Raw genomic sequence first — 57671 nt, forward strand, 5'->3', positions numbered from 1 at the left:
TGCTCGCTACGATTGACCCGGCAGCCGGCGTCCTGCAGCAGCTTGGTCAGGGAATCGGCGCTCACGGTTTCGATCAGGGTGACTTCGGTCATGTGTAGCCTTCCTTGTGGTGATGAAACAGCTCGGATTCATTCACGTGCAGCAGGAAGACGGCTGTAGCGGGGGCTGGCAAGACATCAGCGCTGGCGAAACTCCCTGCCTCTGCGACCGTCCATCTGCAATCGCGCGTGTCGATATCAAGTAGTAGCACAAGGATTGCGCTCGGCCAGAAATTCCCTTCGCCTGGCAACGGTAAATAGCGGCTAACGCCACCCTGCGCCCTTTCAAAGCCCGGTGCTTGTGTGTAAAACGGTCCAACCATCTTCTTCGACGCAAGGACCTCCAGCATGCGCTACCGCCCTCTCGGCCGCTCCGGCCTGCAAGTCTCAGCCCTGACCCTGGGCAGCATGATGTTCGGCGAGCAGACCGATACCGAGGCTTCGCTGCGCATCATCGACCGCGCCTGGGACCAGGGCATCAACTTCATCGATACCGCCGATGTCTACAACGCCGGGCGCTCCGAAGAGATCGTCGGCGAAGCGGTGGCACGCCATCGCCAGGACTGGATCGTCGCCTCCAAGGCCGGCTACGGTCCGGCAGACGGCCTGCCCAACCGCAGCGGGCTGTCACGCAAGCACCTGTTCAATGCGCTGGAGGCAACACTGACGCGCATGGACACCGACTACCTGGACATCTACTACCTGCACCGCGAAGACCACAAGGTGCCGCTGGAGGAGACCGTGCGTGCCATCGGTGATCTGCTGCAGCAAGGCAAGATCCGCTATTGGGGCGTGTCCAACTTCCGCGGCTGGCGCATCGCCGAGATCTGCAACCTGGCCGAGCGCCTCGGGGTGCCCAAGCCTGTGGTGAGCCAGCCGCTGTACAACATCGTCAACCGCCAGGCCGAGCCCGAGCAACTGACCGCCGCGGCCTACCACGGGCTGGGCGTGGTGCCGTTCAGCCCTCTGGCCCGTGGCGTGCTCAGCGGCAAGTACGCGCCAGGCTCGACCCCTGACGCCGGCAGCCGCGCCGGGCGCCAGGACAAGCGGATCATGGAAGTGGAGTGGCGTCAGGAGTCGCTGGCCATCGCCCAGAAGATCCACGCCTACACCGACGCCAAGGGAGTGGGTATCGTCGAGTTCGCCATCGCCTGGGTGCTCAACAACCAGCTGGTCAGTTCGGCCATCGTCGGCCCGCGCACCGAGGCGCAGTGGGAAACCTACGCCGGAGCGCTGGAGGTGAACATCACCGCCGAGGACGAAGCCTTCATCGACTCGCTGGTAACACCGGGGCATGCCTCGACACCGGGGTTCAACGACGTGGCGCATTTCGTCCCGGGGCGCTTGGCGCGCTGAACGTCAGGCAATGGCACTCCGTGAAGAATGTGGCAGGCGGCTGCCGTTGGGGTGCCCTTTATGCGCTGACTTCAAAGTCATCCAAGTTCAATCCGGCGGTATCTTGGATCTGGATCACTTTGATATCTCGAGCCGAGGAAGCGAAGCTGTATTCATCCTGTCCGTTTGCACCCAGGGTCACCGTCCGGGTTTCGATCGTCGCCCCCTGCGCGTTCAGGTAGGTGATGTACGCAGTGGTGCTGTTCTGGACACCGAGCGTAAAATTACAGCGGAAAGTCCTGAAAGTGCCATTAAGTTCGAACCGGACCGTCGCCTGGTTCATAGGCAGATAGTTCCCTTTGAGAAGCGGCCAGTCTGACTGAGCTGTCAGAATTATAATATTTTGGCCACTGATCACTCGGCACATGTTCCCTCCCAACATGGGTAGTACCCCACCCGGCCGAACTTCATGGTTATAGGCGTAACTACTGAAGTCGTCCCGGATCACACTGGGGCCCTGAATGATTTCATAAGCGTTTTCACGAAACACTACGCGACTGCGCCCCTGGTCGAAGGAGACTTCGAATCGCAGCGTAATGCGGCTGCCGCCAAGCAATTCCCCAAGCGTCGATAAGGCGATCGTGCTTCTGACAGCTCCCAGCTGGTCAAGTGGTTTGCCGTTCCACACTTGCTGAGTCCATTGGCTGCCATTTGCGTAAGTTCCGCTGTACCTGAGATAGATCAATTGCCCCAGCGTCTGCAGCGGCCAAGCGGCGACAGACACGTTTGCATCGGCTCTGAGATTGATAACATCCAACCTCCCGCCAACGGCTTCTGCGATAGCCGGAACAGGGAGCCTGTCAGCAGTCGGATTCAGCACCTGCAACTGCAGCTCGGCAGACCCTAGGGTCTTGCCCCGCCGCGTCACTTGGTAACTGACGCTAACGGTACTGTTGATACTGGATATGATGTGGTCACTGAGAATGCGGAAAACGACTCTGTTCGAGGTATTGCCGTTTTGCGCCGGATATGACCTGCCGTTGTACAACAGCACAATGCTGTCCTCGGGTTGCATGTCGTACTCGACCAAAGCGTCGGCACCATTCGCCGCATTCAAAGGGTCAAGCACATTGTTGGGGGCCGCGGGAATTTTCACGGCATTTAACTCAAGATCATCACTTACCGTAACCGTAAACTTGAGTGCGGCGGATCGACGCGCTGCTTGATCAGATGTCATCTTGGTGAGCCTCTGAGTTTCCTACTGGGTGTCATTTCGCTGACTGGAGAACATCCTAGGGACCTCACAACGGGTGCGAAACTGGCAATTCTGCTAGCTCAAAGGCATCGAGAAGGGGCAGAGAGCCGCTCTGGTGGGCGCCAATGTTTACGCTCTGCCACGCGACATTGGGGAGCGACAAGCGGGGATACCGGTCCCCCCTTTCCCCAATGGGATCGGTATGGTGCTGCTCATCGTCTTTACCGCACCCAGAGGCTTCAATGACACTCGAGCACCTGTTCCGCCCCGTTCATGTCGGCGCCCTTACCCTGCCAAACCGCGTCTTCATGGCGCCCCTGACACGCCTGCGCAGCCTGGAGCCGGGCGATGTGCCCACGCCGCTGATGGCCGAGTATTACAGCCAGCGTGCCAGTGCCGGGCTGATCATCAGCGAAGCGACGCAGATTTCCTTCCAGGCCAAAGGCTATTCGGGATCGCCAGGTATCCACACCGACGCGCAGATCGCCGGATGGCGCCTGGTCAACGAAGGCATCCACGCAGCAGGTGGCCACAGCGCGGTGCAGGTCTGGCACACCGGACGCATTTCCCACACCTCGCTACAGCCCGGCCAGGCCGCGCCAGTCGCGCCCTCGGCATTGCCTGCCGATGCTCGCACCTCGCTGCGCGACGCGCAGGGCAATGTGATTCGCGTCGAGACCTCTGCACCACGGGCCTTGAGCGAAGCCGAAATCGCCGACATCGTCGCTGACTTCGGCCAGGCCGCGCGCAATGCGCAGCGCGCAGGCTTCGACCTGATCGAACTGCACGCCGCCCACGGTTACCTGCTGCACCAGTTCCTCTCGCCCAGCGCTAACGTACGTGAGGACCGCTATGGCGGCAGCGTCGAGAATCGCGCGCGGATCGTGCTGGAAGCGGTAGACGCCGCCATCGCCGCCTGGAGCGCCGATCGCGTGGCGATCCGCATCTTCCCGCTGGGGCCGTTCAATGGGGTCGACAACGGTGAAGACCAGGAAGCCGCGGCGTTGTACCTGATCGGCGAACTGGCCAAGCGCAACCTGGCTTATCTGCACCTGTCAGAGCCGGATTGGGCAGGCGGCAAACCGCTGCGTGACGAATTCCGCGAAGCCATCCGTGCGGTGTATCCAGGGGTGATCGTCGCGGCTGGCGGCTACACCCCGGAAAAAGCCGAGGCGCTGATTGCACGGGGGCTGATCGATGCCGTCGCGTTCGGGCGTAGCTATATCGCCAACCCGGACCTTGTGGAGCGCCTGCAGCAACAAGCGCCTTTGAACGAGCACCGCGCGCAGTTCGATTACGCCAACGGTGCCGAAGGCTATACGGACTACCCTGCGCTACGCCGGGCGTAACATCAGAGCCTCTGCAGGCGCGGGCATGCCCGCGTCTGCAGGTGGGGGCTTTTTCGCAGCGGGTTCAACCAGTCACCACGGTGCCTGGCGCGCCTTGAGGAAGTGGAGCCTTGCCACCGGACAAGCGCCAACTCACCCCGGTAACGCCATAACGCTCGGCCATCGGGCGGCTTACCTTTCTGATCTTCTCCCGTCCGAACTTCGGAATGATTCCGACCCCTGCATCACAACTGGCCCAATGCCATGCCTCGGCATTGTCCATTCGCTCCGATCGAATGATGAAACTGCGCGCCTCGGCGTGCAGCGTGTATTCGATGATGTACAACTGTGGAGCTGGCATCACGGGCCTCCTCTTCTCCATGGATGACTTTTGATTGATCAGAGTTTTCCGTGAAGATTCAAAAGATTGTCGAGCTCACTCGAAAACAGCGCCAAGGCTGCTTCGTCAGCGGCTGAGTAGCAGCGCAATCATGGGTTGCGGCCACTGCCGTGGCTGTTCTGGCCACCCCGGCGCCCGGCTTCGGAAGCCCGTGCTCGATCATTGGCGAAGTTGCCCCCGGAATTCTGGCCACCCTTCTGGCCAGCGCGGGAGGCCCGCTCGCGGTCGTTGGCGAAATTGCCAGGATTGGTTTCCTTGGTGCCACCGCGCTGGCTTGGGCGGTCCTGATCGTGTGCCATGTCGTTTCTCCTTTGGCGATCTGTGGCGCAAGGCGCGAATGCGCGCCTTACAAGAGTTCCGAACGGGCGTGTGACGATCTGCTCCATCGCGTTGCAGGGGAACTGACCGGCGGCGCTAAAAGGCAGGGCCATCGAACGCTTGTGCGCGAACCTGTGGGCCGCCGTACAACACGGGGCTTCAGGCGTGCACACTCCACTGCACCATATCCGCAGCGAGCGGCAGGTCATCGATGGCATGGATCATTCCGCTGGCCAGGGCCTCCCGTGGCCCTAGGATGCGTGGATAAGCCATCAGGTAACGCATCACATCCAGGTCCTCGGCCGAGCCTTGCGTACGTTCGGCGACGATCTCGGCATACAGGCGCAAGTCGTAGTCCAGGCTCATGGCGTACTCGGCCATGCGCGAGTGGTCCACCGAGCCGTGCAAGGTCCAATGGAACGGGTGGAAGAGGAACTTGCTGTACTGGCAGGCCGTACGATGGCTGCCTGCAAGAAACAGGATATTGCCCATCGACTCGACCGTGCCGAGGTTGTGGGTATGCACGGGCACCGGCTGGCCAAGCAGGAAGTTGTACAGCGTGAAGCCATAGCTGCATTCGCCGCCCATGGTGGCGATATTGATCTGCAACACCTCGGCGCCCTGCTGCACGGCACGTGAGCAGGTGTTGATCAGGTTGCCACAGGTCGAGGAATTGATCGGGCCAGTGAAATGAATGATGTGTCGGGCCATGCGTACCTCCAGGGGTCGTCCATCCAGGACGATGATTCAGTCGGGCGGCCGCTGCAGTGGGCCCGACATGCGGTGGAATCGTCCGGCCAGGCAAAGTTCCCCTGAAACACCCCGGCCGGCAGAAACCGTCAGCGTTGCGCCCCTGCGCAGGGCTGACGGGGTCGCGCCGTGCTGTGGCATTATCGACACTCCGACCGCCCGCGAGCGCCTGCGCATGCTGATCGACGAAGAACTGACCCTGAAGAAGCTCGAGACCTTTCTCGCCTTCATGCGCAGTGGCAACCTGGGCCGCGCCGCCAGCGAGCTGTCGACCAGCGCGGTCAGCGTGCACCGGGCGATCCACTCGCTGGAAAACGCCCTGCGCTGCCCGCTGTTCAAGCACGAAGGCCGCCAGCTGATCCCGCTGGAAAGCGCCTATGTGCTGGAGAAAAAGGCCCGGCAACTGCTGCAGGACGCCGAGCAGATGGTGCGCCAGACCCGCGAGGCCGCAGGTTTCTATGCCGAACGCTTTCGCCTGGGGGCGCTGTATTCGCTCACGGTCAAGACCGTGCCCAAGCTGGTCATGGGCCTGAAGCTGCGCCGCAGCGAGCTGAACATCGACCTCACCCTTGGCTCGAACGTCGACTTGCTGCACCGTCTCAAGAACCATGAACTGGACGCCATCCTGGTCTCGCTCGACGACAGCATCAACGATCCGGCCTGTGAACACCTGGCGCTGTTTTCCGACGATATCTTCCTGGCCGTGCCGACCGACTCGCCGTTCGCCGAGCAGGCCGAAGTCGACCTGGCGGACCTGGCCGACTCCACCTTCATCACCCTTACACAGGGTTTCGCCACCCACCGCGATGGCGCACGAGTCTTCGAACAGGCCGGCTTCGAACCGAAGGTGGCGATGCAAGTAAACGATATCTTCACCCTGCTGAGCATGGTCAGCTCGGGGGTCGGTTATGCCCTGCTGCCGGGCCGTATCGCCGCGGTGTACGAGAACCGCGTGCGCTTGATCGCGCTGCAACCGCGCTACCGGTTGCAGCAGCATATCGGTGCAGTGTTTCTCAAGGCGCGCGAGCGCGAGCCGAACCTGCTGGCGCTATTGGCCGAGTGCCGGATGTACAGTCGCGAAGGTTGAGAGCCCAGGCCGACTGTCCTCCTTATCCCACCAGGCCGCGTACACAGAAGTACAGGATCGACGGCCCCATCAGGCACCCCAGCCCGGTATGGAAAGTGGCGGTCAGCGCACCGTAGGGCACCAATCGCCGGTCCGTTGCCGCCAATCCGGCCGTCACCCCGGAAACGGTCCCGGCCAGGCCGCCGAACACCATCGCCGAGCGCGGGTTGTCCAAGGCCAGCAGGCGTGCCGACACCGGCGTGAACACCATCACCAGGATCGCCTTGATCAGGCCGGTCGCAATCGACAAGGCCATCACGTCAGAGCTTGCCCCCAGCGCCGCCCCGGTCACCGGCCCGACGATGTAGGTCACCGCGCCCGCGCCAATGGTGGTGATGCTGACCGCATCGCGATACCCAAACGCCCAGGCCACCGCCGCACCGACGATGAAGGGCAGCACAGTGCCCAGCAACAGTGCCACCGCACCAATCATCCCGGCCTTGCGCGCTTCGGTGGCCTGCACTTCGAAGGCGGTGGCGACAATGGCGAAATCGCGCAGCATCGCCCCGCCCATCAACCCGATCCCGGAAAACAGCGTGACGTCCGCCAGGCCTTTCTGCCCGCCGGTCAGGTTGCCGCCGATCCAGGCCAGCACCAAGCCGATGACGATGGCGATGGCAGAGCCGTGCACACGGCCGAAGGTCAGGTATTTGGAGAGCATCACCGATACCCACATCACCGCGCCGACGACGGCGAACGCGGTGATCAGGTCGTTGTGTTCCAGGGCTTTTTCAATGAGCGGCCACATATCAGCGACCTCCCGCAGGTGCAGGCTGCACCGAGGCTGGCGGCGCCGCGTCGAGCGCCGGCAGCGGCTCGCCGCGATGGCTGCGACTGATCAGCGCAATGGTCGCGCCGCACACCAGCACCGCGCCGACAGCGGCCACCACGGCCACGGGCCCGCCATGCAGGGCAGTGACCACATTCTGCTGGGCCGCCATGGCCACCACCACCGGGATGTACATCGCGCCCCAGAAACCGACCCCGAACTCGCATTCCTTGCTCATGCCACCCTTGCGGTGCATGTACAGCCGCGCACAGATCAGCAGGATCATGGCGATGCCGACCCCGCCCACATTGGATTTGACGCCCAACAGCACGCCCAGGAAGTCGCCGACGATGACGCCGGCCAGCGTGCACACCGCCAGCAGAGCCACACCATAGATGATCATTGTTGTTTTCCTCAGGTTGTATCGAAGTTGTTTGTTGTTGTCCTTCGAGCTACAGCGCGGTCATCGGTTGTCGGCCACCTCCTGACGCAACAGTGCATCGATGCTGTCCGCACGCGTGGATTCCACGCTCAGCACTTTTCCAGGTTCAAAGACTCGCCTCGCCAGGCCAGTGAGTACACTGCCCGGCGGCAGCTCAAGGTGCAGGCGCACACCGCGCTCCCAGGCGCTGCGCAGGGTCGCGCGCCAGTCGACGATGCGGGCCATGTTGCCGGCAAGGTCGTCGCGCAGGCGTGCCGGATCGAAAATCGGTCGTGCCGTGCTGGCGCTGAGGTAGGCGATGCGTGGGCGGCGCAACTCGACCTCGGCGAACGCCGCGGCCAGGGTGGCCGCCGGGGCCGCCAGCAAAGGGCAATGGGACGGCACGCTGACCGCCAGGCGCCGAGCCACGCCCTGCCCTAGGCTGCGCGCACGCGTGGCGACTGCCACCATCGCGGCGTCGCTGCCGGCGATGACGATCTGGTTGTCGCTGTTGAGGTTGGCGAGGTAGGCCTCACCTCCAACCGCATCCAGCAAACCCTCGACACTGGTCAGGTCGAGGCCGCTCAAGGCGGTCATGCCATAGCCTGTCGGATAGGCCTCCTGCATCAGCTCTCCACGCAGCGATACCAGGCGCACGGCGTCCTCCAACGCCAACGCCTCGGCGCTGACTGCCGCGGCGTAGGCACCGATCGACAGCCCGGCCACATACCCCGGCGCCGGACTGCGTTGCATCAGCCAGCGCGCCCAGGCCACGCCGGTCAACAGCAGGCACAACTGCACGGCACGGGTATGGCGCAAGGCCTCGGCGCTGTCGAGCATCAGCACCTGCTCGCCCAGTGCCTCGCTGGCCGCTTCGAGCAGGCCCGAACTGCCCTCTGGCAGGCGATGAAGCATCCCCACCTGCTGGGCGCCCTGCCCCGGGAACGCGAACAGGCTGCTCATGCCGCATCCTCCTGCAGTTGCCACGGATCGCTCACCAGGCGCGCGCCAGTCGCCGACTTGAGCAGCACCCGACGCGCCCCGCTGGCCCATTCACGCAAGGCAACCGCGCCCTGGGGCGTTTCCAATTGCGCATCGACGCGACAGGCCGCGCCTTCCAACTGTTTCAGCAGTCGAGCGGCCTGCTCACGAGGTATCGACACAGGGGCACGCAGCAGCAGATCAAGATCGCTGCCAGCGTGCAGCACCTCGATCCCCGTCGCGAGCTGGAAACCCGTGCTGCCGGTAGGTCCCCACAGCCACTCGCGATCGTTCAACCAAGCGCTGACCTGCGATAGCGCACGCAAGGCTGGCGACGACAACTCGACCTCTCCGCGCAGTGCTTCGGGGCTGACCCGGTGCTCGATGTCCGCCACGCGCATCTGCCAGGCAAAACGCTGCTCGCGCCCTCGCCCGCGCAGCCCGACCGCCACCCCGCCCGGCGCCAAGAGGGCCCGGCGCACAACCACCGGCTCGCCGGCCGCCAATACCGAACGCGCCCAGGCAGGCGCATCGGCAGGCAGCATGGCCGGGGTCATGCCCCAGAGCAGGTCGTGTGGGCGCGGGGCGTACATCTCAGGCCTCCTGCCATTGGCTGCGCAGGCGCTGACGCACCTCGCGCGAGGCGCTGCGATGCTCGCCGTCCAGGCGGCTACGCAGGTCAGTGGTGTCGCCAATGTCGCGCACGGCATCGATCAGGCTGGCGCGCACCTGTGCCAGGTCCTGGGCGGTCGGCGCCTGCGCGTTATCCACGACAAGACGCGTGTGCAGCAACCCCAATGAGGCGTAGCTTTTCAGGTCGTAGGCCATCGGCGGCACTTCGGCGGCCAAGGCTTCCAGGTCCTCGACGCTGCGCAGGGTGATGCGCGCCGCCGCCGCCTTGCCCATGGCATGCACCATGACGCCACTGTCATCCAGCGCGATCAGGCGTTGCGCCTGGTAGCCGTGGGCAAGAAACGCCCCGGACATCGCCTTGCCCACCAGCAGCCCGATCACCGGATGCCCGGCCAGACGCGCCTGGGCGTAGGCCTCCACCGCACCGGCCAGGGCCTGGTGAATGCCCAGCGCTTCCTCACGCCGCCCGTAGGCCTGGCTGGGCACATCGATCAGCGCAACCACCACGCGTTTCTCACCTTCGCGGTCGGCGTCCACCGCCTCGGCGACCGCCTTGGCAAGGCCCCAGCCTTCCAGCAGGCCGACTTCGCCGGCACGGGCCCGGGCAAAGGGATTGTGCACATCGGGCACCACGGCGATAAAGCGCGCCAGGCGATTGTCCAGTTCGCCATCGACCACCTGCACCGAGGCGGGAAAACCTGGCAGCGGCTCGCCGCTGGCAAGGCCCTGCAACCAGTTCTGGGCACGGTTCATCAGGCATCTCCTTGATACAGGGCACGCACGGCGGCGGCATCGAGTTGCGGGCAGTCGTCGCCCAGTTGCGCCAGGCGCTCGAGAAACCATTGATGGCGGCTGGCACGCTGCGCAGAGGGTGCGGCCAGCAACGCCAGCAACTGGCTGCGGATCGCCTCGACGTCATCGGCGACGTAGGCGTCCACCAAGCCGCTGGCGTGACGCTGCTCGCCACCGGTGAGGCTCCAGATGAAAGGCCGGTCACGCGAATCGTATTCACCAATCCCCGCTTCCTGCTCGATCACCTGTGGGCCATTGAGGCCCAGACGTGCTTCGCGGGTTACCAGCAGGTGACTGCACAGCCCGGCAGCAATGGACATGCCGCCGAAGCAGCCGACTGAACCCGCGATCACGCCAACGACCGGTTGGTGGGCGCGCAGTTCGACGATCGCGGCCTGGATCTCGGCAATCGCCGCCAGGCCCAGGTTGGCCTCCTGCAGACGCACGCCACCGGTCTCGAGCAGCAGCACGGCGCAGGTGGGGATGCCGTTACGGTTGTCTTCGGCGGCCAGTTCCAAGGCGCCGGCGATCTTCGCGCCCCCCACCTCGCCCATGCTGCCGCCCTGGAACCCGCCTTCGATGGCCGCCACCACGGCGGGACGCCCGGCGAGCTTGCCCTTGGCGATGACCACGCCGTCATCGGCCTGCGGCACAATGCCCTGGCGTGGCAGCCAGGGCGACATCAGGCGATCGAAGGGGCCGAGCAGCTCGCGGAAACTGCCCGTGTCGAGCAGGGCCCGGGCACGCTGTCGAGCGCCCAGCTCGACGAAACTGCGGCTGTGCAGCAGGCGTTCGCTATCAGTCATGGCCGATCTCCTCGAAGCCTTGTTCCAGGCGCAGGCGCACCACGCCGGGGGTGGCACCGAAATCATGGATGTCGATCTTCAGCGCAGGCAAACTGCGGCCGTCGAACAGGCGCTGGAACAACTGGCTCCAGCGGGCCTGGCTGCCGTTGACCGAGGTCACCACCTGGATGTCGAGGCTGCCGGCCTGGCCGGGCTCGATCAGCACCTCCAGGTCGCCGGAGCTGACGCAGCCGACCAGGGCGCGGCCACGGCCCGGTTGTGCGGCGGGGAATTGAAAGTTCAGGGTTTCCATGTCACAGGCTCCCGGCTTTGTCGAGGAACAGGCAGGCGGCCAGCAGATCAGCGGCACCGCCTGGAGAGGCATTGAGTTGCAGCAGGCGAGCCTCCAGGGCGCGCAGTTGACGGCGACCCGCCAAGCTGGCGCTGCCGCCTGCGTCGAGCACCGCGCGGGCTCCTTGCTGCAGGGCATCCAGACCTTGCTCGCCGGCGCGCCAGAGCACGCAGGTGTCGCTCAGCGAAGCCATGATCGCCAGCAGTGCATCCAGGCGCGCATGGGTCTCGCTGGCGCCCGCGGCGCGGCTACGCCGAAGTTGCGGCAGGCCGTGACCGGTGATCGCCGGAAAGCCTTGCTGGGCCTGCTCGCGGGCGCCACCCGCACCATAGCGGCGGCGCACCTGAATGCCGTGGCTGTCCTGTACAGGAGCGGCCGGATCGGCGATCAGCGCAAGGCGCCCGGCACGTGCGGCAAGGGTATGTGGATCGCTGCTCACCGGGCTCAGCGCCCGCGCCGCAACCAGCAGCCCCAGCGCCCAGATCGCACCCCGGTGGGTATTGACCCCGGCCGTGGTGGCAAGCATCGCTGCCTCGCCTTCACGCCCAAGGCGTCCAAGCTCTGCGCGCAGCGGCGCCGCGATCTCGCCATGGCGTTGCGCGGCCTCGGCCATCTGTCGCAAGCACGGCCATAGCGACAGCGCCGAGGCGTGCATCAAGGCCAGGTTCATGTCGCCATGGGCGCCACTGCCACGGCGGTCCACCAGCCCAGGCTTGGGCGAGAGGTCGGCCTCGTCGATCAAGGCTTCGACGGCCAGGTCGGCCAACTGATCCGGCAAGGCCAGGGGCTGTATGCAAAGTGCTTTCATCACCAGCTCCTGAAGCGTGCGGGCGGGTTGTACAGGCCACCGGACCATTCCACGAGGTCGGCGATGCTGCGTGCGGCGAGCAACTCACGGCTGGCGTCGGTGCGGCGGATGCCCAGGTCTTCGGGCAAGGCCACCAAGCCTTCGCGGCGCAGGCGCTCGGTATCCTTGGGGTCATGGCGCAGGCCAATGGCGGTAACCCCGGCCACCGCCGCGATCATCTGCTGGCGCTCCTGCAGACTGCGCGCCTTGTACAGGTAGGCGATGCCCTCTTCGGTGAGCAGGTGGGTCACGTCATCGCCATAGATCATCACCGGCGCCAACGGCATGCCGGCCTTCTTCGCCACCTCGACCGCATCCAGGGTTTCGACGAAGGTGGGTTTGCCGCCCTCCTGGTAGGTCTCGACCATCTGCACCACCAGCTTGCGCCCACGTTCGAGCAGGGTTTCGGGCACGGTCATGTCCAGCCAGGCCGGGGTCGCGTGGCGCCGCCCGCGCGGGTCGTGGCCCATGTTGGGTGCGCCGCCAAAGCCAGCCAGGCGGCCACGGGTGACCGTCGAGGAATGGCCGTCGCCATCGACCTGCAAGGTGGCGCCGATGAACAGGTCCACCGCGTACTGCCCCGCCAGCTGGCACATCAGCCGGTTGGAGCGCATCGAACCGTCGCGCCCGGTGAAGAACACATCCGGACGCTGGGCGATGTAGTCTTCCATGCCCAGCTCAGTGCCGAAGCAGTGCACGCTCTGGACCCAGCCGGTCTCGATGGCCGGGATCAGCGTTGGATGAGGGTTGAGGGTCCAGTTGCGGCAGATCTTGCCCTTCAGCCCCAGCGACTCGCCGTAGGTCGGCAGGATCAGCTCGATGGCGGCGGTATTGAAGCCGATGCCGTGGTTGAGCGACTGCACCTGGTGTTTTTCATAGATGCCGCGGATCGCCATCATCGCCATGAGCACATGCACCGGCTTGATATGACGCGGGTCGCGGGTGAACAGCGGCTCGATGTAGAACGGCTGGTCGGCGACCACCACGAAGTCGATCCAAGAGGCTGGGATGTCCACCCTGGGCAGGTCGTCGACATGCTCCACCAACTGGTTGACCTGGGCGATGACGATGCCGTCGCTGAACGCCGTGGGCTCGACCAGCGCCGGGGTGTCCTCGGTGCTGGGGCCGGTGTAGAGGTTGCCATCGCGGTCGGCAGTGAAGCCTGCGACCAGCGTGACATTGGGGATCAGGTCCACCAGCAGGCGCGAATAGAGTTCGATGTAGGTGTGGATGGCGCCGACTTCGAGCAGACCGTCTTCGAGCAACTGGCCGATGCGCTGGCTCTGGGGGCCGGCGAAGGAGAAATCGAGCTTGCGGGCGATGCCGCGTTCGAACAGGTCCAGGTGCTCGGCGCGGCTGACGCTGGGCATGATCAGGTGCAGGTCATGGAGGCGGCCAGGGTCGGCCTTGGCCAGCGAGCGCGAAAGAAAGTCCGCCTGCTTCTGGTTGTTGCCTTCGAGCACCACTCGATCACCCGGGGCGATCAGCAGTTCGAGGGCCTCGACGATCCGCTCGGTGGGCAGCACCACGCCATCGGCGAGGTGACGCACCCGCTCGAGACGGCGCTGCTTTTCGGCGCGCCTTCTCGACCATTGCGGCGGTGGATTCTTCGTTGTGGTCATTGGTGACTCCACGGGTTCGCTGTCGTGGGGTGACCTTAGGCCTGCGGGGTGGGGGGCATCAATCAAGCACGGTGGTTATTCGTTACGCTGAGCGTAAAGGTTTGGCCACGAGGTGCCATCACTGCAGCCCGCGCCCACGTCAAACCCGCCTAACATTCAGATCGTGTAGCGCCAGCTTTTTTGAACTCTCCCCTCACCCTCTCCCTCAATCATTCTGAGACCCGGGAATCTCGCCGAAACCCGCCATGACCAAGCCGCCGCAGAATACCCGCGCCTGGATTGGTTTGAGTCGACTGACAGCAGGAGCTTGGCAACGATGAACGAGCGCATGATCCAGGCTGACGCGGGAACCCCCTGGAGCGAATGGCAGAAATCCGCGCACCTGGCCCGGGCCGCCTGGATCACCCCCGAACAACTGTGCCCGCCGGGCCGGCGCCTGGTGTTGGTAGCGCCGCATCCGGATGACGAGGTGCTCATGGCGGGCGGATTATTGAGTTACTTCCATGGCCGCGAGCAGGACCTCGTGCTCATCTCTGCCACCGACGGCGAAGGCAGCCACCCAGGCTCGGCTAAATGGAGCGAACGACGCCTGCGTCACCAGCGCCCGCTGGAAAGCCGCCATGCCTTGCAGCAGCTCGATCTGCGGGTCGCGGATCTGGATTGGCGACGGCTGAACCTCAAGGACGGTGCCCTGCCCCGCGATGAGGCCTTCCTGGTCAATCACTTGAGCCAGTTGCTGCAACCCGGCGACCTGCTGATGTGCCCCTGGCGCCACGACGGTCATTGCGACCATGACGCGGTGGGCCGTGCCTGCGCACAGGCCGCCCAGGCGCGTGGTGCAACGCTTGCCGAAGCGCCGATATGGGCGTGGCGCTGGTCGACGCCGGACGATCCTCGGCTACCTTGGCAACGCGCGCGTCGTATCCAGCTCGACGAAGCCAGCCTCGCGCGCAAGCGCCAGGCCATTGCTGCCCATGTCAGTCAGATGGAGGCGGATGCGGACACGCCGCCCGTGGTGCCGCAACAGCTGCTGGAATGCCTGCTGCAGCCTTTTGAGCTGGTCTTTATCTGACAGCCAACCTCTCGCAGATGCCCCTTCAGCGCCCGCGCTTGAGCGTCTCGCTCGGCAACTCGCGGAACAACTGGCGATAGCTCTCGGAAAACCGCCCCAGGTGCCAGAATGACCAACGCATCGCCACTTCCGCTACCGTCACGTCGCTGGCGCCGCGCAGCAGGTCGCGGCGCGCACCGTTGAGTCGGCGCAGACGCAGCCAATGCGCCGGGGGCATGCCGGTAAAGGCCTTGAAGGCCTCCTGCAATTGACGCAACGACACCCCGGCCACCTGCGCCAGTTCCATGAGATTGAGCGTTTCTTCCGGGCAGTCCGCCGCCCATTCGCTGACCCGCTGCATGATCGCCCGCTCTTCACCGCGCTTGCCCAGTGCCTGGCCCTGCAGGCGCTGGCAGGCGTTGTCGAGGATGAACAGGCAGTCATCGAGCAGTTGCTCGGCCAAGGCCTGCCCTTCAAGCGGGCAGTCAGCCTGCGCCAGGCGTGTCAGGGTCGCGCTCAGCCAACTGCCGAACAGGGCATTCTGGCCGCTGCCCAGCGGAACCATGAACAGCCCCTGCAGACGCTCCAGATCCAGGCCGTGGCGCTGCAGGAACGGTTGGTCGAACACCACCGCCACTTCCTGGTAGTTCTCCGGGGTGATCCAGATGTTGCGGCTTTGCTCGTTGAGCAGGTACAGGCTGTTCTCGACCTGGTCGAAACAGAAGGTCAACGAACCGCTTGGCGCGCGGAAGAACTGTTCGACGCGGGTGTTCAGGCGCTCTTCGTACACCTCGACGCCATCGAGCCCCAGGCAGCGCAACTGACCGCTGAAATGCCCGGGCGACATCTGCCGGTATTGCTGCTGCCAACCGGGCGTGGCGCGAACCTGCTCGGTGACATCGGTGGTGTTGAAGGCCTGGACCTGCAAGGCGTTTTGCGTATTCACGCGGCGTCCTATATGCACTCTTTTGGTGCATTGATTGACGGAGAAAACGGATAGATAGCCCCGGGGGGCTGCGCCCAAGATAGTCCTCAGCGTGACCTGTGGGAAGTGGCTTCGTGCAACGGCGTGCAATACCAGCACACGGCGCACGGCCTGCGTACCCACCACCAAAACCCAACCAAGAGGTCTGTATGAACGCCCCCTTCGATCAGCTGTCCGCCTGGCTGAAAGAACACCGGATCACCGAAGTCGAATGCGTGGTCAGTGACCTGACCGGCATTGCCCGCGGCAAGATCGCCCCGACCAACAAGTTCCTCAACGAGCGTGGCATGCGCCTGCCCGAGAGTGTGCTGCTGCAGACCGTCACCGGCGACTTCGTCGATGACGACATCTACTACGGCCTGCTCGATCCGGCCGACATCGACATGATCTGCCGCCCCGATCCTGCGGCGGTGTACCAGATCCCTTGGGCGATCGAACCGACCGCCATCGTCATCCACGACACCTTCGACAAGCACGGCAACCCCATCGAACTGTCGCCACGCAACGTCCTGAAGAAAGTCCTCAAACTCTACGCCGACAAGGGCTGGCAGCCGATCGTTGCGCCCGAGATGGAGTTCTACCTCACCCAGCGCTGCGAAGACCCGGACCTGCCACTGCAGGCGCCACTGGGCCGTTCGGGCCGCGCCGAAAGTGGCCGACAGTCGTTCTCCATCGATGCTGCGAACGAATTCGACCCGCTGTTCGAGGACGTCTACGACTGGTGCGAAATCCAGTGCCTGGACCTGGACACGCTGATCCACGAAGACGGCCCGGCACAGATGGAGATCAACTTCCGTCACGGCGACGCCCTGGACCTGGCCGACCAGATCACCGTGTTCAAGCGCACCATGCGCGAGGCGGCGCTCAAGCACAATGTCACCGCCACCTTCATGGCCAAGCCGATCACCGACGAGCCGGGCAGTGCCATGCACCTGCACCAGAGCGTGGTCGACATCGCCACCGGCAAGCCGGTGTTCGCCAATGAAGACGGCAGCATGAGCGAGCTGTTCCTGCACCACATCGGCGGCCTGCAGAAGTACATCCCCAAGGTGCTGCCGATGTTCGCGCCGAACGTCAACTCGTTCCGCCGCTTCCTGCCAGATACCTCGGCACCGGTGAACGTGGAATGGGGCGAGGAAAACCGCACCGCCGGCCTGCGCGTCCCGACCTCCAGCCCCGAGGCGATGCGGGTCGAGAACCGTCTGCCGGGCGCCGATGCCAACCCTTACCTGGCGATCGCCGCGAGCCTGCTGTGCGGCTACCTGGGCATGATCGAGAAGATCGAGCCGAGCGCGCCGGTACAGGGCCGCGCCTACGAGCGTCGCAACCTGCGCCTGCCGATCACCATCGAGGATGCGCTGCAGCACATGGAAGACTGCAAGGTCCTGGAAGACTACCTGGGGCGCCAGTTCGTCCAGGGCTACGTTGCGGTCAAGCGCGCCGAGCATGAGAACTTCAAGCGGGTGATCAGCTCCTGGGAGCGCGAGTTCCTGCTGCTGAGCGTCTGACCCCACGGAGGGTGCCTGCGGGAGCGGCTGCTCCCGCAGGCAACGCGCTGCCCTGCTTCTGCTTCATCGAACCCGAAGAACAAGACCAACGAGGTGCCGACATGCGTCACTTGCAAACCCTGATTCCCGCAGCCTTCGCCCTGCTGTTCGGCGCGGCCGCCCATGCCGAGCCCACGGTCAGCGTGTACAACTGGACCGACTACATTGGCGACACCACCCTGGCCGACTTCCAGGCCAGTACCGGGATCAAGGTGGTGTATGACGTCTTCGACTCCAACGAAACCCTCGAGGGCAAGCTGCTCGCCGGGCGCACCGGCTACGATGTGGTGGTGCCCTCGAACCACTTCCTCGCCCGCCAGGCCAAGGCCGGCGCGTTCCTGCCGCTCGACCGCAGCAAGCTGCCGAACTGGCAGCACCTGGACCCGAAACTGCTCAAGCAACTGGAGCAGAACGACCCGGGCAACCAGTACGCCGTACCGTACCTGTGGGGCACCAATGGCATCGGCTACAACGTCGAGAAGGTCAAGGCCGCGCTGGGCATCGACAAGGTCGACTCCTGGGCCGTGCTGTTCGAGCCAGAAAACCTGAAGAAACTCAAGCAATGCGGCGTGGCCTTCATGGACTCGCCCGACGAGCTGTTCCCGGCCATGCTCAACTACCTGGGCATGAACCCACGCAGCGAAGACCCGAAAGACTACGCCAAGGCCGAAGCACGGCTGATGGAGCTGCGCCCGTACATCACCTACTTCCACTCCTCCAAGTACGTCTCGGACCTGGCCAACGGTGATGTGTGCGTGGCCTTCGGCTACTCCGGCGACGTGTTCCAGGCGGCCAACCGCGCCGTGGAAGCCAAGAACGGCGTGAAAATCGCCTACAGCATTCCCAAGGAAGGCAGCAACCTGTGGTTCGACCTGCTGGCCATCCCGAAAGACGCCAGCAATCCTGACCAGGCCCTGGCCTTCATCAACTACCTGCTCGACCCGAAAGTGATCGCCAAGGTCAGTGCGACGGTCGGCTATGCCAACGCCAACCCTGACGCCAAGGCGTTCATGGACAAGTCGCTGGTGGAAAATCCCGAGATCTATCCGTCCCAGGAAGTGCTGGACAAGCTCTACGTTTCCAGCACCCCCAGCCCGCAGATCATGCGGGTCATGACCCGCTCCTGGAGCAAGATCAAGTCCAACCGCTGATTCGAGTGTTTCCGATGCCTCATCAAACCGAACACACCGCCTCCTACTACGCCGCCACGGCCCGTGCCACGGCCCCCTACCCCGAGCTCGAAGGCGAGTTGAGCGCCGACGTGTGCGTGGTCGGCGGTGGCCTGACCGGCGTCAACACCGCGCTGGAGCTGGCCGAGCGTGGCCTGTCGGTGATCCTGCTGGAGGCCCGGCGCATCGGCTGGGGCGCAAGCGGGCGCAATGGCGGGCAACTGATCCGTGGTATCGGCCATGACGTGTCGGGTTTTGCCCGCTACGTCGGCCAGGACGGCGTGCGTTACCTCAAGCAGGCAGGCCTGGACTCGGTCGAACTGGTGGCCAGGCGCATCGAGCAGTACAACATCGAGTGCGACCTGCGCTGGGGCTTCTGTGAGCTGGCCAATACAACGGCGCAGTTCGATGCGTTCAACGACGAACTGCAGGACCTGGCCGAACTGGGCTACCGGCACGAAACCCGACTGATCGCCCCAGAGCGCATCCGCGAGGTCGTTGCCAGTGACCAGTACGCCGGCGGCCTGGTGGACATGGGCTCCGGCCACCTGCATCCACTGGACCTGGTGCAGGGCGAAGCCCGCGCCGCCAGCAGCCTTGGCGTGCGCATCTTCGAGCAGACCGCTGTGCAACGCATCGAACACGGCCCTACCGTCACCTTGCACTGCGCCCGCGGGAAGGTACGGGCCAAGAGCCTGGTGTTGGGGTGCAATGCGCACCTGGACGAGTTGGAGCCGCGCTTGACCGGCAAGGTGCTGCCCGCCGGCAGCTACGTGGTGGCTACCGAACCGCTGTCAGAAGCCCTGGCGCGCAGCCTGATCCCGCAGAACATGGCCCTGTGCGACCAGAAGGTCGGCCTTGACTACTATCGCCTGACCGCCGACCGCCGCCTGCTGTTTGGTGGCGCCTGCCACTACTCCGGGCGCGATCCGAAAGACATCGCCGCCTACATGCGCCCGAAAGTGCTGAAGGTGTTCCCGCAACTGGCCGATGTGCGCATCGACTTCCAATGGGGCGGCATGATCGGCATCACCGCCAACCGCTTCCCCCAGGTGGGCCGCCTGAGCCAGCATCCGAACGTGTATTACGCCCAGGGTTACTCCGGGCATGGCCTGAACGTGACCCACTGGACCGCCAAGCTGTTGGCCGAGGCCATCGCCGTCGGCCACAGCCAGGGCCTGGATATCTTCAGTACCGTACCGCACCTGACCTTCCCCGGCGGCAAGGCCCTGCGCTCGCCGCTGCTGGCACTGGGGATGTTGTGGTATCGCGTGCGGGAGGTGCTGGGCTGATCAGAGAATGGCCTGGAGGCCCTTGTCGGCAATGATATTGAGCAGTTTCAGCGCGGGCCCGGCTGGCCGGGTCTCCCCCTGCTCCCATTTGCGTACGGTAGATGCACTGGTATGCAAATGCAGTGCGAAAACCGGCTGGCTGAAATTGAGCGCCTCGCGCAGGCGCTTGATGTCCAGCGCAGTGAAATCCCTGACGGGCGCAGGACAGATGGCCTCGAATTCGCGCATCGTTACCTTGCCAACCACGCCAGCCTGGTAAAGCACAGACAGGTCGTCACGCAACGACTCAATCAATTTGCTGGTCACAATACACCTCCTCAAGTACGCCGCAACTTATTGCCTTGGCCAAGTTTTGCGACGACATTTCAACCAGTACCCTGCCCATCAACTGCAGCGCTTTTTGCTCAGTTGGGGTGACGTTTGCTTTTTCAGCCTTGGCGAACCCATGAAGAAACACATAACGCTCACCCAAACGGGCAGATAACAATGTTCTGTATCCGCCACTCTTCCCTGAACCAGGCGAGGCAATGCGTTTTTTGAAGAGCAACCCTCCGAGACTTGCATCCACCAATCCGCTTTGCATTTCCCTGACTGCTATGCATAGCGGCGAGTCCGATAGCCTCTCGCGGGCCTGCCAACGGGAAAAATCCCCGCGTTTGTAAATACTCACTTTTCACCATCAAAACATACCCGTGACGGGCATAGATTTCCAGTGATCCACCTAGAGCGATAGCCAGACGGCTCTTGATTTCCGGTGGGAATTCACATCACCGAACCAAGGACGCATACCAACCCACCGGCAAACTGGCCAACCGCCAAGCACCTGCTAGCGTTGATCTGGCCTCCCCCTCAATGGACGCTACCGATCATGAAACCGCTGCCTCGCGCCACCCTGCTGTGCGCTGCCTTGCTAGCCCTGGCCGCCTGCTCCAGCAACCGCGTCGATCCGAGCCAGTATTCCGGGTTTCTCAAGGACTACAGCCGGCTCAAGCCGGCAGAAAGTGTTTCCGGGGCGCCGGTGATGCGCTGGATCGACCCGGGGCTCAAGGCCAGCCAGTATCGACAGGTCTACATCGAGCCCAGCCAGTTCTATCCCAAGCCACAACCCACCGCTGTGATCTCGGCGCAGACCCTGCAGGCGATCACCCGCTACTTCGACGACGCCATGCGCCGGGAACTGGGCAGCGTGCTGACGGTGGTCAGCGCTCCAGGCCCGGGAACGATCGTGGTACGCCCCGCAATCACCGCAGTGTCGACCAAGACCGAGGGCCTGAAGCCCTATGAAGTGGTGCCCATCGCCCTGGTGGCGGCAGCGGTGAACACCGCCGCCGGCGGTCGTGACCAGGAAGTGGACATCGCCGTGGAGGCGGCCTTCCTCGACGGTGCCAACCAGAAAGTGCTGGCCCAGGTGGTGCGCAAGGGCGCCGGCGAGGCGCTGGAGAACGACACCGCGCAGCTCAAGCTGGAGAACGTCAAGCCGGTGCTCGATGGCTGGGCCAGCGACATGCGCCGCAGTGTCGTGGAGCTGCGCAGGAAGGGCCAGTGAACGGCGCCGGGTCAGTCTTTCACGACCGCGGGAAACAGCACAGCGAGGCTCCTGTAGATGTTGATGTCGTCCAGGACAGGTCAGGTCAGGTCGTATCAGGCGTGCTGCAGGAACGGCAGGGCGTGCTCGAGCAGGGCTTGCGGGGCTTCTTCGGGAATGTAGTGACCACAGGGCAGCTCGTTGCCGCGCACGTCCTCGGCACAGGCGCGCCACTCCTTGAGCGGGTCGAAGCACTTGCCGATCACGCCGTCACGGCCCCACATCACCAGCAGCGGGGTCTTCACAGCGTTCCCGGCATCGATATCGGCCTGGTCATGTTCCAGGTCGATGCCGGCAGCGGCCCGATAGTCTTCGCACACGCCACGCGCCGCGCCCGGTAGCGACAGGCAACGACGGTACTCGGCGAACGCCTCGTCGGTGAACGGCGCAAGGCCGGCACTGCGCCCGCCCATGACACTGCGCAGGTAACCTTCCGGGTTGGCTTCGATCAAGGTTTCAGGCAGCGGCGCCGGGCGGATGAGGAAGAACCAGTGCCAGTAGGCACGGGCGAAAGCTTCGTTGGTCTGGCGGTACATCGCCAGGGTCGGGGCGATGTCCAGCAGCACCAGGCGGGTGAGGCGCTGGGAGTGGTCGAGCGCCAGGCGGTGCGCGACCCGCGCACCGCGGTCGTGGGCCATCAGGGCGAATTGCTCGAACCCCAGGGCCTGCATGAGCCCGACCATATCGGCCGCCATGCGGCGCTTGGAATACGCCTCATGCCGGTCGTCGGCCTCAGGCTTGGCCGAATCGCCGTAACCGCGCAGGTCGGCGGCGACCACGGTGAAATGCTCGGCCAGCTTCTCGGCCACCTTGTGCCAGATCACATGGGTCTGCGGGTGGCCGTGCAACAGCAGCAATGCCGGCCCCTTGCCGCCGATACGGTAGGCGATCTCGATACCTTCGACGTGCTGGAAGGCTTTCTTGAAACCCTGGAACATGCCAATCACTCCGTTTCGTGTGCACTCAGGCCGCAAGGCGACCCTCCAGGTGCCGAGCATAGCTGCGGCACCAAAGGCATCAAGAACGCAAATGCAGAGCGAAGCAACACGAATCGTGGAGCATGGCCTCAGGCAACGAAGCCGTAGAAGATCGCCGACAAGGTGATCAACCCCACCAGCACGACGAAGACGTTCGACAGCGCGCCCGAGTACTTGCGCAGCGAAGGCACCTTGCGCACTGCATACATCGGCATCAGGAACAGCAGGCAGGCCAGCACCGGGCCACCGAGGCTTTCGATCAGGCCGAGGATGCTCGGGTTGAGGGTCGCCACGATCCAGCAACCCAGCACCATGAACAGCGCCGTGACACGCTCCAGGCGCTTGGCCGACCAGCTTTTACCGCGGCTGCGCAGGCTCTTGACGATCATGCCCTGGAAGCCTTCGCTGGCACCGATGTAGTGGCCCAGGAACGATTTGGTGATCGCCACCAGAGCAATCAGGGGCGCGACAAAAGCGATGACCGGGGTCTGGAAGTGGTTGGCCAGGTACGACAGGATCGAGATGTTCTGCACCTTGGCCGCAGCCAGGTCGGCCGGGCTCAGGGCCAGCACGCAACTGAAGCAGAAGAACATCACCGTCAGCACCATCATCAGGTGGGCGGTGGCCAGGGTGCGGCCGCTCTTGCGGTCGGCGTCGGCGCCGTAGCGGTGCTTCTGGTCGACGGCGAAGGCCGAGATGATCGGCGAGTGGTTGAACGAGAACACCATCACCGGAATCGCCAGCCACAGGGTCAGCAGCAGCCTGGAGGCGCTCAGGCCTTCGCTGGCCTGGGCAAAGAAGGCGCCGTTCCAGTTGGGGATCAGGCTCAGGGCCAGCAGCAGGAGCGAGGCGACGAAGGGATAGACCAGCACGCTCATGACCTTGACGATGATCTGCTGGCCGCAGCGCACCACCACCATCAGGCCGGCGATCAACAGCAGCGACAACAGCGCACGCGGCGGCGCGGTCACGTGCAGCTGGTGTTCGAGGAAACTGGTGAGAGTGTTGGTCAAGGCCACGCTGTAGACCAACAGGATGGGGAAGATCGCCAGGAAGTAGAGCAAGGTGATGAGCTTGCCGGCGCCCACACCGAAATGCTCCTCGACCACCTCGGTGATGTCTTCGTTGCCGCCACGGCGCCCGGACAGCACGAAGCGGGTCAGCGCACGGTGCGCATAGAAGGTCATCGGGAAAGCCAGCAGCGCGAGGATCAACAGCGGCCAGAAGCCCCCTACCCCGGCATTGATCGGCAGGAACAGGGTGCCGGCGCCGATGGCGGTGCCGTACAGGCCCAGGGCCCAGGTGGTGTCGTGGCGGTTCCAGCTGCGCGTGGCTGTGGTCGACGCCGGCGCAGCCGAATCCGCACGAACGGTCGTGGTGTTGTGTACATCAGTCATGGGTTTCGCCTTTGTAGTTGTTTTTGTTGCTCGGTGAAGCGGGTGTTGCAGGTGGATTCAGGCGTGTTGAGTCGGGCTCCTTGAGCGCCTGTGCTCGGTCCTCTGCACCGACGCGATACCTGTAGGAGCGGGCTTGCCCGCGAAAAAGACACCGCTGCCTGGCACGGGCTACGCCCGTGTTCGCAGTTGCGCCTTCAGGGCTGGGTTGCGAACAGGGCGACTCAACACTCGACGAAGGCGACGGCCAGGCCGCCGCGCGAAGTTTCCTTGTAGTTGGCGTGCATGTCCGCGCCGGTGTCGCGCATGGTGCGGATCACCCGATCGAGGGAGATGAAATGCTCGCCATCACCCCGCAAGGCCATCTGTACGGCGTTGATCGCCTTCACGGCGGCGATGGCATTGCGCTCGATGCACGGCACCTGGACCAGACCGCCGACCGGATCGCAGGTCAGGCCGAGGTTGTGCTCCAGGGCAATTTCAGCGGCGTTTTCCAGCTGCGGCGGCGTGGCGCCGAGCACTTCGGCAAGGCCTGCAGCGGCCATGGAGCAGGCCGAACCGACCTCCCCCTGGCAACCCACTTCGGCGCCGGAGATCGATGCGTTTTTCTTGCACAGGATGCCGACCGCCGCCGCTGCCAGCAGAAAGGCCACCACGTCGTCATCACAGGCGCCCGGGTTGAACTTCATGTAGTAGTGCAACACCGCCGGGATGATGCCGGCCGCACCATTGGTCGGTGCCGTGACCATGCGCCCGCCCGCGGCGTTCTCTTCGTTGACCGCCAGGGCGAACAGGTTGACCCACTCCATCGCGCTCAGGGTCGAGCCGATCACGTTCGGCTTGCCCAACTCCTGCAGGCTGCGATGCAGACGCGCAGCCCGGCGCTTGACCTTGAGCCCTCCAGGCAAGATGCCTTCATTGCGCAGGCCGTTGTCGACGCACTCGCGCATGGCCGCCCAGATATTCAGCAAGCCGCTGCGGATCTCATCTTCGCTGCGCCAGGCCAGTTCGTTGGCCATCATCAACTGGCCCACGGTCAAGCCATGGGTCTTGCACAACGCCAGCAGCTCGGCGCCTGAAGAAAACTCGTAGGGCAACTCGACCTGCGCGACGCGACTGACCGGGGCATCGATTTCAGCTTGCTCGATGATGAAGCCGCCACCCACGGAGTAGTAGGTCTGGGTCAGCAGGCTGCCCTGCCCGTCCAGCGCTTCCAGGCTCATGGCATTGGGGTGATAGTCCAGGCTTTCGTCGAGCAGGCGCATGTCGCGGCTGTACTGGAACGCCACCGGGTGCGAGCCATCGAGCATCAGGCACTGCTCCTGCATCAACTGGTCGATGCGCGGCTCGATACTGTGCGGGTCGACGCGGTCCGGCCACTGGCCCATCAGGCCCAGCAGGCAGGCGCGATCGGTGGCATGGCCGACACCGGTGGCCGACAGCGAGCCATACAGGCGCACCTCGACCCGCTGCACCTGGGCCAGCAGGCCGCGCTCGCGCAGCAACCGGGCGAAAGTGGCGGCGGCACGCATGGGCCCCACGGTGTGGGAGCTGGACGGCCCGATGCCGATCTTGAAGAGGTCGAAAACACTGATAGCCATGCTAATGCCTGACCGCCGCGACGTTATTCGCCGCTGCGCGGCCCTCCGGAAAAATTGATGGGTACTGCGAATTTGCGCGATACTGCCGCGCTCGCCTGGCGATGACCAACGAAAATTCCTAAGCAAGCCTTTAGCAGGACTAAACAATGAAAGGGCAGCTCAACGGCCAGGTGTTCGTCTGGTTGCATGTGTTCTCCTGTGCCGCGCGGCACCTGTCGTTCACCCGCTGTGCCGAAGAGCTGCACATCACCCCCGGGGCGGTCAGCCAGCAGATGCGCCAGCTTGAAGAGCGCCTGGGCTTCGCCCTGTTCCTGCGCCGTGCCCGTGGCGTGGAGCTGACTGCCGAGGGGCAGCGCCTGGCGCAGACCGTGGCCGAGGCCTATGGCAGCATCGAAGCCGAACTGCTGCGTCTGGACGCCGGCGAAATTCGCGGTACCTTGCGCCTGCGCTCGATCCCTTCGTTCCTCGCCAAATGGCTGACCCCGCGCCTGCCGCGCTTCCAGCAGCGCTACCCGGACATCGAGCTGCGCCTGGTGGCCGAGGACAGCAAACAGGCCCTGCACGACGGCGATTTCGACCTGGCGATCGACCTCAACGACGGCAGCTATCCTGGAATGCTCTCGACCCCACTGCTGGACGAACAGATCTTCCCGGTCTGCTCCCCGGCCCTGCTGCGCGGTCGCCCGCCGCTGCACGGCCCGGCCGATCTGGTGCACTACCCGCTGCTGCACGACATCACGGCCTGGCGCGGCAGTTCGGAGTACGCGGAGTGGGAGTTCTACCTTGACGGTATCGGTGCGGGTGGCCTGAACGTACGACGCGGCCACACCTTCAACCGCAATCACCTGACCATCGAGGCGGCGATTGCCGGTATCGGCGTTGCGATTGCGCGGCGGACCTTGCTCAACGACGAACTCGAGCGCGGCACGCTGATCGTTCCGTTCGGTGTACCGATCCCCAATCACAAGCGTTATGTACTGCTCTACCCGCCTGGTGGCCTGACCCAACCCGGCGCCCGCGCAGTGCATGACTGGCTGGTGGAAGAAGCACAGACCTTTCGCGCCCTGCATCCGCTGATGTGAAACGGCCCCGCTGCCGGTTGCCTGGCAGCGGGGCCGCACACCCTGGTTACTGTGCCGGTGCAGTGGTCGGTGGCGCTTCGTTGGTCACCCGCAGGATCCCCCATAACCCGGCGGTATTGCCGTAGGCGGCGTAGTCGCGGAACAGGTAGTCCCCCGGCACCGCGTTGGCACCACCCGCGCTGGGCAGCATGAAGCTGAAGTGCGCCGCCGGCAGCACGCTCTCCTGCGCGCCGATGTACATCGCCATCGGGTTGTAGCCGAAGCGCACCGAACCGATGCCCGGCAGGCCCATGGGGTAGCCGTCCAGGTCGTTCTTCTCGGCCTGGTAGGCATGCAGCGGCCACAGGTGCCCGTCGAGCTGGTAGGTGATACCGCGGCTACCACCACTGGGCATCAGCACATGGCTGCGCAGCGGTTGACCGGGCTTGGCCCAAAGCACCGGTGTCTGCGGATCGCCGTTGACCAGAGCGTTGCTGTAGGCCATATGGGCGTTGGGGACATCGGCGAAGCCATGACCATCGGCGTGGCCGAAGGGGGCATCCGGTGCCAGGCCGAAGCGCAACCACAAGGGCTCGGTCTTGTAGTTGATGGCCATGTTGCCATTGTCTTTCGGATCACCCGGCACGCCATTGCCCTCGGTGGCGATCCCCTCCACAGGACGCCCATCGGCCCAGCGCATGTTCAGCGAGCGTTGCCATACGGTCACCAGGTCACGGTAGTCGGCCTGGCCGCTGACCTTGACCGTGGCCTGGGCGCGGCTGGCGCTGTCTTCGGTCCAGGTGGCGGTCTGTGGAAGGACGCTCATGGCGCCAACAAGACCTTTCTGAGGCTGCTTGATGAAGTCCGCCGGGGTCAGGTTGAGCCCGCCGAACTCGATGGCGGTGGTGTTGATGTTGTCCACCGTACGCCCTAGTTGCAGCACCGGCTTGCCCTCGCGCTCCAGATGCCCGGCGTAGTACTGATACACCTTGCTCGGGTACGTCCCACTGTTGCCCGCCCGTGGCGGGACAGTCTGCACGGGGTTGAGGCCGACGTTGGCGCCATCGGACTTGGTGATGTCGTACGCCAGCAACTGCGCATGCAAGCCAACATGGCTGGACGGGCGCATCAGGTTGTTGTTGAAGGCCGTGGAGCCCTCGCTGGCATTGCGATCACGCTTGACCACGTTCTGCATCACCGCCGTACTGGGCAGGTCCGGCATCATCAGCGGCAGGCGGTTCTCCAGGGTGATGCTGATGCAATCCCCCGCATTGGCACGCAGTACCAAGGGTTCTACTGGAATACCTGGCTTGAGTTTGCCGGTCACGGCATCGAGGTCGGCCTTGCGCACATACAGCACCGCCGTCGGGTCATGCAGCGGCGCACTGTGGCCGCCCAGGGTGAAGGTCGTGCCGTCCTCCTCGTCGGTCACGGTTGCCAATGGAATGCTGGTGCGCCGACTGTTGAACACCAAGGTCCCGCCGTTGCTCTTCAACGGCCCGCCGACGTGCTGGTTGACCCCCGCCGGATCGCTGATGCTGACACCCTGGCGGTTCTCCAGAATGTCATTGGCCAGCGCGGCAACCACTTCATAGCTGCGCTTGACCGTCGGCCGGGTGCCGATGCCATTGGCATTGGTCGTGGTTTTCGGGCAGATGCCGTCGAAGTTCACGGTGTTGCGCATGGCCACCGGTTGCGGGTTGTTCGGCAGAGCAATCAAGTCTGGCCGCTGCGCCGTGTAGTTGCGCATTACCCCCCAGATGCCGTTCCAGTAACCCTCCAGCGCCGCATCCAGCGAATACAGGTAGTCGCCGTTGCTGGCGGCGGAGCTTGAGATCATCGACACCGGTGCCATGAAACCCATCTGCTCGGAGATACCCACCATCTGCGAGGCTTTCCACCCCGAGTTGGAGCTGCTGCCGAAACCTGAACCGTTCTGCAGCCACTTCACGCCATGCAGGGTCACGTTGTGCTCCTCTTCATGCCCACCAGCGTGCATGCGCAAGCGCACGTTGTCGCCGGAATAGGTGCGCAGCATCGGGGTGAACGGATCGCCTGGCTCGGTGCCCTTGTTGATGTGCGGCGGGAACAGCGTGGTGCCGCCAGTAGGGCCGATCGCCGAGGTGATTGCCGAGGGCGCCAGGTTCATCGCTGGAATCGCCCGGTCGGTGCGGGTCTGCAGGGCATAGGCCAGGTCGCCACCCAGGCCGTCGGCCTGCATACCGCGCTTGCCGTCCGGGCCGACCTTGTTGGGGTCGAACACACGCAGGGCCAGCGGTTCGTTGCGGTAGTTGACGACGAACATCCCCGGATCATCCACCGAAATCGCCTGTGGGCACGGCCGGGTCGGACAGCCTGGGCTCAGCCCGCCGCGCGACTCGACCACCGCCTCCAACAGGTTCGACGCCTTCTGCCGCACCGGCGGGTTGATGGCGTAGCGGAAGCTGTCGGCGGTGGCCGGATACGCCTGGCCGTTAGGCACGCCATCGGGGCCGGCCCCCACGTACACACCCGCTTCATAGGCATGCTGGAAGTCGCTGTACTCGAGGAAGAACTCGCGGTAGCTGTCGTTGCGCCCGTCGCCATCGTGGTCGCCGGTCTGGATCACGGCCTGCCACGAAGTCGGCCCGCCATCCTGGCGCAGGGCCGGGTTGTACAACTGCTCGCCGGTTTCGGCGTGGTACCAGGTGGAGCCTGCGGGTTCTGCCAGCACGGTGGCATACAGGCCCAACTGCTGATGGGTCGATGGGCCGAGGTGGTCGTGGGTGAAGATGGTGCCCAGGCCACGGTCGACGTTGTACACGTTGATCAGAGGATCGGCGAACCAGCGTTGCATGGCCGTGCGCGCGCCGAGCCAGTCTGCCCGGCCGAAGCGGCCGAAGTACGGATGCTGGCGTGCTTTCGGGCAGGCCGCCGAGCCATCGCGGGCATCGCCCTCGCTGCAGCCGTTGTAGGCGCGGATGGCATCCACGCGCTCGACCACGCTGCCGGGCGAGAGAATGCCATCTTCGTAGTTCCAGCCATTGGCAGAGCCGTCGGCGGCGGTCAGGTCCCATTTGGGCAAGTGGATGTGCTGGCCGATCACGTCGGTCGGGGTGCGCACCTGGTAGTCGTCCATCTCGTAGAACGAGGGGATCAGGTTGGTGTGCACGTACTGGGTGCAATCGAAGGTGTTCATGCGCATCACCAGCGGCTCCGGTGGGCGCTGCTTGGTGATCACCGGCCAGGCGTCTTCCCACAGGGCCAGGATGCGCGCCTGCGGGAAGTGGTAGCCGACCTTGTTGTACACCGCATCGAACTGGATATTGGCGGCCTTGTAGACGCGCGGACGGTCGGCGGTGAAGGTCGAGGCGCCGCGAAAACTCATGCCGGTGAGGCTTTCGCCGCTGGCGAATTCACCCACCCCGGAGGATTGGGTCAGGCGCTTGCCGCGATCATCCATGCAGGGTTCGTAGAATGGCGCGCCTGCGGTGGGCAAGGTGCCGTTGGTACGGAAGGCCTTGGCCACCGGTGCACTGCCGGGTATCAGGGCGAAGCTTGGGTGCTCGGCCTTGGCGTGGAACTGCATGGCGGCCTGTTCGACCTCGGTGCCCTCCTCGGGCAGGTAGATCGGCTTGGCCTTGTGCACCACCTTGGAGAAATCCAGTTTGGTGGTGGTGGTCACCGCCTCGCCGCCCGCCGATACGCCGTCCAGCGCATGGCGACCGAGGCCGCCGTCCCAGCCATCGACCTGGTTGGGGTCCAGGTTGGCCCACAGCGCCTTGCCGCTGTCCTTGAGCTGGCGAGCCAGGGCCGGGTCGAGCATGTCCAGCGGTGGGGTTGGCGGACGCTGACCGACACTGCTTTCCATGCCACCGACCCAGAACGGATAGCCGGGGTTTTTCAGGGTTCCGTCGGCATTGCGATTGGTTTCGCTGCGATCGACCAGGGCCAGCGACCCCACGGTCCGTGGCGCGCTGGCGCCCTGCCCATGGTCATCGCCACCCTCCTCTTGAGCTTCGTCGTCACCCTGTTCGGCGACGAGGGTCTCGGCCAGTTTCGGCACCACGGTCACCTTGCCCGGCATCGGCGCCATGGCCTTGCCTGGCAGCGGCACGACCGCCGGAATCGGCGTACCGGCGACGATCTCGCCGTCGGGCAGCGCCCGGGCGCCGCTGGCTGGCTTGCCATTGCGCAAGGCGAACGGCGTAGCGTGGAAGCCATTCTCGCTGTCACCACTCACGGCCAGGCGCGTGCCGGGCTCGAACACATCGTGCACCCGCCACATGGCCCACATGCCCTGGGCAAAGTGCGGATAGAAGTGACAGTGATAGATCGCATCGCCCGCCACGCGGTTGCGGTTGCCCGAACCGCCATTGGCGATTTCATAGGTGTAGCCGACCCCCGGGCCGATGCCCTGGGCGTCGATATAGTCCGAATTGTCGTCGTTGGGGTTGAACAGCCACTGGTGGCCGTGCAGGTGGAAGATGTGCTGCTCGTGGCCGTTGTGGGTGTTGCGGAACTTGGTGAAGTCACCGATATAGCTGTGGTGCACGTTGGACGGCTCGGCCGGGTACAGGGCCATGCTCGCCTTCACCCCTGTGGCGCTGGCCGGCGGCACTTCGCCAGGGCGGATGTGCTCGAGGCCGACGTTGGCCGGAACATCCACCAGGGTGCCGATATCGCCGACGGTATGGGCGCTGAGGAAGAACTCCTCGTAGGCACACGACAGGCAGTCGTGCATCGGCCCGACGCCCAGACGGTTGGCCACCACCTCGGCGCCCATGCCGCCAGAGCCGTAGTTGATCATGAACGAGTCACGTGCCGGCTCCAGCACATGCCCCATCACCGGGTCCGCCCAGTAACCGGGGAAGGCCTGGGTACCGGCCACCTCGTCGGCGAACTGCGAAGCGAAATCACGGAAGGCTTCGAGGCGGTTGGGCAATGCCGGGTTGCGCTTGCCGACGCTTTCCAGCGGGTAGGTCGCACGCGGGAAGCTGCCATCGGGGTTGGGGCCCATGACGATGGCATCGGTTTCGCTGCTGAGGATCTCGTTGCCATCGACCATGGCAATGATCGGTTTGCCGGCCTTGCCTTCTGCGATCCACGGTTGGACCTGCGGATAACGTGCCTCGTAGTCGATCACCGGCTGGCCGGTGGCGGTACGGCCTGAGGTGGCCAGGCGCATTTCCTCTTCGGTCAGGGTGTTGCGATAGGTCCGTCCAGCCTTGGGCACCACCACCACCTGGCCAAACAAACCATTGGCGACATTCCCGGCATTGCCTTCACCGCCAAAGGGCGCGCCACGGCTGGAGGCGGCAAAGGCGCCCTCGCGCTCGGCGTAGAGCGTGTAGCTGCGGGTGCCGCCCGGGGCGATCAGGAAGTTGGCGTTGCGCCCGGTATTGGCGGCGATGTCGGCGATGCTGTTGACCGCCTGCATGCCGTTGACCTGGAAGCCGACATGGCGATCGCTGACCTGTTCGTCGGCGACGAAGTGTTCGTCGTCCTCGACTTCAGGTAGCTCGACCTCTTCGCCCTCCTCGCCCTCGGCTTCCTCGGGGTGAATGCCGTGCTTGTTGGGATTGGTCTGGTAAGCGAGCAAGTTGGTGAGGTTGACCGTCAGGCAGTCGCCTGCGGCAACCCGCAGCACGATCGGGCGCGGGCGTTTGTCCGGGCGCAGGGTGACCTTGCCCGGCACCGCAGCGCCGCCCTGGCTCAGCGGAACGTGATGCTCATCGACCACATCGTGGCGCAGGGCGAACATCATGCCATTGGCGTTCTGCGCGCCCAGGCGGTTGAACATCAACGGCTGGTCCAACGCCACCACATTGGCCACCAGGGTGCGCTGGCACTGCACGGCCGCTTCGCCAGTGGCCTGCCAGGCCAGCACGGCCAGGGCGAGTGACGTCAGGATGGAGCCTTTGGGCGGGGTCTTCATGCTGCACCTCCGGGGACACAGGGACTCTGCGAGGTGCCGGAGCAAGGGTCATGCCATGGGAAAAAATCTTGTGCTTTCAGTAGCTTGTATGTCCAAAGGGATCGCAGTGGGGGCGATTCCCCACTGCAATTCCCCTTTATCGGGGGTCATGTCCGCAACGAGAACTGGTTCACTGCCTTGGGCAGGCCAAGGTGCTCGCGCAGCGTGCTGCCCTGGTATTCGCGTCGAAACAATCCGCGCCGCTGCAGCAACGGCACCACTTCCTCGACGAACACCCGCGCGCCTGAAGGAAACATGTCGGGCATGATGTTGAAACCATCTCCCGCCCCGGCCAGGAACCACTCGGCCAGAGTATCGGCGACCTGCTCAGGGGTGCCGACCGCCAGCCGATGGCCCACCAGGATGCGTCGTGACAACTGGCGGATGGTCAGGTTTTCGCGCCGGGCCAGGTTCAGCTGCGCCTCGAGAAAGCCATGGGAGCCCTGCTCGAACGCTGCCACCGGGCCGATCCTGGCCCAGGGCAAGGGTGCATCCGGGTCCAGCTCGCGGGCATCGATACCGATGCGTCCGGCCACTTGCTGCAACAGGCCATGCTCGCCATGCCAGGCGTTGAGCTCGTCGAAACGCGCATGGGCCTCGGCCTCGGTGCTGCCGATCACCGTCGACAGCCCCGGCATGATCTTCAGGTGCCTCGGGTCTCGCCCCCAGGCCTTGGCGCGGGCCTTCATCTCCCGGTAGAAGGCTTGCCCGTCAGGCAAGGTGGTCTGGGTGGTGAAGATTGCATCGGCATAGCGCGACCCCAGCGCCTTGCCGCCTTCGGAAGAACCCGCCTGGACCAGGACCGGACGCCCCTGGGGCGAGCGTGGCAGGTTCAGCGGACCTTTGACCTGAAAGTGCCGCCCCTTGAAATCGAGGGTGTGGACCTTGTCCGGATCGGCGAAACGCCCTCCCGCCCGGTCACCGATCACGGCATCCTCTTCCCAGCTGTCCCACAGCTTGAGCGTCACCTCGAGAAATTCCTCGGCGCGGCCATAGCGATCGACATGCAGCGGCGCACCCGCCAGGCCGAAATTCTGCGCGGCCGCGTCGCCGGCGTTGGTGACCACGTTCCATGCCGCACGCCCACCGCTGATGTGATCCAGCGAGGCGATGCGCCGGGCCAGGTTGAACGGTTCGTTGTAGGTACTCGAACAGGTGGCGATCACCCCGATGCGCTCGGTGGCGGCGGCCAAGGCGGTCAGCAGCAGGGTCGGTTCCAGCCGTCCACCCGGCTGGCTGGCGACATCGCCGGGCAACGCCGGGCCGTCCGCAAGAAAGACCGCATCCAGGCAACCCTTTTCCGAAATCCGGGCAATATCGCGGTAGTAGGCGACATCGACATAGGCGTCGATGGCCGCCTCGCCCTGGCGCCACGCTCCGGCGTGGGCGCCGAACCCCAGGATGTTCATGCCCAGGCTCATCTGCGCTACATCTGTGCTCATGAGGCTCTCCCTGCACTCAGAATCGGAAGGCAACGCCAGTGGTCACGTTGAACGCGTCCCCTGGGTAGAAATTCGCAGAATCGCGCCCGCCTGCGTCATAGGCTGTGTTGGTGGCACTGGCATAGCGCTGGTTGGTGAGGTTGCGCAGGTCGGCGAACACCTCCCACTTGCGGCTTGGCGCCTGGTAGCCGAACTTGGCGCCCCACAACAGGTACGACGGGGTCTGCCAGGTGTTGGCGTAGTCGATGTAGTAGCTCGACGCCGCACGCAGGTTGAGCGAGGCGTAGAAACCACTGGCCTGGCGATAGGCGAGCTCGGCCTGGTAGACCTGGCGCGGCAGGCCGGGCAGCTCGTTGTCGCCGAAACGTCCGTCGTGGCGATACTTGAAGTCGTTGAGGGTGTAGGCCTGGCGCAGGTCGAGCGTGTCGCCGTTGGCACCGGTCCACAGCAACGCATTGAGCCCCGCCTCGATGCCTTGATGCAGGGTCGGGCTGGCGTTGGAGGTGGCCGTGAGCTGGTCCTGGGTGGCGGTTGCCTGTTGCACGACCACGGTCAACAGCTCTTTCTGCACCCAGGAGCGGTACAGGGTCAGGCTGCCATCGAAGATCCCCTGGTTGCCGCGCACCCCCACCTCGAAGGTGGTGGCCTTCTGCGGCCGGACATCGTAGAGGAAAGGATTGCTGGTGCTGCCCAGTTGCCAGGTCACCGGCGGGTCGATACTGCGGCTGACGTTGCTGAACAACTGGAATTCGGGATTGATCTGGTAGCGCAGGCCCAGGCGCGGCGCCAGGTCGTTCTCGACGTATTCGACGCTAGTGGGGAAGTTGCTGGGGTTGGCCGCGGTCAGGGTGCTCGCCTCGATCTCGCCCTTGCGGCGGATGTTGACGAACGAGAGCCCCGACGACAACCACAGGTCATCGGCCAGTTGCAGCTCGTTGGCCAGGGTCAGCACGGTATCGCGCGAACCGGTGTAGTTGGTTTCCTGGGTCTTGAGCCCGGTGGCGCGGCTGTGCGCCTTGACATCGGCCAGGTAGGCGCGGGTGTTGCTGAAGATCACGCTGCTGTCACTGGGCAGGCCGAGGAAGGTGTCGCCGGTACGCAGGTAGCGCAGGGTCAGGTTGATATCCTTCGAGCGCCAATCCTGCGGCGCCACGGCATAACGCCAGCCATTGAGCAGCGGGTAGTTGTTGTACGACGCGCCGACTTCGAGCCTGGCGCCATCGTCGAAGGTGTAGGTGGTCTTGTTGCCGATGAAGGTGGTGCCGTCCTTGCGCCGCCCGGTGGGCACCAGATTGCTGCGCGGATCATGCTTGAGCTGTGCGCGGGTCAGGGTGTTGCCGTTGATCAATTGCTCTTCGCGGTACTTGAAGAACACACGGGTCTGCAGCTTGGGGCTGAACACGTGGCCGAAGTTGGCGGCGATGCCACGGCCTTCGTTGCTGGCGTGATCCTGGTAGCCGTCGCGCTCGTTGTGCAGCACGTTGATGTAGTAATCGCTGTCGCCCACCACTCCACCGGTGCTCAGCTGCTGCTTGCGGTAGCCATAGCTGCCGACTTCGAAGCGCGCGTAGTTGCCGGGGTCGGTGCGGCCGGTCTTGCTCACCATGTTGATCGCCCCGCCCAGCGCCAACGCGCCGTACTCGTAAGCGTTGGCGCCGTAGAGCACCTCGGTGTGATCCACCGCCTGCATGTCGAGAAAGTCTTCCTGGGTGCCGCCGGGGCCGGTGATCGGCAGACCGTCGAAGAGGAACTTGGTGCCCAGCACGTAGCCTTGGTAGAAGGTATTGAGCCCCGAGCCGCGGATCGAGATCTTGTTCGCAGCAGTACCGCTGGTGCCCTGGGCGAACACACCGGGCTGCAGCGCCAGTACGTCCTCGGCGTTGGCCGCACGGCCCTGCTCGACTTTGCGGTTGTCGACCACCGCCGTATTGCCAGCAACCTTCTGCAGGCGCTTCTGGTCCTGCTGGGCGCCGGTTGCCGCAGCGCCGGTGACCGTCACCGTGCCCAAGGTGGATTCCTCGGCGGCCAGCGTTGCCGGGCTGAAGGCGGCCAGTAACAACGGCAGGCTGGCGGCGGTCACCAGGCTGAAACGCGGCTGAGCGGAAAATCGGACTTTCGCGCGCACTACTGATACTCCCCATTTATAGATAGGACCGTGTTTCGCTGTTGTTCACGAAGTACGGTCGGGTATTCAAATGGGGTTATTGCAGTTGTTGTGCCAAGGCACTGAATACACTATTTCAGCGATTCACGTGTTGGATGACGGGCTATTTGTACAACCCGCTGTTCAATAAACAACAGTTCAAGGCCACACCAGAAAATTCAGCTTTGATTCGGGCATTTCGATATAACGACCGCTGTTTGAAACTCAACAACCGGCCAACAGAAGTTCTCTGGGAACACACAACTTTCAATCCTTCGCGCGCTGTATCGGGCGTTCCGGCGCCTTCGCGGGCAGTCGAGGCGCCGAACCGCCGCGCCTGCAGCAGGTGGTGACCTGTCTGCAGGTGCGGATTCATCAATCAACGCTGCTCGAACACCGGATACGACGCCTGCTCGATCGCTGCCATGGCCTGCGCCTCGGTCATCACACCGGACTCGGCCAGGATCGCCAGCAGCGAGCGCCCTTCACGCACCGACTGACGCGCCAGTTTGCTGACCTGGGCATAACCCAGGCGCGGCACCAGGGCCGTCGCCACCGCCATCGAATCGGTCAAATGCGCCAGGTTGCGGGCTTGGTCAGCCTGGATGCCGGCCACGCACTTTTCACGAAAACGCTGGATGCCCTGAGTGAGCAAGGTGATGCTGTCGAACACTCGCGAGGCCACCACCGGCTCGAAATGGTTGATCTCGAGCTCGCCGTACTGCACTGCCTGAGCCACTGCCACATCGTTGCCGATGATCGCGAAGCTCAGCTGGATCATCGCCATCGGCAGCACCGGATTGACCTTGCCGGGCATGATCGAGGAGCCGGCCTGGGCTTCGGGCAGCTTGAGTTCGCCCATGCCGCCCACCGGCCCCGACGATAGCTTGGTCAGGTCGGCGGCGATTTTCGCCAGCGAGGTGGCGCAGGTACGCAGCTCACCAGATACGCGGCCGAACACATCCATGTTCTGCATCGCATCGAAGGGGTTGGCTGGCGCCTGGTAGGCGACACCGGTGATCTTCACCAGATGCCGGTAGACCGCCGCGCGGTAAGCCTTCGGCGCGCCGAAACCGGTGCCGATGGCGGTGCCGCCCAAAGGCAGTGTGTGCAGCTTTTCACGCACGGCAACCAGTTCGTCGGCCAGGCGGTGAGTCAGCGCGGCGTACCCCCCGAACAACTGCCCCAGACGCATGGGCTGGGCGTCCTGCAGGCAGGTGCGGCCCAAGTGCAGGATATCGGCGAACTGCAGCGCCTTGGCATCGAACACCTGGGCCAGCAGGCGCACCTGCTCGATCAGCCCGGCAAGCATGGCGTGGGTGGCGATCTTCAACGCCGCCGGGTACACGTCGTTGGTGGACTGGGAGATGTTGACGTGGTCGTTGGGGTGCACCACCTCATAGCTGCCCGGCGCATGGCCGAGGAACTGCTGGGCACGGTTGGCGATGACTTCGTTGAAGTTCATGTTGGTCGAGGTGCCGCCTGAGCCCTCCAGCAGATCGACGATCAGCGAGTCGTCGCATGCACCGGCCATCACCGCCTGGCAAGCTTGGGCAATGGCGTCGGCCTGGGCCTGGGCGATCACGCCGCATTCATGGTTGGCCAGCGCTGCGGCCCACTTGCACTGGGCAAAGGCATCACGAAAGGCCGGGTAATGGGCGATGCTCAGCGGCGACACGCTCAGGTTGTCGAAGCCGCGCAGCGAGTTCACGCCATAGAGTTTGTCGGCGCCAATTCGCACTTCGCCCACATAGTCCTGCTCGACGCGTGCATCGAGGCGATCAAAAGTACTCACGGGTATTTCCCTCTTCGAATTTGACTAATGCCTCGACGCCCTTGCCCAGCGCCGCAAGCCGCGGCAGGAAGGCATCGAGGATGACAGCACGCGCCGACTCGCAGGCATCTGCGAAGAAGGCGCCGTATTCGTTGCGCCGCGCCACCAGATAGAGCGAGCGCTCCAGGCTCAGCTCAGGCGTCAGGTGCGCGGTGACGTTGTCGACCCAGGGCATGGCCTGCAGAAAGCACATCGGGCTGGTCACCGCCCAGCCGATGCCTTCGGCGACCATCGCGGTCAGGGCGTCGGCGTTGTCCAGCTCCAGGCGGTTGGGCACCCGCACATTGAGGCCGCGCAGGTGCCGCTCGATCTGCAGGCCGACCTGCGACAGGCGATTGAAACGCACCACCGGCAACACATTGGCCAGCGCCCGCACATCGTCGAGGCTGTGCAGCTCTCGCCCCAGCGCCTTGGGCGTAATCACGAAATAGCGCTCGGTGAACAAGCGATAGCGGATCACGTCGTTGGCATCCATCAGCGGATCGCTGGTGACGATCAGGTCCAGGTCGCGGCGCAGCAACGACTCGCCCTGCTGCGGGCTGAGGCCGGTACGCACCGACAACTGCGTGACCTGGCCAAGCATCTGGCGGGTGAACATCGAACCACAGGTAGCGGCGAAGGAATCGACCAGGCCAATGCGCAGGTCGGGTTTGACCCCGCGCCCGGCATCGAGCACCTGCGCCTTGAGATTGGACAACTCCTCGCTGAGCAGCGCGCCCCGGTTGCGCAGGGCCAGGCCGAACGCAGTCAGGGTCAGCGGCCGCGTGGTGCGGTCCACCAGCACCACGCCAAGATCGTCCTCCAGCTGGCGTACCAACTGCGACACCCCGGATTGGGAGATGCCCATGCGACTGGCCGCACCGGACATGCTGCCCTCCTCGGCCACAGCGATGAACACCTGGACCGCGTACATGTCGATGAGTCTGTTGCCAGGCATGCTCAAGCTCCCGTGTTGATGATCAATGGGCGTTCAACGGCCGTTCTTCCGGCTTGCCGGCACCATCGTCCGGCGTCACCGCTGCCAGGCGCTCCTGGCTGGTTTCCGGGGCGAACAGGTGGCAGAACACACCACCAAACAGCAGCACCCCGACGCACACGCCCAGCGCCGTGTGCACCCCCAGATGCTGCACGGCGATCGGCAACAGGAAGGTGGCGAACGCCGAGCCGAAGCGGCTGGCGGCCACGGCCAGGCCGATGCCCGAAGCACGCAGGTGGGTGGGGAACAGCTCCGGCGGGTAGACGAACTCCAGGTTGACCGCTGCCGCAAGCACGCAAGCAAAGAAGCCAAACGCGATGATGGTGCCCAGCGCCCCGAAGCTGGCCCAGGCCAGCACGGCCAGGCCCACGGCGCTCAGATAGAAGGTGCCGATCAAGAAGCTGCGGCGCGAAATGCGGTCGATGATCAGCAGGCCGAACAATGCGCCAAACATCAACAGCACGTTGTAGACCAGGCCGCCGACGAACTTGTCCTGCACGTTCAGTGCTTCGAGCACACGCGGCGCGAAGGTGCCCAAGGCGAAGAACGGAATCACCTGGCAGGTGTAGAACACGCAGCCGACCAGGGTGTTCTTGCGCCAGCGGCGGCTGAACAGCTCGCTGAAGCTGCCGCGTTGCTGCGCCGCTGCCGGTGGTGCGGCAGGCAAGGTCACGTGCGCACCGAACTTGGCCTGGACGATGGTCAGCGCCTCGGCACTGCGACCGCGCGCCATCAGCCAGATCGGCGACTCCGGCACACCCAGGCGCAACGGCAGGATCAACAAGGCCGGCACGCCGCTCAAGGCCAGCATCAGGCGCCAGGCGTCCGGGCCGATATCACGAATGGCGAAGCCCACCAGGTATGCGGCGACATAACCTGCGGCCCAGGCGGCGGCCAGGACACTCAACAAACGCCCGCGATAACGGCGTGGGGCGAACTCGGTGACCAGCGACTTGCTCACCACATAGTCGAACCCCAGCACCAGTCCGAGCAGCAGGCGCAGTGCCAGAAGTTGCTCGGGGGAAGTAACGAAGAACTGCGAAGCTGAAATAACCGCGAACAGCAACATGTCCCAGGCAAAAATACGGCGCCTGCCGAACTTATCGGCCAAGGGCCCTGCAAACAAACTGCCGAGAAACAGACCGGCCAGTGACGCCGCGCCGAGCAAACCCATCCATAGCGCATTCAATTGCAACGGCCCCGCCGCCATGCTGACCGCGATGCCGATAATCCCTAGCACGAATCCGTCACTGAATTGACCGCCCGTACCACTGAACACCGTCTTGAGATGAAAACGGCTGAGTGGGAGGTCTTCGAACGAAACTTGGCTACTCATTCGTGTCTCCACTTGCTTCTTGTAGTTGTGAGCCGGCTCGGGTGGCCGGTTACGAATGAGTCTACGGTCACAACTTCAGCAAAACAGCAGGTGCACTGACAGTATCAAGAATGCTGATAGTGTAAGCCGCAATTGTTGATGAAGCCGGGCAGCCGATATGCGGTCGCTCGTCTGGCAATTACTTGCAGGGGGAACTCTGGCCAATGGCCTCATCTCTTAATTGCATGCACGAGATCCCTTGGGCTGTAATGCTTCTGGAGGACTGATCATGCGTTATTCACTGCTTGTTCCGGCACTGCTGCTGTGCATCCCCGCAGGGTCCGCCCTGGCCCGCGTCGACGCGGGCGACGTGGCCACCTCGGCAGGTGTTTCTGCTTCGCTCTACTCCACGTTCAAGGATGACAAACGGATCATCCCGGCACGCGACGAACTGTCTGCGTTCGTGGCCAGTGGCGGCGCGATTCGCGGAGCCTATGTGGAGTCGGCGCTGGAGCAGGTGCGCAAGAGCCATCCTGGGTTGCAGGTCAGTGATGAAGAGCTGGCCAAGGCGCTGCTGTCGCAGGATGAGGTTGTCGCGGACCATTGATGACGGTGGTGTTCTTTTCGCGGGCATTGGATTGCCTTTGCCGGAGCAACCTTGCCCGCGAAAAGAACAGCCGTGATCTCAACCTTATCCCCGCCACTGTGAAGGGCTCACCCCAGTCTTGCGCCTGAACACTCTGGCCAGCGCCGAAGGGCTCTGATACCCCACCTCATCCGCCACCAGAGCCAGCGGCCTGCCCTCGCGGATACGCTTCTGCGCAAGGCCGATACGCCAATCCGCCAGGTAGTCCCCCGGCGTGCTGCCCACCACCGTCCGAAAGTGCGCGGCAAAGCTCGCCCGCGACATCCCCGCCAAGGATGCCAGCGCCTCCACAGTCCAGCTGTGCGCAGGGGCGTCATGCATCGCCACCAGCGCCCGCGACAAGCGCTTGTCGGCCAGCCCCGCCAACATGCCCGAAGCCATCTGGCCCTCCCCGAGCAACTGCCGCAACAGCTGGATCACCATCAGCTCGAACAACCGGTTGAGCACCAGTTCGCGACCGCAGTCGTCGCCGAAGGCTTCAGTGAACAGCCAGTCGCTGCTGGCCTGAAGCCCGGTCAGGGCGCTCAGCGGGCTTACCAGCGCGTCCGGCAGTGCACGGGTCAGCGGATTGTCCGGGCCGCCGGTGAAATCCAACGTGGCGCAGACCAGCTCGGCATTGTCCGCCTCGCTGGCCAGCAGTTGGTGGGACTGAGGGCGTACCAGCAAAATCAGGCTGGGCTCTTCCAGCACCTGCTCCTGGCCGGCCGGCCCCCTGAAACGCAAGCGACCTGCGCGCAGCAGATGCACATGACCACTGCGCTGCTCGCCTTCGAAGCGCGAGATGCCGCAGAAGCCGCCCTGGTGGAATGTCGAGGCGTGGAAGTCGAAATGGTTGAGCAACGTGGCGAGGCGGTCCATGGCAGGTCCAGCTTTAGACGATCAGTCGCATAAGCTGGACGATCTGAACCCGAATAGCAATTCCTGCTGGGTAATCTGTACCCAAGCTTGAACAACAAGCTCCCCACTCAGATAGGAGATTCACCATGACTCGCATCGCCGCCCTGACCCTCGAACAAGCCCCTGAAGCCGCCCGCCCTGCCCTGCAAGGCGTGGAAAAAGGCCTGGGCTTCCTGCCCAACGCCTTCGCCACCATGGCCCACTCCCCAGCCGCACTCAACGGCTACATGGCCTTGGCCCAGGCCATGGGCAAGAACAGCCTGACCCCGGCCGAACGCGAGGTCGTGGCACTGGCTGCTTCCCAGGTCAATGGTTGTGAGTACTGCGTGGCCGCACACAGCTTCTTCGGCGGCAAGTCCGGGCTGAGCGAGGCCGATATGCAGGCCGCACGCGCCGGCACCCTGAATCCGGTGGCCGTGCTTGCCCGCGCGGTAACGCTGAACCGCGGCCAGGTGCCCGACGGTGTGCTGGCCGAAGTGCGCGCCGGTGGCCTGGACAATGCGCGGATCGTCGACGTGATCGCCCAGGTGACGCTGCTGACCCTGACCAACTACCTGAACAACGTGGCCCGGACCGAAGTGGACTTCCCACCACGCGGGGCCTGACCGGCCAGCAGAACAGCCCTCTCGCGGGACAGCCCGCGACAGGGCTCGCCCTGCCACAGCACACTTTCAAAAAAACCCTGAAAGTCTAACTTCCATAACGATGTTTTTCAGCCAAACCACGTTAGCTAAGGTATGCCCATCGCTCATCGATACCCAAGGAACCCCCCATGAAAGCCATCGTCTTCACCGAACACGGTCTGCCCATCGACAGCGACCAGGCCCTGTTCGACAGCGAACTGCCCCGCCCCACCCCAGGCCCACGCGACCTGCTGGTGGAGGTCCAGGCCATTTCAGTCAACCCGGTCGACACCAAGATCCGCGCCGGCGCCGGCAAGACGGCCCCGCGGGTACTGGGTTGGGATGCGGTCGGGACCGTCCGTGAAATCGGCAGCGAAGTCACCCTGTTCCAGCCCGGTGACCAGGTCTATTACGCCGGCGCCATCGATCGCCCCGGCAGCAACAGCCAATTGCACCTGGTCGACGAACGCATCGTCGGCCACAAGCCCCGTAGCCTGGACAACGCCAGCGCTGCCGCACTGCCACTGACGTCGATCACCGCCTGGGAATTGCTGTTCGACCGACTGGGCGTCCCTGAAAACGGTGGCCACGGCCAGAGCCTGCTGATCATCGGCGCGGCCGGTGGCGTGGGTTCGATCCTGCTTCAACTGGCACGCCAACTCACCGGCCTCACCGTGATCGGCACCGCCTCGCGCCCCGAAACCCGTCAGTGGGTGAGCGAGCTGGGCGCGCACCATGTGATCGACCACAGCCAGCCGCTGGTCGAGCAACTGAACGCCATTGGCTACCCCGAGGTCGACCTGGTGATCAGCCTGACCCACACCGATAGTCACTTTGCGCAACTGATCGCGGCGCTGCGCCCCCAGGGCAAGCTGGCGCTGATCGACGATCCGGCCAGCCTCGACGTGGTGCCGCTCAAGCGCAAATCGCTGTCGCTGCACTGGGAGCTGATGTTCACCCGTTCGCTCTATCAGACCAGCGACATGATCAAGCAGCACGAATTGCTGGAGCGGGTGGCGAAACTGATCGACGATGGTGTGCTCAAGACCACGCTGGGTGAGCATTTCGGCACCATCAATGCCGCCAACCTGCGTCGCGCCCATGCGCTGATCGAAAGTGGACGGGCCAAGGGCAAGATCGTGCTGGAAGGGTTCGAGGACTGACTTCGGCCATGTGGTGAGGGGGGCGCGGGCACGTCGAAACACTGCGCCCCTCACTGCCACATGTGTCGCCATCGATAAACAGGCTCGACATATCATTCCGCGTGATAATGACCTTCGCGCCATTCGATTCGTTCCTGTAACGCAACACACTCATGATCCGCCCACTATCAATACAGTGGCGGAGTTCTCCATGGAATATTCATTCAAGGCCCTGCGCTATCCCCTCGCTGCCCTGGCAGTGGCGGTGATCAGCGCTTGCGGTAAAACCCCCGACGCCATGCAGGCTCCCGCCGCCCCCAAGGTGAGCGTGGCCAAGGTGATCGAGCAGCCGATCAACGAATGGGATGAGTTCACCGGACGCCTGGAAGCCCCGGAAACCGTGGAAGTCCGCCCGCGCGTCTCCGGCCAGATCGACTTGGTGGCCTTCACCGAAGGCGCCCAGGTCAAGAAAGGCGACCTGCTGTTCCAGATCGACCCACGCCCGTTCCAGGCTGAAGTCCGTCGTCTCGAAGCCCAATTGCAACAGGCCAAGGCCACCGCCATCCGCAGCGCCAACGAAGCCCGCCGTGGCGAGCGCCTGCGCGACAGCAACGCCATCTCCGCCGAGCTTGCCGAATCGCGCAGCAGCGCCGCCGCCGAGGCCCGCGCCGGGGTGGATGCGATCCAGGCCCAGCTCGACCTGGCCCGCCTGAACCTGAGCTTCACCCGGGTCACCTCGCCGATCAGTGGCCGCGTCAGCCGTGCCGACTTCACCGCTGGCAACATCGTCACCGCCGACGTCACCCCGCTGACCAGCGTGGTCTCCACCGACAAGGTCTACGCCTACTTCGACGCCGACGAGCGCGTGTACCTCAAGTACACCCAGCTTGCCCGCCAGGGCCAGCGCGGCCAGGCCACCCCGGTGTACCTGGGCCTGACCAACGAGACCGGCAACCCGCACCTGGGCCAGATGAACTTCGTCGACAACCAGGTCAACCCGCGCACCGGCACCATCCGTGGTCGCGCCGTGTTCGACAACAGCGACGGCCAGTTCACCCCGGGCCTCTACGCCCGCCTGAAGCTGGTCGGCAGCGCCAAGTACGACGCCGTGCTGATCAATGACGAAGCGGTCGGCACCGACCTTGGCAAGAAGTTCGTGCTGGTCATGGACAAGGACAACAAGGCCGCCTACCGCGCGGTGGAACTGGGTCCGAAGCTCGAAGGCCTGCGTATCGTGCGCAGCGGCCTGAGCAAGGACGACCGCATCGTGGTCAAGGGCCTGCAGCGTGTGCGCCCAGGCTCGCCGGTCACCCCGGAGGAAACCCCGATGGCCAGTGAAGAAACCCTCGCCACCCTCGCCCGTCAGCGCCAGGCGCTGGAAGCCAGCAATCCGGCACCGGCGGTGGCAGGTTCGAACGTGAAAGTCGCCAGTGCCCAGGCACCGCGCGGTTAAGGGACAACATCGATGAACTTCTCGAAATTCTTCATCACCCGCCCGATCTTCGCCGCCGTGCTGTCGCTCGTGCTGCTGATCGCCGGTGGCATCTCGCTGTTCCAGTTGCCGATCAGCGAATACCCGGAAGTAGTGCCACCGACCGTGGTCGTGCGCGCCAACTTCCCAGGCGCCAACCCCAAGGTGATCGGCGAAACCGTCGCCGCACCGCTTGAACAAGCCATTACCGGTGTCGAGAACATGCTGTACATGTCCTCGCAGTCCACCGCCGATGGCAAGCTGACCCTGACCATCACCTTCGCCCTGGGCACCGACCTGGACAACGCGCAGGTGCAGGTACAGAACCGCGTGACCCGGACGCAGCCCAAGCTGCCCGAGGAAGTGACGCGCATCGGTATTACCGTCGACAAGGCATCGCCCGACCTGACCATGGTCGTGCACCTGACCTCGCCGGACCAGCGCTACGACATGCTCTACCTGTCCAACTACGCCATCCTCAACATCAAGGACGAGCTGGCGCGCCTGGGCGGTGTCGGTGACGTGCAGCTGTTCGGCATGGGCGACTACTCCCTGCGTGTATGGCTGGACCCGAACAAGACCGCCTCGCGCAACCTGACGGCCAGTGACGTGGTCGCGGCGATCCGCGAACAGAACCGCCAGGTTGCCGCCGGCCAATTGGGCGCTCCGCCCGCCCCCGGCTCGACCAGCTTCCAGTTGTCGATCAACACCCAGGGCCGTCTGGTCAGCGAGGAAGAGTTCGAGAACATCATCATCCGCGCCGGTGCCGATGGCGAAATCACCCGCCTGAAAGACATCGCCCGGGTAGAGCTGGGCTCCAGCCAGTACGCCCTGCGCTCGCTGCTGAACAACCAGCCGGCGGTGGCGATCCCGATCTTCCAGCGCCCAGGCTCCAACGCCATCGAGATCTCCGACGAAGTGCGGGCGAAGATGGCCGAGCTGAAGAAGGACTTCCCGGAAGGAATGGACTACAGCATCGTCTATGACCCGACCGTGTTCGTGCGCGGCTCGATCGAAGCGGTGGTGCACACCCTGTTCGAAGCCCTGGTGCTGGTCGTGCTGGTGGTGATCCTGTTCCTGCAGACCTGGCGCGCCTCGATCATCCCGCTGATGGCCGTACCGGTCTCGCTGATCGGCACCTTCGCGGTGATGCACCTGTTCGGCTTCTCGCTCAACGCGCTGTCGCTGTTCGGGCTGGTACTGGCGATCGGTATCGTGGTGGACGATGCCATCGTCGTGGTGGAGAACGTCGAGCGCAACATCGGCCTGGGCCTGCAGCCGATGGAGGCCACGCAAAAAGCCATGAGCGAGGTGACCGGCCCGATCATCGCCACCGCCTTGGTACTGTGCGCGGTGTTCGTACCGGCGGCGTTCATTTCCGGCCTTACCGGGCAGTTCTACAAGCAGTTCGCCCTGACCATCGCCATCTCGACCGTGATCTCGGCGTTCAACTCGCTGACCCTGTCGCCGGCCCTGGCTGCGGTACTGCTCAAGGACCACCATGCGCCCAAGGACCGCTTCTCGCGGTTCCTGGAAAAACTGCTGGGTAGCTGGCTGTTCAAGCCGTTCAACCGCTTCTTCGACCGTGCCAGCCACAGCTACGTCGGCGGCGTGCGCCGGGTCATCCGTTCCAGCGGCATCGCCCTGTTCGTCTACGCCGGCCTGATGGGCCTGACCTACCTGGGCTTCTCGTCCACACCGACCGGCTTCGTTCCGGCGCAGGACAAGCAGTACCTGGTGGCCTTCGCCCAGTTGCCTGACGCCGCCAGCCTCGACCGCACGGAGGCAGTGATCAAGCGCATGAGCGAAATCGCCCTCAAGCAACCGGGCGTTGCCGACTCGGTGGCCTTCCCGGGCCTGTCGATCAACGGCTTCACCAACAGCCCCAACAGCGGCATCGTGTTCACCCCGCTCAAGCCGTTCGACGAGCGCAAGGACCCGAGCCAGTCGGCACAGGCCATCGCGGCAGCGCTGAACGCGCAGTTCGCCGATATCCAGGACGCCTACATCGCGATCTTCCCGCCGCCACCGGTACAGGGGCTGGGCACCATCGGCGGTTTCCGCCTGCAGATCGAGGACCGCGGCAACCTGGGCTACGAGGCGCTGTACAAGGAAACCCAGAACGTCATCGCCAAGAGCCGCAGCGTGCCTGAGCTCGCCGGGTTGTTCACCAGCTACCAGGTCAACGTGCCACAGGTCGATGCCGCCATCGACCGGGAAAAGGCCAAGACCCATGGCGTGGCGATCACCGACATCTTCGACACCCTGCAGGTCTACCTGGGCTCGCTGTACACCAACGACTTCAACCGCTTTGGCCGGACCTACCAGGTCAACGTCCAGGCTGAACAGCAGTTCCGTCTCGACGCCGAGCAGATTGGCCAGTTGAAGGTGCGCAACAACCTGGGCGAGATGATCCCGCTGGCGACCTTCCTCAAGGTCAGCGACACCTCCGGTCCCGACCGCGTGATGCACTACAACGGCTTCATCACTGCCGAAATCAACGGTGCCGCAGCCCCAGGCTACAGCTCCGGCCAGGCCGAGGCGGCGATCGAGAAGCTGCTCAAGGAAGAGCTGCCCAACGGCATGACCTACGAGTGGACCGACCTGACCTATCAGCAGATCCTCTCGGGCAACACCGCGCTGTTCGTGTTCCCGCTCTGCGTACTGCTGGCCTTCCTGGTGCTGGCTGCCCAGTACGAAAGCTGGAGTCTGCCACTGGCGGTGATCCTGATCGTACCGATGACCCTGCTGTCGGCCATCACCGGGGTGATCATCTCCGGGGGTGACAACAACATCTTCACCCAGATCGGCCTGATCGTACTGGTGGGCCTGGCGTGCAAGAACGCGATCCTCATCGTCGAGTTCGCCAAGGACAAGCAGGCCGAGGGCCTGGATCCACTGGCCGCCGTGCTGGAAGCCTGCCGCCTGCGTCTGCGTCCGATCCTGATGACCTCGATCGCCTTCATCATGGGTGTGGTGCCGCTGGTGTTCTCCTCCGGTGCCGGTGCCGAGATGCGTCATGCCATGGGCGTGGCGGTGTTCTCGGGGATGATCGGGGTGACCGTGTTCGGCCTGTTCCTGACGCCGGTGTTCTTCAACCTGATCCGCCGTCACGTCGAACGTCGCCAGGCCCGCAAGGCCGAGCGTGTGCAAGCGCTGGAGAATCATGCATGAACCTGCTCAAACCCCTGACTCCTAGCCTTCTGGCGCTGGCCCTGGCGGCCTGCGCGGTGGGCCCGGACTACAAGACCCCAGATACCCAGCCTGCGCGTTTCGATACTGAAACACCGGCCAAGGCCCTGGACCGCAGCCGCTTCGAAAGCAGCTGGTGGAAGCAGTTCGACGACCCGACCCTGAACCAGCTGGTGCAGGCATCGCTGCAGGGCAACCGTGACCTGCGCGTGGCCTTCGCCCGCCTCAAGGCCGCACGCTCGATCCGCGAGGACGTCTCCAACGACGACCTGCCGGTGGTCACCAGCCGCGCCAGCAGCGACATCGGCAAGGGCCAGATACCAGGCCAGACCGAGCGCCGCGTCAACAGCGAGCGCTACGACCTGGGCCTGGACATGGCCTGGGAGGTCGACCTGTTCGGCCGTATCCAGCGTCAGATCGAGGCCAGCAAGGCTCAGGAAGACGCCGCCGAAGCCGACCTGCAACAGTTGCAGGTCAGCCTGATCGCCGAGCTGGTGGACGCCTACGGCCAGCTGCGTGGCGCCCAGTTGCGCGAAAAGATCGCCCTGGCCAACCTCAAGACCCAGGAAGACTCGCGCAGCATCACCGTGACCCTGCGCGACACCGGGGTCGGCAACGAGCTGGATGTGGTGCGTGCCGATGCCCGCCTGGCGGCGGTCGAGGCCACCGTGCCGCAACTGCAGGCCGAGCAGGTGCGGGCGCGCAACCGTATCGCCACCCTGCTGGGTGAGCGCCCGGACGCGCTGAGCGTGGACCTGTCGCCCAAGCAACTGCCGGCCATCGCCAAGGCCCTGCCCGTCGGCGATCCAGGCGAGCTGCTGCGCCGCCGCCCGGACATCCGTAGCGCCGAGCGCCAGCTCGCCGCCGCGACCGCCAATGTGGGTGTGGCCACGGCCGACCTGTTCCCACGGGTCAGCCTGAGCGGCTTCCTTGGCTTTACCGCCGGACGCGGCTCGCAGATCGGTTCCTCCGCGGCCAATGCCTGGGCACTGGGCCCGAGCATCAGCTGGGCAGCCTTCGACCTGGGCAGCGTGCGTGCCCGTCTGCGCGGCGCCAAGGCCGACGCCGAAGGCGCGCTGGCAACCTACGAGCAACAGGTATTGCTGGCACTGGAAGAATCGTCCAACGCCTTCAGCGACTACGGCAAGCGCCAGCAACGGCTGCTGTCGCTGATCCGCCAGAGCGATGCCAGCCGCAAGGCCGCTGACCTCGCGTCGGTGCGCTACCGCGAAGGCACGGTGGATTATCTGGTGTTGCTCGATGCCGAGCGTGAAAAGCTTGCGGCCGAGGATGCCCAGGCCCAGGGCGAAGTCGAGCTGTATCGCGGCATCGTCTCGATCTACAAAGCGTTGGGCGGTGGCTGGCAGCCTGAGACCGTGGCCAGCGTGAGGTAAACCCGCCCGACCTGTTTCAACCTCTCCTTTGGTTGGTCCTCCCCCAACCCTTTGCCCCGCCGACCTTGGTCCGCGGGGCTTTTTTTGCAGCCTTGGCCGCGCGCACCCGTGTCAGGCTCATGACAAGGCGCGGATCAACGCCAGGATGTCGTCCCGGCTCACCACGGTGCGGCTCAGCGCATTGTGAATGGTGAAGCCTTCGATCAGCGCATCCAGTGCCCGCGCGGTCTTCTCGTCGAAATGCACCTGCAACGCCGCCCGCGAGCGAGCCATCCAGTCATCCATGATGTAGGTGTAGTCGGGGTGGCGCGAGACGAAGGCATAGAGTTCGAAGATCAGCAGCATCTGCCCGGAAGCTTTCCACAGCTCGCCACAGATCAGGTCGGCCAGCAGTTCGCGGGCATGCTCGGCATCACGCGCGTCGCCCAGGCGAGTGAAGTACTGATCGGCGATGCGGTTGGTCATCTTGACGAAGGCCGCCGCGACGATCTCCTGAATCGTGCTGAAGTGGTAGGTCATGGTCCCTGGCGAAACCCTGGCCTCGCTGGCGATGCGCCGGTAGGTGGCGCACACCGAACCGTCGCGCTGGATCACTCGCAACGCGGCGTCGATGATCTGTGCCTTGACGTCGCTGTCGCTGCTGTCCTGTTTTCGCGGCCTTGCCATGGTGGTCTCTTGAGGTGGATTCGCTGCAGAGCATACCAGCCAGGACGCTCGCCCGACATGCCGCACGATTCGTGCATCACAGCATTACGATGACCACGTTGTTCCACGATCTGAACGGAATAAGCTGGACTCGGGCGCTTACCGTGACGCCTACGCCTATGACCATTCGATCGCGAGTGACAGCCATGCATCGCCCCAGAACCCTCTACGACAAGCACCTCGATACCCACACCGTCTGCACCCTGGACGACCAGGGCCATGTGCTGCTGTACATCGACCGCCAGGTCGCCAACGAATACACCAGCCCGCAGGCGTTCAGCGGCCTCCGCGAAGCCGGGAGGCAGGTCTGGCGCCCGGCCTGTACGCTGGCTGTGGTCGACCACGTCAACCCCACCGCCCCTGTGCGCATCGCCACCATGCCTGATGCCGGTGGCGCACTGCAGGTCTCCTACTTCGAGCAGAACTGCCGCGACTTCGGCATCGAGCTGTTCGATGTGCTGGACAAGCGCCAAGGCATCGAGCACGTGGTAGCGCCCGAGCAAGGTTTCATCCTGCCCGGCATGGTGGTCGCCGCTGGCGACAGCCACACCACCACCTACGGCGCGCTGGGCGCCTTCGGTTTCGGCATCGGCACCTCGGAGATCGAGCACCTGCTGGCCACCCAGACCCTGGTCTACAAACGCCTGAAGACCCTGCGTGTCACGGTGACCGGCGAGCTGGGCGCAGGCCTGGTCTCCAAAGACATCATCATGCAACTGATCCGCCGCATCGGTGCCTCCGGTGCCACCGGCTATGCCATCGAGTTCACCGGCCCGACCATCAGTGCCCTGAGCGTCGAGGCGCGCATGACCATCTGCAACATGGCCGTGGAAGCCGGTGCCCGGGGTGCCTTCATGGCGCCTGACCAGAAAGTCTACGACTACCTTGCCGACAAGCCCCGCGCGCCCAAGGGCGAGCTTTGGGAGCAGGCGGTGCAGACCTGGCGCGACACACTGTTCAGTGACCCGGGCGCGCAGTTCGATCTGGAAGTTGCCCTTGATGTCGGCGAGCTGGCGCCGATGGTCACCTGGGGCACCAGCCCCGACCAGGCCGCCCCGATCGACCAGCAGATACCCGACCCGCTGCAAGAGCCCGACCTGATCCGCCGCCAGGACCTGCAACGCGTCTTGCGCTACATGGACCTGACACCCGGCATGCAGCTCGACCAGATCCCCATCAGCCATGCCTTCATCGGTTCGTGCACCAACGCCCGCATCGAAGACCTGCGCGATGCCGCCCGTGTGGTGCGCGGACGCCAGGTGGCGGCAGGCGTACGCGCAATGATCGTGCCCGGCTCCACCCAGGTGCGCGAACAGGCCGAACGTGAAGGCCTGGCGCAGTTGTTTCTCGATGCCGGTTTCGAATGGCGCCAGTCGGGCTGCTCCATGTGCCTGGCGATGAATGACGACGTGCTCAGCCCCGGCGACCGCTGCGCCTCGAGCACCAACCGCAACTTCGAGGGCCGCCAGGGCGCCGGCGCCCGCACGCACCTGATGAGCCCGGCGATGGTCGCCGCCGCAGCCGTCAGCGGCCACCTGGTCGATGTCCGCACTTTCTCCCTGGAGGCCTGAGCCATGCAACCCTTCCTCACCGAGACCGGCATCGCCGCCCCGTTCCTGGCCGCCAACGTCGACACCGACGTGATCATGCCCAAGCAGTTTCTCAAGGGCATCGATCGCAATGGCCTGGACCGCGGGGTGTTCTTCGACCTGCGTTTTGCCGCAAGCGGCGCGCCGAACCCGGAGTTCGTGCTCAACCAGGCACCGTGGCAGCAGGCGCGCTTTCTGGTGGTCGGCCCCAACTTCGGCTGCGGCTCGAGCCGCGAACATGCGGTATGGGGCCTCAAGCAACTGGGCATCCGCGCACTGATCGGCAGCAGCTTTGCCGGGATCTTCTTCGACAACTGCCAGCGCAACGGCGTGCTGCTGATCCAGCTCGCCGAAGCTGAAGTCAAGGAGATTGGCCAGTGGGTCAGCACACCCGACAGCGCCGAACTGAGCATCGATCTGGAGCAGCAGCAGATTGTGCTGCACGACGGTCGCTGCATTGCCTTCGAGATCGACCAATTGTGCAAGCAGGCGCTGCTGCTGGGGCTCGATGCCATTGGCAGCACGCTGCAGCGCACCGAGCAGATCCGCGCCTTCGAAGCACGGTATCTGCAGGCCCATCCGTGGGTGGCTTGAACTTTCATGAACGGCCTTGTATCGCGATCCCGCGCGCCGCAGCGGTATTCAGGCAAGCGGGCGACGCATGAGATACCTGATATTTTTGTCAGGTTCGCAGTGAAATCCGATGGGTTATGTTTCGAGTGTGCCAACGCCAACAACTTCCGGTTGCTGGAACCGCTCAATTAACCCCTGGGAGTCAACTTCATGAAAACGACATCGAACGCCGCGCTGCCCATCGAACTCCAGCCGCCTACCTTCGAGCCTTTATACAATGGGATTGTCACCTGTGAATCAGCCAGGATCGGCGTGAGGTTGATCAGGCCTGTCGTCGCTGGGATGCGAGCAGGTGCTGTAGTGCACGTGTCGATCATCGGGAAGGATGAGCAAGGAGTGGAAGTAGGGTCGTACGAGTTTTCGGTGTTGGTCACCAACCCAACACAATCAGACATCATTTTTGTTCCGTTGAACCTGCTAAGCGAAATCTTCGTTGGTGAGATGATCGCCACGTATTCAGTATTTCAAGATGGCACTGCAACCCTTTCCCCCTCACAGAAAGTGCAGGTGTACCTGAGACTCGCCGGCGGACCCAGTTGCCTTGTACATGAAGGGGTGAAGAACACGTTCAAGGTGTAAGCAAATGCGCGTGCGAGCCGAGCCGACTCTTCGGCAATGCTCGCCGCTCTCTTAATCATCAGCGACCTATGCACGGAACGTTGCCAGGCTGATAAGAACCTTTTCTCAGCCCAGCAACACCCTGAAGTGCCGCTCGAGAAACTCCACGCACACGCGCAGTTTCGCCGAATCCGCCAAGCGCGTCGGGTACACCGCCCAGACGTTGGCGCTCTGGGTGTAGTCGTGCAGCACCTGCACCAGCCGACCGCTCTCCAGCAACGGCCGCACGTCCCAGTACGAACGCAGCAGGATGCCCCGCCCGCCCAGGGCCCACTGCAGCACGATCTCGCCATTGTTCGACGACAGCGGCCCGCTGACCCGCACCCTCTCTTCACGCCCTGCATGCTGCAACTGCCACACACCGAACGGATTGTTGCGTTCCTTGAGCACCAGGCAGTCGTGATTGTCTAGATCCTTGAGGGTCAGCGGCGTACCCCGCTGGGCAAGGTATTCGGGGGTGGCGCACAGCACCCGCTGGTTACTCGCCAGCTTGCGCCCGATGTGCTGCGCCGGCAGGTCGTCGCCGATACGGATTTCAAGGTCGAAGCCTTCGGTGACGATATCCACCACCCGGTCGAACACATCCAGGCGAATCTCCAGGGCCGGATACGCCGCCGACAACTGCGCCACGGCAGGTGCGACATGGTTGCGGCCGAAGCCGAAGCTGCTGCACAGGTGCAGCACGCCGCGTGGTTCCTGGCGCACCTGCTTCATTTCGCCAACGAAGTCGTCCATGTCACCGAGAATGCGGATGGCCCAGCGCTGGGCACGCTCCCCGGCGTCGGTGAGGGCAATGCTGCGGGCGTTGCGGTGCAGCAGGCGCGTGCCCAGTGCGGACTCCAGCCAGCGGATGCGCTTGCTGACATAGGCTGGCGACAAGCCCAGCTCGTCCGCGGCCGCTGCGAAGCCTGACTTGCGGATCACGGTAAGGAACACCCGCAGGTCTTCCGGCAGCGGCGATTCGGCACGAGGTGTGTTCATTGCTGGGATTCTCGGGGTAGTGAATTCACGCTTTGAGCATGATGCCACCGCACCCGACCCGCCACAATCGAGCTGCTATCGCCTACAGCACCATCGCCGCCGCCCAACCGAACGCCAGCAGCGGCAGGTTGTAATGGATGAAGGTCGGTACCACCGTGTCCCAGATATGGTGATGCTGGCCATCGACGTTCAGGCCCGAGGTCGGCCCCAGGGTCGAGTCCGAGGCAGGCGAGCCAGCGTCGCCCAACGCACCGGCTGTGCCGACGATGCACACCGTGGCCAGCGGGTCGAAGCCCAACTGCACACACAGCGGCACGAAGATCGCGGCAAGAATCGGCACGGTGGAGAAGGACGAGCCGATGCCCATGGTCACCAGCAGCCCCACCAGCAGCATCAGCAGCGCACCGATACCCTTGCTGTGGTCGATCCACTGCGCCGATGTCTCGACCAGGCTCTTCACCTCGCCGGTGGCCTTCATCACTTCGGCAAAGCCCGAGGCAGCGATCATGATGAAGCCGATCATGGCCATCATCTTCATGCCCTCGGTGAACAGATCGTCGGTCTCGCGCCAGCGCACGATGCCCGACAGCGAGAAGATCAGGAAACCGACCATCGCACCGATGATCATTGAATCCAGCCACAACTGGATGATGAATGCCGCAGCGATGGCTGCACCGGCCACCAGCAAAGTCAGCGGGTTGTACTGCACGCTGACCTGCTCGACCTCTTCGATGCGAGCCAGGTCATAGTCACGCTTGCGCCGATAGCTGATGAACACCGCCACCAGCAGGCCAACGAGCATGCCCGCCGCTGGGATGGCCATGGCGTGGGTGACGTTGACGCCGCTGATGTCCACGCCCGCGCGGCTGACGTTGGCCAGCAGGATCTGGTTGAGGAAGATGTTGCCAAAACCCACGGGCAGGAAGATGTACGGGGTAATCAGGCCGAAGGTGATCACGCAGGCGATCAGGCGCCGGTCGATGCGCAGGCGCGTCAGCACGTACAAGAGTGGTGGCACCAACAGCGGGATGAAGGCGATGTGAATCGGCAGAACGTTCTGCGACGACACCGCAACCACCAGCATCAGGCCGATCAACAACCACTTGAGCTTGCCGCTTTGTACCTGCCCCTGGCGGTCGATCATCGCCAGCGCGCGGTCAGCCAGGGCGTGGGCCAGGCCGGACTTGGCGATGGCCACGGCGAAGGCACCGAGCAACGCGTACGACAACGCCACCGTCGCGCCGCCGCCCAGGCCGCCATTGAAGGCTGCGAGCGTACCTTCGATCCCCAGACCACCGACCAGGCCACCAGTCACGGCGCCAACGATCAGGGCGATGACCACATGCACGCGGGACAGGCTCAGTACCAGCATGATACCGACCGCGGCGATCACTGCATTCATGGTGTGCAATACCTCATTACGACAGACAAAAAGCGGGCGCTCCGGCGACAAGCTGCGCTGGGCAGCGGCCGGACCAGGGGTGTTGTTATGGAGGGCGCACACTCTGAAGCACTGGGGGGAGGATGTCAAAACTGCCGAGGAATGGCGGTTGTGGAAGCGCTTTTATCTTTATTGAACGTTCATATAAAGAAAAGCCATGCGCCGCCGAAACAGTCGTTAGCCCCAGCTCTACTATTACAAGGGATGTACACCATGCCGTTGCGTCAACTTTCCATCCAATGGAAGATCACCCTGCTCGCCGGATTGTGCCTGGCCAGCATCGTCACATTGCTCGTCGGCCTTTCGTTGTATCGCATGGACCACAGCTCGGACCTGGTCAAGGCCAGCAGCTCGCAGATGCTCACCGAATCCGCCCAGGCCCGCATCGAATCTCAAGGCGAGGTCCAGGCGCTGAGCATTCGTCGTCGGTTCATGGACGCCTACCAGTACGGTGCCGGCTTCGCCCGTCAGGTCCTGTTCCTGCGCGAACAGGCCGAAAAGCGCTTCATCGACGCCCACGACCTGCGCCAGGACATGACCGCCCAGGTGCGCGCCGCACTGCAGGCCAACCCCGACCTGCTCGGCCTTTCGCTGGTGTTCGAAGCCAACGCCCTGGATGGCAAGGACAAGCTGTTCAGCGACCTCGCCGAGCTTGGCAGCAACGAAACCGGGCGCTTCGCCCTGTACTGGTCGCAGCCGCGCGCAGGCCAGTTGACCGCCATGGCGTTGCCCGAGCGTGATATGGCCAACACCCAGATCGGCCCCAGCGGCGAGGCGGCCAATACCTGGTGGGCCTGCCCGCGCAGCACCGGCAAGGTCTGCGTGATTGAGCCCTACTTCTATGAAATCGCTGGCCAGCAAGTGCTGATGACCAGCATCGTCTTCCCGCTGATGGTGGATGGCAAGGTTATCGGCACCCTGTCCATCGACACCAACCTGAACAGCTTGCAGGCCCTGAGCGAAGATGCCAGCCGCAGCCTGTATGAAGGTCGCACCAAGGTCGGCATCCTCAGCCCCGCGGGCCTGCTGGCCGGCTACAGCCCGGACGCCGGCAAGCTGGCCGAGCGCTTCGACCAGGTCGATACCCGCCAGGGCGCCGAGCTGGTGCGCAAGCTGACCGCTGGCAAGCTGCAGGTGCTTCACGACCAGCAACGCCTGAAGGTACTGGCCGCGTTCGCACCGATTCCCGGCGGCAAGCCCTGGGGCGTACTGCTCGACGTACCGGAAAGCGCCCTGACCGGCCCTGCCGACGCGCTCAAGCGCGAACTCGACGTGCTCAACACCAGCGGCACCCTGCTCGAGCTGGGCCTGGGCCTGGCTGCGGCGATCGCCGGCCTGCTGGCGGTGTGGCTGATGGCGCGCGGGGTAACCCGGCCGATCCTCGGTGTGGCCGCGATGCTCAAGGATATCGCCAGCGGCGAAGGTGACCTGACCCGTCGCCTGAACTACGACAAGCGCGACGAACTGGGTGAGCTGGCCGGCTGGTTCAACCGCTTCCTCGACAAACTGCAACCCACAATCGCCGAGGTGAAACGCTCGGTGCAGGCAGCACGCGGCACGGCCGACCAGTCTGCTGCCATCGCCAGCGAAACCAGTGCGGGCATGGAGCAGCAGTACCGCCAGGTCGACCAGGTCGCGACCGCCTCTCACGAAATGAGCGCCACCGCCCAGGACGTCGCCCGCAGTGCGGCCCAGGCAGCGCAAGCCGCGCGCGATGCCGACCAGGCCACCCGCGAAGGCCTGGCCGTGATCGATCGGACCACTGACAGCATCGATGCGCTGGCCGCCGACATGAGCAGCGCCATGGCCCAGGTCGAGGGGCTGGCGCAAAACAGCGAGAAGATTGGTTCGGTGCTGGAGGTGATTCGCTCCATCGCCGAGCAGACCAACCTGTTGGCCCTCAACGCGGCCATCGAGGCCGCGCGCGCCGGGGAAGCCGGGCGCGGCTTCGCGGTGGTCGCCGACGAAGTGCGCAACCTCGCGCGGCGCACCCAGGAGTCGGTGGAAGAGACTCGCCAGGTGATCGAGTCGCTACAGGCCGGCACCCGCGAAGTGGTCGGCGCCATGGACAGCAGTCATCGCCAGGCCCAGGGCGGCGTGCAGCAGGTTGGCCAAGCGGTTACCGCTCTGCAGCGCATCGGCCAGGCGGTCACCGTGATCAGCGACATGAACCTGCAGATCGCCTCGGCCGCCGAAGAACAGAGCGCGGTGGCCGAAGAGATCAATAGCAATGTGGCCACCATTCGCGACGTAACCGAA

The 57671-nt window shown here is 64.3% G+C and carries 50 protein-coding genes (2 of these 50 cut by a window edge); 19 read left to right on the top strand and 31 right to left on the bottom strand.

What is annotated here, in order from left to right; all coding sequences use genetic code 11:
- Together HU748_RS04840 and HU748_RS04845 are read right to left on the bottom strand one after the other, a co-directional pair.
- Positions 1 to 92, bottom strand: the 5' portion of a protein-coding gene (locus HU748_RS04840) for a YbjN domain-containing protein (protein WP_186719456.1). It extends 379 nt beyond the left edge of the window; only the first 92 of its 471 coding nucleotides appear in the window; it begins with the start codon at positions 90 to 92; its stop codon lies beyond the left edge, outside the window.
- Positions 89 to 388: a hypothetical protein gene (locus HU748_RS04845; protein WP_186719457.1), complete on the bottom strand. Its 300-nt coding sequence runs from the start codon at positions 386 to 388 to the stop codon at positions 89 to 91. Before HU748_RS04845 ends, HU748_RS04840 begins: the two co-directional genes overlap by 4 nt.
- On the opposite strand from HU748_RS04845, the gene HU748_RS04850 reads away from it, so the two are divergent.
- Positions 387 to 1394 carry an aldo/keto reductase gene (locus tag HU748_RS04850; protein WP_186664524.1) on the top strand — a complete coding sequence of 336 codons (1008 nt, stop codon included), beginning with the start codon at positions 387 to 389 and terminating at the stop codon, positions 1392 to 1394. The two genes, HU748_RS04845 and HU748_RS04850, sit on opposite strands and share 2 nt — an antisense overlap.
- A 58-nt stretch (positions 1395 to 1452) precedes the next feature.
- On the opposite strand, the gene HU748_RS04855 is transcribed toward HU748_RS04850, so the two are convergent.
- Positions 1453 to 2610: a hypothetical protein gene (locus HU748_RS04855; RefSeq protein ID WP_186719458.1), complete on the bottom strand. Its 1158-nt coding sequence runs from the start codon at positions 2608 to 2610 to the stop codon at positions 1453 to 1455.
- A gap of 260 nt (positions 2611 to 2870) precedes the next feature.
- Between HU748_RS04855 and HU748_RS04860 the strand changes: the two genes are divergently transcribed.
- The gene (locus tag HU748_RS04860) at positions 2871 to 3977 is read left to right on the top strand and encodes an alkene reductase (RefSeq protein ID WP_186719460.1); all 1107 of its coding nucleotides are present in this window, start codon (positions 2871 to 2873) and stop codon (positions 3975 to 3977) included.
- Between the two features lie 64 nt (positions 3978 to 4041).
- Here HU748_RS04860 and HU748_RS04865 read toward each other — a convergent pair whose 3' ends face one another.
- From HU748_RS04865 to HU748_RS04875, 3 genes are all read right to left on the bottom strand, one after another.
- On the bottom strand, positions 4042 to 4317 hold the full coding sequence (locus HU748_RS04865) for a DUF6555 family protein (protein ID WP_186664519.1): 276 nt from the start codon (positions 4315 to 4317) through the stop codon (positions 4042 to 4044).
- A 128-nt stretch (positions 4318 to 4445) separates the two neighbouring features.
- Positions 4446 to 4655, bottom strand: a complete 210-nt coding sequence (locus tag HU748_RS04870; protein WP_186664517.1) for a general stress protein — start codon at positions 4653 to 4655, stop codon at positions 4446 to 4448.
- Positions 4656 to 4833: 178 nt separating this feature from the next.
- Positions 4834 to 5385, bottom strand: a complete 552-nt coding sequence (locus HU748_RS04875; protein WP_186710502.1) for an ATP-dependent Clp protease proteolytic subunit — start codon at positions 5383 to 5385, stop codon at positions 4834 to 4836.
- Between the two features lie 214 nt (positions 5386 to 5599).
- Between HU748_RS04875 and HU748_RS04880 the strand changes: the two genes are divergently transcribed.
- A complete protein-coding gene (locus HU748_RS04880; protein ID WP_054891430.1) occupies positions 5600 to 6511 on the top strand; it encodes a LysR substrate-binding domain-containing protein in 912 nt (303 codons plus the stop codon).
- Between the two features lie 22 nt (positions 6512 to 6533).
- On the opposite strand, the gene madM is transcribed toward HU748_RS04880, so the two are convergent.
- From madM to mdcA, 9 genes are read right to left on the bottom strand one after another with little or no spacing between them, the layout of a single operon-like run.
- Positions 6534 to 7298: a malonate transporter subunit MadM gene (gene madM / locus HU748_RS04885; protein WP_186710510.1), complete on the bottom strand. Its 765-nt coding sequence runs from the start codon at positions 7296 to 7298 to the stop codon at positions 6534 to 6536.
- 1 nt (position 7299) lies between these two features.
- Positions 7300 to 7722 carry a malonate transporter subunit MadL gene (madL, locus tag HU748_RS04890; RefSeq protein ID WP_186664509.1) on the bottom strand — a complete coding sequence of 141 codons (423 nt, stop codon included), beginning with the start codon at positions 7720 to 7722 and terminating at the stop codon, positions 7300 to 7302.
- Between the two features lie 60 nt (positions 7723 to 7782).
- Complete coding sequence (gene mdcH / locus HU748_RS04895; RefSeq protein WP_186719461.1) at positions 7783 to 8703, bottom strand: malonate decarboxylase subunit epsilon; 921 nt, start codon at positions 8701 to 8703, stop codon at positions 7783 to 7785.
- Positions 8700 to 9314: a malonate decarboxylase holo-ACP synthase gene (locus HU748_RS04900; RefSeq protein WP_186719462.1), complete on the bottom strand. Its 615-nt coding sequence runs from the start codon at positions 9312 to 9314 to the stop codon at positions 8700 to 8702. Before HU748_RS04900 ends, mdcH begins: the two co-directional genes overlap by 4 nt.
- A gap of 1 nt (position 9315) precedes the next feature.
- Positions 9316 to 10107: a biotin-independent malonate decarboxylase subunit gamma gene (gene mdcE / locus HU748_RS04905; protein ID WP_186719463.1), complete on the bottom strand. Its 792-nt coding sequence runs from the start codon at positions 10105 to 10107 to the stop codon at positions 9316 to 9318.
- Entirely contained in the window at positions 10107 to 10952 is an 846-nt protein-coding gene (locus HU748_RS04910) for a biotin-independent malonate decarboxylase subunit beta (protein WP_186710516.1), read from the bottom strand. The genes mdcE and HU748_RS04910 overlap by 1 nt, the downstream gene beginning before the upstream one ends.
- On the bottom strand, positions 10945 to 11244 hold the full coding sequence (locus tag HU748_RS04915; RefSeq protein WP_054891317.1) for a malonate decarboxylase subunit delta: 300 nt from the start codon (positions 11242 to 11244) through the stop codon (positions 10945 to 10947). The genes HU748_RS04910 and HU748_RS04915 overlap by 8 nt, the downstream gene beginning before the upstream one ends.
- Before the next feature lies 1 nt (position 11245).
- Positions 11246 to 12091 (bottom strand): triphosphoribosyl-dephospho-CoA synthase, encoded by an 846-nt coding sequence (locus tag HU748_RS04920; RefSeq protein ID WP_186710518.1) that lies wholly within the window; start codon positions 12089 to 12091, stop codon positions 11246 to 11248.
- The gene (gene mdcA, locus HU748_RS04925; RefSeq protein ID WP_186719465.1) at positions 12091 to 13752 is read right to left on the bottom strand and encodes a malonate decarboxylase subunit alpha; all 1662 of its coding nucleotides are present in this window, start codon (positions 13750 to 13752) and stop codon (positions 12091 to 12093) included. Before mdcA ends, HU748_RS04920 begins: the two co-directional genes overlap by 1 nt.
- 316 nt (positions 13753 to 14068) lie before the next feature.
- Between mdcA and HU748_RS04930 the strand changes: the two genes are divergently transcribed.
- Positions 14069 to 14824 (top strand): PIG-L family deacetylase, encoded by a 756-nt coding sequence (locus HU748_RS04930; RefSeq protein ID WP_186710522.1) that lies wholly within the window; start codon positions 14069 to 14071, stop codon positions 14822 to 14824.
- Positions 14825 to 14849: 25 nt separating this feature from the next.
- Here HU748_RS04930 and HU748_RS04935 read toward each other — a convergent pair whose 3' ends face one another.
- The gene (locus tag HU748_RS04935; RefSeq protein ID WP_186664492.1) at positions 14850 to 15749 is read right to left on the bottom strand and encodes a helix-turn-helix domain-containing protein; all 900 of its coding nucleotides are present in this window, start codon (positions 15747 to 15749) and stop codon (positions 14850 to 14852) included.
- Between the two features lie 188 nt (positions 15750 to 15937).
- Here HU748_RS04935 and HU748_RS04940 point away from each other — a divergent pair, with 188 nt between their 5' ends.
- From HU748_RS04940 to HU748_RS04950, 3 genes are all read left to right on the top strand, one after another.
- Positions 15938 to 17296, top strand: coding sequence for a glutamine synthetase family protein (locus HU748_RS04940; RefSeq protein WP_054891312.1), 1359 nt, complete (start codon positions 15938 to 15940; stop codon positions 17294 to 17296).
- Between the two features lie 101 nt (positions 17297 to 17397).
- Complete coding sequence (locus HU748_RS04945) at positions 17398 to 18486, top strand: polyamine ABC transporter substrate-binding protein (protein WP_186719466.1); 1089 nt, start codon at positions 17398 to 17400, stop codon at positions 18484 to 18486.
- A 14-nt stretch (positions 18487 to 18500) separates the two neighbouring features.
- Positions 18501 to 19796: an FAD-binding oxidoreductase gene (locus tag HU748_RS04950; RefSeq protein ID WP_186708291.1), complete on the top strand. Its 1296-nt coding sequence runs from the start codon at positions 18501 to 18503 to the stop codon at positions 19794 to 19796.
- Here HU748_RS04950 and HU748_RS04955 read toward each other — a convergent pair whose 3' ends face one another.
- Positions 19797 to 20102: a DNA-binding transcriptional regulator gene (locus HU748_RS04955; protein WP_186664486.1), complete on the bottom strand. Its 306-nt coding sequence runs from the start codon at positions 20100 to 20102 to the stop codon at positions 19797 to 19799.
- Complete coding sequence (locus HU748_RS04960) at positions 20083 to 20466, bottom strand: type II toxin-antitoxin system RelE/ParE family toxin (protein ID WP_186719467.1); 384 nt, start codon at positions 20464 to 20466, stop codon at positions 20083 to 20085. Before HU748_RS04960 ends, HU748_RS04955 begins: the two co-directional genes overlap by 20 nt.
- Before the next feature lie 198 nt (positions 20467 to 20664).
- Between HU748_RS04960 and HU748_RS04965 the strand changes: the two genes are divergently transcribed.
- Positions 20665 to 21342 (top strand): DUF3313 domain-containing protein, encoded by a 678-nt coding sequence (locus HU748_RS04965; protein ID WP_186664482.1) that lies wholly within the window; start codon positions 20665 to 20667, stop codon positions 21340 to 21342.
- A 95-nt stretch (positions 21343 to 21437) separates the two neighbouring features.
- Here the strand turns inward: HU748_RS04965 and HU748_RS04970 are convergent, their stop codons facing one another.
- The 3 genes from HU748_RS04970 to HU748_RS04980 all read right to left on the bottom strand — a co-directional run bounded on the left by HU748_RS04970 (position 21438) and on the right by HU748_RS04980 (position 25353).
- Complete coding sequence (locus tag HU748_RS04970) at positions 21438 to 22319, bottom strand: alpha/beta hydrolase (protein ID WP_186719469.1); 882 nt, start codon at positions 22317 to 22319, stop codon at positions 21438 to 21440.
- Between the two features lie 128 nt (positions 22320 to 22447).
- Positions 22448 to 23755, bottom strand: a complete 1308-nt coding sequence (locus HU748_RS04975) for a serine/threonine transporter (protein ID WP_186719471.1) — start codon at positions 23753 to 23755, stop codon at positions 22448 to 22450.
- 221 nt (positions 23756 to 23976) lie between these two features.
- On the bottom strand, positions 23977 to 25353 hold the full coding sequence (locus HU748_RS04980; protein ID WP_186719473.1) for an L-serine ammonia-lyase: 1377 nt from the start codon (positions 25351 to 25353) through the stop codon (positions 23977 to 23979).
- Between the two features lie 146 nt (positions 25354 to 25499).
- Here HU748_RS04980 and HU748_RS04985 point away from each other — a divergent pair, with 146 nt between their 5' ends.
- Complete coding sequence (locus tag HU748_RS04985; RefSeq protein ID WP_186664474.1) at positions 25500 to 26435, top strand: LysR substrate-binding domain-containing protein; 936 nt, start codon at positions 25500 to 25502, stop codon at positions 26433 to 26435.
- A gap of 46 nt (positions 26436 to 26481) precedes the next feature.
- Here HU748_RS04985 and mnxG read toward each other — a convergent pair whose 3' ends face one another.
- The 6 genes from mnxG to HU748_RS05015 form a co-directional block, all read right to left on the bottom strand.
- Positions 26482 to 32331 carry a manganese-oxidizing multicopper oxidase MnxG gene (gene mnxG, locus HU748_RS04990; protein ID WP_186719475.1) on the bottom strand — a complete coding sequence of 1950 codons (5850 nt, stop codon included), beginning with the start codon at positions 32329 to 32331 and terminating at the stop codon, positions 26482 to 26484.
- Positions 32332 to 32477: 146 nt separating this feature from the next.
- Positions 32478 to 33812 carry an LLM class flavin-dependent oxidoreductase gene (locus tag HU748_RS04995; protein ID WP_186664470.1) on the bottom strand — a complete coding sequence of 445 codons (1335 nt, stop codon included), beginning with the start codon at positions 33810 to 33812 and terminating at the stop codon, positions 32478 to 32480.
- Between the two features lie 16 nt (positions 33813 to 33828).
- On the bottom strand, positions 33829 to 35937 hold the full coding sequence (locus tag HU748_RS05000; protein ID WP_186719477.1) for a TonB-dependent receptor: 2109 nt from the start codon (positions 35935 to 35937) through the stop codon (positions 33829 to 33831).
- Positions 35938 to 36334: 397 nt separating this feature from the next.
- Complete coding sequence (locus tag HU748_RS05005; RefSeq protein WP_186719480.1) at positions 36335 to 37750, bottom strand: aspartate ammonia-lyase; 1416 nt, start codon at positions 37748 to 37750, stop codon at positions 36335 to 36337.
- Positions 37737 to 38726 (bottom strand): LysR family transcriptional regulator, encoded by a 990-nt coding sequence (locus HU748_RS05010; protein ID WP_186719481.1) that lies wholly within the window; start codon positions 38724 to 38726, stop codon positions 37737 to 37739. Before HU748_RS05010 ends, HU748_RS05005 begins: the two co-directional genes overlap by 14 nt.
- Before the next feature lie 22 nt (positions 38727 to 38748).
- The gene (locus tag HU748_RS05015) at positions 38749 to 40101 is read right to left on the bottom strand and encodes an MFS transporter (RefSeq protein WP_186719482.1); all 1353 of its coding nucleotides are present in this window, start codon (positions 40099 to 40101) and stop codon (positions 38749 to 38751) included.
- A 268-nt stretch (positions 40102 to 40369) separates the two neighbouring features.
- Between HU748_RS05015 and HU748_RS05020 the strand changes: the two genes are divergently transcribed.
- Positions 40370 to 40687: a DUF2388 domain-containing protein gene (locus HU748_RS05020; RefSeq protein ID WP_186664460.1), complete on the top strand. Its 318-nt coding sequence runs from the start codon at positions 40370 to 40372 to the stop codon at positions 40685 to 40687.
- Between the two features lie 84 nt (positions 40688 to 40771).
- Here the strand turns inward: HU748_RS05020 and HU748_RS05025 are convergent, their stop codons facing one another.
- Positions 40772 to 41584 carry an AraC family transcriptional regulator gene (locus HU748_RS05025; protein ID WP_186719483.1) on the bottom strand — a complete coding sequence of 271 codons (813 nt, stop codon included), beginning with the start codon at positions 41582 to 41584 and terminating at the stop codon, positions 40772 to 40774.
- A gap of 125 nt (positions 41585 to 41709) precedes the next feature.
- On the opposite strand from HU748_RS05025, the gene HU748_RS05030 reads away from it, so the two are divergent.
- From HU748_RS05030 to HU748_RS05050, 5 genes are all read left to right on the top strand, one after another.
- Positions 41710 to 42228 (top strand): carboxymuconolactone decarboxylase family protein, encoded by a 519-nt coding sequence (locus HU748_RS05030; RefSeq protein WP_186664457.1) that lies wholly within the window; start codon positions 41710 to 41712, stop codon positions 42226 to 42228.
- A gap of 167 nt (positions 42229 to 42395) precedes the next feature.
- Complete coding sequence (locus HU748_RS05035) at positions 42396 to 43409, top strand: zinc-binding alcohol dehydrogenase family protein (RefSeq protein ID WP_186664455.1); 1014 nt, start codon at positions 42396 to 42398, stop codon at positions 43407 to 43409.
- Positions 43410 to 43599: 190 nt separating this feature from the next.
- Positions 43600 to 44841, top strand: coding sequence for a multidrug efflux RND transporter periplasmic adaptor subunit MexE (gene mexE / locus HU748_RS05040; RefSeq protein WP_186664453.1), 1242 nt, complete (start codon positions 43600 to 43602; stop codon positions 44839 to 44841).
- A gap of 12 nt (positions 44842 to 44853) precedes the next feature.
- Positions 44854 to 48033, top strand: coding sequence for an efflux RND transporter permease subunit (locus tag HU748_RS05045; protein ID WP_186664451.1), 3180 nt, complete (start codon positions 44854 to 44856; stop codon positions 48031 to 48033).
- Positions 48030 to 49445, top strand: a complete 1416-nt coding sequence (locus tag HU748_RS05050) for a TolC family protein (protein ID WP_186719484.1) — start codon at positions 48030 to 48032, stop codon at positions 49443 to 49445. Before HU748_RS05045 ends, HU748_RS05050 begins: the two co-directional genes overlap by 4 nt.
- 117 nt (positions 49446 to 49562) lie before the next feature.
- On the opposite strand, the gene HU748_RS05055 is transcribed toward HU748_RS05050, so the two are convergent.
- On the bottom strand, positions 49563 to 50111 hold the full coding sequence (locus HU748_RS05055; RefSeq protein WP_186719485.1) for a TetR family transcriptional regulator: 549 nt from the start codon (positions 50109 to 50111) through the stop codon (positions 49563 to 49565).
- 185 nt (positions 50112 to 50296) lie between these two features.
- Between HU748_RS05055 and leuC the strand changes: the two genes are divergently transcribed.
- From leuC to HU748_RS05070, 3 genes are all read left to right on the top strand, one after another.
- A complete protein-coding gene (gene leuC / locus HU748_RS05060; protein WP_186719486.1) occupies positions 50297 to 51721 on the top strand; it encodes a 3-isopropylmalate dehydratase large subunit in 1425 nt (474 codons plus the stop codon).
- Between the two features lie 3 nt (positions 51722 to 51724).
- Positions 51725 to 52333, top strand: coding sequence for a 3-isopropylmalate dehydratase small subunit (leuD, locus tag HU748_RS05065; RefSeq protein WP_186719488.1), 609 nt, complete (start codon positions 51725 to 51727; stop codon positions 52331 to 52333).
- A 189-nt stretch (positions 52334 to 52522) separates the two neighbouring features.
- Positions 52523 to 52951, top strand: coding sequence for a hypothetical protein (locus tag HU748_RS05070; RefSeq protein ID WP_186664442.1), 429 nt, complete (start codon positions 52523 to 52525; stop codon positions 52949 to 52951).
- 105 nt (positions 52952 to 53056) lie between these two features.
- Here the strand turns inward: HU748_RS05070 and HU748_RS05075 are convergent, their stop codons facing one another.
- Both HU748_RS05075 and HU748_RS05080 read right to left on the bottom strand, forming a co-directional pair.
- Complete coding sequence (locus HU748_RS05075; protein WP_186719493.1) at positions 53057 to 53971, bottom strand: LysR substrate-binding domain-containing protein; 915 nt, start codon at positions 53969 to 53971, stop codon at positions 53057 to 53059.
- A gap of 82 nt (positions 53972 to 54053) precedes the next feature.
- Entirely contained in the window at positions 54054 to 55373 is a 1320-nt protein-coding gene (locus HU748_RS05080) for a Na+/H+ antiporter NhaC family protein (RefSeq protein WP_186719496.1), read from the bottom strand.
- A gap of 252 nt (positions 55374 to 55625) precedes the next feature.
- On the opposite strand from HU748_RS05080, the gene HU748_RS05085 reads away from it, so the two are divergent.
- On the top strand, positions 55626 to 57671 hold the 5' portion of the coding sequence (locus tag HU748_RS05085; protein WP_186719497.1) for a methyl-accepting chemotaxis protein. 99 nt of this gene lie beyond the right edge of the window; 2046 of the gene's 2145 nt are visible here — the first part of the coding sequence; it begins with the start codon at positions 55626 to 55628; the stop codon falls past the right edge of the window.

Source organism: Pseudomonas sp. RW3S2 (genome assembly GCF_014268955.1).
Taxonomy (GTDB): domain Bacteria; phylum Pseudomonadota; class Gammaproteobacteria; order Pseudomonadales; family Pseudomonadaceae; genus Aquipseudomonas; species Aquipseudomonas wayambapalatensis.

Coding starts and splice junctions, on each gene's coding strand:
- HU748_RS04850 (WP_186664524.1), top strand. CDS start 387: ATGCGCTACCGCCCTCTCGGCCGCTCCGGCCTGCAAGTCTCAGCCCTG.
- HU748_RS04845 (WP_186719457.1), bottom strand. CDS start 388: ATGCTGGAGGTCCTTGCGTCGAAGAAGATGGTTGGACCGTTTTACACA.
- HU748_RS04855 (WP_186719458.1), bottom strand. CDS start 2,610: ATGACATCTGATCAAGCAGCGCGTCGATCCGCCGCACTCAAGTTTACG.
- HU748_RS04860 (WP_186719460.1), top strand. CDS start 2,871: ATGACACTCGAGCACCTGTTCCGCCCCGTTCATGTCGGCGCCCTTACC.
- HU748_RS04865 (WP_186664519.1), bottom strand. CDS start 4,317: ATGCCAGCTCCACAGTTGTACATCATCGAATACACGCTGCACGCCGAG.
- HU748_RS04870 (WP_186664517.1), bottom strand. CDS start 4,655: ATGGCACACGATCAGGACCGCCCAAGCCAGCGCGGTGGCACCAAGGAA.
- HU748_RS04875 (WP_186710502.1), bottom strand. CDS start 5,385: ATGGCCCGACACATCATTCATTTCACTGGCCCGATCAATTCCTCGACC.
- HU748_RS04880 (WP_054891430.1), top strand. CDS start 5,600: ATGCTGATCGACGAAGAACTGACCCTGAAGAAGCTCGAGACCTTTCTC.
- madM (WP_186710510.1), bottom strand. CDS start 7,298: ATGTGGCCGCTCATTGAAAAAGCCCTGGAACACAACGACCTGATCACC.
- madL (WP_186664509.1), bottom strand. CDS start 7,722: ATGATCATCTATGGTGTGGCTCTGCTGGCGGTGTGCACGCTGGCCGGC.
- mdcH (WP_186719461.1), bottom strand. CDS start 8,703: ATGAGCAGCCTGTTCGCGTTCCCGGGGCAGGGCGCCCAGCAGGTGGGG.
- HU748_RS04900 (WP_186719462.1), bottom strand. CDS start 9,314: ATGTACGCCCCGCGCCCACACGACCTGCTCTGGGGCATGACCCCGGCC.
- mdcE (WP_186719463.1), bottom strand. CDS start 10,107: ATGAACCGTGCCCAGAACTGGTTGCAGGGCCTTGCCAGCGGCGAGCCG.
- HU748_RS04910 (WP_186710516.1), bottom strand. CDS start 10,952: ATGACTGATAGCGAACGCCTGCTGCACAGCCGCAGTTTCGTCGAGCTG.
- HU748_RS04915 (WP_054891317.1), bottom strand. CDS start 11,244: ATGGAAACCCTGAACTTTCAATTCCCCGCCGCACAACCGGGCCGTGGC.
- HU748_RS04920 (WP_186710518.1), bottom strand. CDS start 12,091: ATGAAAGCACTTTGCATACAGCCCCTGGCCTTGCCGGATCAGTTGGCC.
- mdcA (WP_186719465.1), bottom strand. CDS start 13,752: ATGACCACAACGAAGAATCCACCGCCGCAATGGTCGAGAAGGCGCGCC.
- HU748_RS04930 (WP_186710522.1), top strand. CDS start 14,069: ATGAACGAGCGCATGATCCAGGCTGACGCGGGAACCCCCTGGAGCGAA.
- HU748_RS04940 (WP_054891312.1), top strand. CDS start 15,938: ATGAACGCCCCCTTCGATCAGCTGTCCGCCTGGCTGAAAGAACACCGG.
- HU748_RS04945 (WP_186719466.1), top strand. CDS start 17,398: ATGCGTCACTTGCAAACCCTGATTCCCGCAGCCTTCGCCCTGCTGTTC.
- HU748_RS04950 (WP_186708291.1), top strand. CDS start 18,501: ATGCCTCATCAAACCGAACACACCGCCTCCTACTACGCCGCCACGGCC.
- HU748_RS04965 (WP_186664482.1), top strand. CDS start 20,665: ATGAAACCGCTGCCTCGCGCCACCCTGCTGTGCGCTGCCTTGCTAGCC.
- HU748_RS04970 (WP_186719469.1), bottom strand. CDS start 22,319: ATGTTCCAGGGTTTCAAGAAAGCCTTCCAGCACGTCGAAGGTATCGAG.
- HU748_RS04975 (WP_186719471.1), bottom strand. CDS start 23,755: ATGACTGATGTACACAACACCACGACCGTTCGTGCGGATTCGGCTGCG.
- HU748_RS04980 (WP_186719473.1), bottom strand. CDS start 25,353: ATGGCTATCAGTGTTTTCGACCTCTTCAAGATCGGCATCGGGCCGTCC.
- HU748_RS04985 (WP_186664474.1), top strand. CDS start 25,500: ATGAAAGGGCAGCTCAACGGCCAGGTGTTCGTCTGGTTGCATGTGTTC.
- mnxG (WP_186719475.1), bottom strand. CDS start 32,331: ATGAAGACCCCGCCCAAAGGCTCCATCCTGACGTCACTCGCCCTGGCC.
- HU748_RS04995 (WP_186664470.1), bottom strand. CDS start 33,812: ATGAGCACAGATGTAGCGCAGATGAGCCTGGGCATGAACATCCTGGGG.
- HU748_RS05010 (WP_186719481.1), bottom strand. CDS start 38,726: ATGCCTGGCAACAGACTCATCGACATGTACGCGGTCCAGGTGTTCATC.
- HU748_RS05015 (WP_186719482.1), bottom strand. CDS start 40,101: ATGAGTAGCCAAGTTTCGTTCGAAGACCTCCCACTCAGCCGTTTTCAT.
- HU748_RS05020 (WP_186664460.1), top strand. CDS start 40,370: ATGCGTTATTCACTGCTTGTTCCGGCACTGCTGCTGTGCATCCCCGCA.
- HU748_RS05025 (WP_186719483.1), bottom strand. CDS start 41,584: ATGGACCGCCTCGCCACGTTGCTCAACCATTTCGACTTCCACGCCTCG.
- HU748_RS05030 (WP_186664457.1), top strand. CDS start 41,710: ATGACTCGCATCGCCGCCCTGACCCTCGAACAAGCCCCTGAAGCCGCC.
- HU748_RS05035 (WP_186664455.1), top strand. CDS start 42,396: ATGAAAGCCATCGTCTTCACCGAACACGGTCTGCCCATCGACAGCGAC.
- mexE (WP_186664453.1), top strand. CDS start 43,600: ATGGAATATTCATTCAAGGCCCTGCGCTATCCCCTCGCTGCCCTGGCA.
- HU748_RS05045 (WP_186664451.1), top strand. CDS start 44,854: ATGAACTTCTCGAAATTCTTCATCACCCGCCCGATCTTCGCCGCCGTG.
- HU748_RS05050 (WP_186719484.1), top strand. CDS start 48,030: ATGAACCTGCTCAAACCCCTGACTCCTAGCCTTCTGGCGCTGGCCCTG.
- HU748_RS05055 (WP_186719485.1), bottom strand. CDS start 50,111: ATGGCAAGGCCGCGAAAACAGGACAGCAGCGACAGCGACGTCAAGGCA.
- leuC (WP_186719486.1), top strand. CDS start 50,297: ATGCATCGCCCCAGAACCCTCTACGACAAGCACCTCGATACCCACACC.
- leuD (WP_186719488.1), top strand. CDS start 51,725: ATGCAACCCTTCCTCACCGAGACCGGCATCGCCGCCCCGTTCCTGGCC.
- HU748_RS05070 (WP_186664442.1), top strand. CDS start 52,523: ATGAAAACGACATCGAACGCCGCGCTGCCCATCGAACTCCAGCCGCCT.
- HU748_RS05075 (WP_186719493.1), bottom strand. CDS start 53,971: ATGAACACACCTCGTGCCGAATCGCCGCTGCCGGAAGACCTGCGGGTG.
- HU748_RS05080 (WP_186719496.1), bottom strand. CDS start 55,373: ATGAATGCAGTGATCGCCGCGGTCGGTATCATGCTGGTACTGAGCCTG.